General features: G+C 70.8%; 49 protein-coding genes, 3 pseudogenes and 2 riboswitches (2 of these 54 cut by a window edge). Of the genes and pseudogenes, 25 read left to right on the forward strand and 27 right to left on the reverse strand.

Translation table 11 applies throughout. The annotated features are described in order from the left end of the window. From DY218_RS02730 to DY218_RS02780, 11 genes and pseudogenes are all read right to left on the reverse strand, one after another. On the reverse strand, positions 1-969 hold the 5' portion of the coding sequence (locus DY218_RS02730) for an ABC transporter permease (RefSeq protein ID WP_128554255.1). Its footprint begins 42 nt before the window's first position; 969 of the gene's 1011 nt are visible here — the first part of the coding sequence; its start codon is at positions 967-969; the stop codon falls past the left edge of the window. Between the two features lie 95 nt (positions 970-1064). Next, positions 1065-2819 carry an ABC transporter substrate-binding protein gene (locus DY218_RS02735; RefSeq protein ID WP_128554256.1) on the reverse strand — a complete coding sequence of 585 codons (1755 nt, stop codon included), beginning with the start codon at positions 2817-2819 and terminating at the stop codon, positions 1065-1067. Positions 2820-2880: 61 nt separating this feature from the next. Further along, a complete protein-coding gene (locus DY218_RS02740; protein WP_128554257.1) occupies positions 2881-3879 on the reverse strand; it encodes an ABC transporter permease in 999 nt (332 codons plus the stop codon). Positions 3880-4240: 361 nt separating this feature from the next. Next, positions 4241-5224, reverse strand: a pseudogene (locus DY218_RS02745) (ABC transporter ATP-binding protein); the annotation flags it as partial. After that, entirely contained in the window at positions 5221-6255 is a 1035-nt protein-coding gene (locus DY218_RS02750) for an ABC transporter ATP-binding protein (protein ID WP_128554259.1), read from the reverse strand. The gene DY218_RS02750 and the pseudogene DY218_RS02745, both read right to left, overlap by 4 nt. Positions 6256-6261: 6 nt before the next feature. Next, positions 6262-7227: an ABC transporter permease gene (locus DY218_RS02755; protein ID WP_233521323.1), complete on the reverse strand. Its 966-nt coding sequence runs from the start codon at positions 7225-7227 to the stop codon at positions 6262-6264. 1 nt (position 7228) lies between these two features. Then, positions 7229-8233, reverse strand: coding sequence for an ABC transporter permease (locus DY218_RS02760; protein ID WP_128554260.1), 1005 nt, complete (start codon positions 8231-8233; stop codon positions 7229-7231). 91 nt (positions 8234-8324) lie between these two features. Next, positions 8325-9995, reverse strand: a complete 1671-nt coding sequence (locus DY218_RS02765) for an ABC transporter substrate-binding protein (RefSeq protein ID WP_128554261.1) — start codon at positions 9993-9995, stop codon at positions 8325-8327. 269 nt (positions 9996-10264) lie between these two features. After that, complete coding sequence (locus DY218_RS02770; RefSeq protein WP_128554262.1) at positions 10265-11041, reverse strand: enhanced serine sensitivity protein SseB C-terminal domain-containing protein; 777 nt, start codon at positions 11039-11041, stop codon at positions 10265-10267. A gap of 345 nt (positions 11042-11386) precedes the next feature. Continuing rightward, the gene (locus tag DY218_RS02775; RefSeq protein ID WP_128554263.1) at positions 11387-12235 is read right to left on the reverse strand and encodes an enhanced serine sensitivity protein SseB; all 849 of its coding nucleotides are present in this window, start codon (positions 12233-12235) and stop codon (positions 11387-11389) included. Positions 12236-12330: 95 nt separating this feature from the next. Further along, positions 12331-13005 carry an AAA family ATPase gene (locus DY218_RS02780; RefSeq protein ID WP_233521324.1) on the reverse strand — a complete coding sequence of 225 codons (675 nt, stop codon included), beginning with the start codon at positions 13003-13005 and terminating at the stop codon, positions 12331-12333. A gap of 130 nt (positions 13006-13135) precedes the next feature. Next, a riboswitch (glycine riboswitch) is annotated at positions 13136-13232 on the forward strand. After that, a riboswitch (glycine riboswitch) is annotated at positions 13233-13344 on the forward strand. It begins immediately after the preceding riboswitch. 35 nt (positions 13345-13379) lie between these two features. Here DY218_RS02780 and gcvT point away from each other — a divergent pair. The 7 genes and pseudogenes from gcvT (at position 13380) to DY218_RS02810 (ending at position 19367) form a co-directional block, all read left to right on the forward strand. Then, positions 13380-14513 (forward strand): glycine cleavage system aminomethyltransferase GcvT, encoded by a 1134-nt coding sequence (gcvT, locus tag DY218_RS02785; protein ID WP_128554265.1) that lies wholly within the window; start codon positions 13380-13382, stop codon positions 14511-14513. 147 nt (positions 14514-14660) lie between these two features. Continuing rightward, entirely contained in the window at positions 14661-15038 is a 378-nt protein-coding gene (gene gcvH / locus DY218_RS02790; protein WP_128554266.1) for a glycine cleavage system protein GcvH, read from the forward strand. Between the two features lie 32 nt (positions 15039-15070). Further along, entirely contained in the window at positions 15071-16330 is a 1260-nt protein-coding gene (glyA, locus tag DY218_RS02795; RefSeq protein WP_128554267.1) for a serine hydroxymethyltransferase, read from the forward strand. A gap of 145 nt (positions 16331-16475) precedes the next feature. Then, entirely contained in the window at positions 16476-17870 is a 1395-nt protein-coding gene (locus DY218_RS02800) for an L-serine ammonia-lyase (RefSeq protein ID WP_128554268.1), read from the forward strand. 107 nt (positions 17871-17977) lie between these two features. Next, positions 17978-18592, forward strand: coding sequence for a type IV toxin-antitoxin system AbiEi family antitoxin domain-containing protein (locus tag DY218_RS02805; protein ID WP_128554269.1), 615 nt, complete (start codon positions 17978-17980; stop codon positions 18590-18592). Positions 18593-18684: 92 nt separating this feature from the next. Beyond that, a pseudogene (locus DY218_RS35565) lies at positions 18685-18771 on the forward strand (hypothetical protein); the annotation flags it as partial. Positions 18772-18851: 80 nt separating this feature from the next. Next, positions 18852-19367 carry a nucleotidyl transferase AbiEii/AbiGii toxin family protein gene (locus DY218_RS02810; RefSeq protein WP_267899358.1) on the forward strand — a complete coding sequence of 172 codons (516 nt, stop codon included), beginning with the start codon at positions 18852-18854 and terminating at the stop codon, positions 19365-19367. A 598-nt stretch (positions 19368-19965) separates the two neighbouring features. On the opposite strand, the gene DY218_RS02820 is transcribed toward DY218_RS02810, so the two are convergent. The 3 genes from DY218_RS02820 to DY218_RS02830 form a co-directional block, all read right to left on the reverse strand. Further along, a complete protein-coding gene (locus tag DY218_RS02820) occupies positions 19966-20520 on the reverse strand; it encodes a DinB family protein (RefSeq protein ID WP_128554270.1) in 555 nt (184 codons plus the stop codon). 126 nt (positions 20521-20646) lie between these two features. Continuing rightward, positions 20647-21030 carry an N-acetyltransferase gene (locus tag DY218_RS02825; protein WP_128554271.1) on the reverse strand — a complete coding sequence of 128 codons (384 nt, stop codon included), beginning with the start codon at positions 21028-21030 and terminating at the stop codon, positions 20647-20649. 2 nt (positions 21031-21032) lie between these two features. After that, a complete protein-coding gene (locus DY218_RS02830; protein WP_233521325.1) occupies positions 21033-22280 on the reverse strand; it encodes an acyltransferase family protein in 1248 nt (415 codons plus the stop codon). 293 nt (positions 22281-22573) lie between these two features. Between DY218_RS02830 and DY218_RS02835 the strand changes: the two genes are divergently transcribed. Next, positions 22574-22801 carry a twin-arginine translocase TatA/TatE family subunit gene (locus DY218_RS02835; RefSeq protein ID WP_128554272.1) on the forward strand — a complete coding sequence of 76 codons (228 nt, stop codon included), beginning with the start codon at positions 22574-22576 and terminating at the stop codon, positions 22799-22801. 56 nt (positions 22802-22857) lie between these two features. Here DY218_RS02835 and DY218_RS02840 read toward each other — a convergent pair whose 3' ends face one another. Together DY218_RS02840 and DY218_RS02845 are read right to left on the reverse strand one after the other, a co-directional pair. Continuing rightward, positions 22858-23880, reverse strand: a complete 1023-nt coding sequence (locus DY218_RS02840; RefSeq protein ID WP_128554273.1) for a hemolysin family protein — start codon at positions 23878-23880, stop codon at positions 22858-22860. Continuing rightward, positions 23877-25256 carry a hemolysin family protein gene (locus DY218_RS02845; RefSeq protein WP_128554274.1) on the reverse strand — a complete coding sequence of 460 codons (1380 nt, stop codon included), beginning with the start codon at positions 25254-25256 and terminating at the stop codon, positions 23877-23879. The genes DY218_RS02840 and DY218_RS02845 overlap by 4 nt, the downstream gene beginning before the upstream one ends. A gap of 440 nt (positions 25257-25696) precedes the next feature. On the opposite strand from DY218_RS02845, the gene DY218_RS02850 reads away from it, so the two are divergent. Then, a complete protein-coding gene (locus DY218_RS02850) occupies positions 25697-26251 on the forward strand; it encodes a GH25 family lysozyme (protein WP_128554275.1) in 555 nt (184 codons plus the stop codon). Positions 26252-26313: 62 nt separating this feature from the next. Here DY218_RS02850 and DY218_RS02855 read toward each other — a convergent pair whose 3' ends face one another. Beyond that, complete coding sequence (locus DY218_RS02855) at positions 26314-26532, reverse strand: EF-hand domain-containing protein (RefSeq protein ID WP_128554276.1); 219 nt, start codon at positions 26530-26532, stop codon at positions 26314-26316. A gap of 107 nt (positions 26533-26639) precedes the next feature. On the opposite strand from DY218_RS02855, the gene DY218_RS02860 reads away from it, so the two are divergent. Then, entirely contained in the window at positions 26640-27278 is a 639-nt protein-coding gene (locus tag DY218_RS02860) for a GNAT family N-acetyltransferase (RefSeq protein ID WP_128554277.1), read from the forward strand. A gap of 332 nt (positions 27279-27610) precedes the next feature. Here the strand turns inward: DY218_RS02860 and DY218_RS02865 are convergent, their stop codons facing one another. The 4 genes from DY218_RS02865 to DY218_RS02880 form a co-directional block, all read right to left on the reverse strand. Further along, positions 27611-28225 (reverse strand): ATP-binding protein, encoded by a 615-nt coding sequence (locus DY218_RS02865; protein ID WP_325051958.1) that lies wholly within the window; start codon positions 28223-28225, stop codon positions 27611-27613. Positions 28226-28349: 124 nt separating this feature from the next. Further along, complete coding sequence (locus DY218_RS02870; protein WP_128554279.1) at positions 28350-29117, reverse strand: enoyl-CoA hydratase/isomerase family protein; 768 nt, start codon at positions 29115-29117, stop codon at positions 28350-28352. A gap of 73 nt (positions 29118-29190) precedes the next feature. Continuing rightward, entirely contained in the window at positions 29191-30441 is a 1251-nt protein-coding gene (locus tag DY218_RS02875; RefSeq protein ID WP_128554280.1) for a L,D-transpeptidase, read from the reverse strand. A 150-nt stretch (positions 30442-30591) separates the two neighbouring features. After that, a complete protein-coding gene (locus DY218_RS02880; protein ID WP_233521326.1) occupies positions 30592-31773 on the reverse strand; it encodes a L,D-transpeptidase in 1182 nt (393 codons plus the stop codon). A gap of 195 nt (positions 31774-31968) precedes the next feature. Here DY218_RS02880 and glgX point away from each other — a divergent pair, with 195 nt between their 5' ends. The 4 genes from glgX to DY218_RS02900 all read left to right on the forward strand — a co-directional run bounded on the left by glgX (position 31969) and on the right by DY218_RS02900 (position 37345). After that, positions 31969-34260, forward strand: a complete 2292-nt coding sequence (gene glgX, locus DY218_RS02885) for a glycogen debranching protein GlgX (RefSeq protein WP_128554281.1) — start codon at positions 31969-31971, stop codon at positions 34258-34260. 43 nt (positions 34261-34303) lie between these two features. Then, positions 34304-34717 (forward strand): SRPBCC family protein, encoded by a 414-nt coding sequence (locus tag DY218_RS02890; RefSeq protein WP_128554282.1) that lies wholly within the window; start codon positions 34304-34306, stop codon positions 34715-34717. A gap of 94 nt (positions 34718-34811) precedes the next feature. Further along, entirely contained in the window at positions 34812-35765 is a 954-nt protein-coding gene (locus DY218_RS02895) for a LysR family transcriptional regulator (protein ID WP_128554283.1), read from the forward strand. Positions 35766-35980: 215 nt separating this feature from the next. After that, the gene (locus DY218_RS02900) at positions 35981-37345 is read left to right on the forward strand and encodes a carbohydrate-binding protein (RefSeq protein ID WP_128554284.1); all 1365 of its coding nucleotides are present in this window, start codon (positions 35981-35983) and stop codon (positions 37343-37345) included. 205 nt (positions 37346-37550) lie between these two features. Here DY218_RS02900 and DY218_RS02905 read toward each other — a convergent pair whose 3' ends face one another. From DY218_RS02905 to DY218_RS02925, 4 genes are all read right to left on the reverse strand, one after another. Further along, a complete protein-coding gene (locus DY218_RS02905) occupies positions 37551-38222 on the reverse strand; it encodes a response regulator (RefSeq protein WP_128554285.1) in 672 nt (223 codons plus the stop codon). Beyond that, positions 38215-39648 (reverse strand): sensor histidine kinase, encoded by a 1434-nt coding sequence (locus DY218_RS02910; RefSeq protein ID WP_233521327.1) that lies wholly within the window; start codon positions 39646-39648, stop codon positions 38215-38217. Before DY218_RS02910 ends, DY218_RS02905 begins: the two co-directional genes overlap by 8 nt. Positions 39649-39677: 29 nt before the next feature. Further along, positions 39678-40484 carry an ABC transporter permease gene (locus tag DY218_RS02915; RefSeq protein ID WP_128554286.1) on the reverse strand — a complete coding sequence of 269 codons (807 nt, stop codon included), beginning with the start codon at positions 40482-40484 and terminating at the stop codon, positions 39678-39680. A gap of 128 nt (positions 40485-40612) precedes the next feature. Beyond that, positions 40613-41581, reverse strand: coding sequence for an ABC transporter ATP-binding protein (locus DY218_RS02925; protein WP_128554287.1), 969 nt, complete (start codon positions 41579-41581; stop codon positions 40613-40615). Between the two features lie 145 nt (positions 41582-41726). On the opposite strand from DY218_RS02925, the gene DY218_RS02930 reads away from it, so the two are divergent. The 4 genes from DY218_RS02930 (at position 41727) to DY218_RS02945 (ending at position 48464) form a co-directional block, all read left to right on the forward strand. Next, positions 41727-44027: an ABC transporter transmembrane domain-containing protein gene (locus DY218_RS02930; protein ID WP_128554288.1), complete on the forward strand. Its 2301-nt coding sequence runs from the start codon at positions 41727-41729 to the stop codon at positions 44025-44027. Further along, on the forward strand, positions 44024-45982 hold the full coding sequence (locus DY218_RS02935; protein WP_128554289.1) for an ABC transporter ATP-binding protein: 1959 nt from the start codon (positions 44024-44026) through the stop codon (positions 45980-45982). The genes DY218_RS02930 and DY218_RS02935 overlap by 4 nt, the downstream gene beginning before the upstream one ends. A 63-nt stretch (positions 45983-46045) precedes the next feature. Beyond that, positions 46046-46717 (forward strand): MBL fold metallo-hydrolase, encoded by a 672-nt coding sequence (locus DY218_RS02940; RefSeq protein ID WP_128554290.1) that lies wholly within the window; start codon positions 46046-46048, stop codon positions 46715-46717. 274 nt (positions 46718-46991) lie between these two features. After that, on the forward strand, positions 46992-48464 hold the full coding sequence (locus tag DY218_RS02945; protein ID WP_128554291.1) for an amino acid permease: 1473 nt from the start codon (positions 46992-46994) through the stop codon (positions 48462-48464). Positions 48465-48534: 70 nt separating this feature from the next. Here DY218_RS02945 and DY218_RS34110 read toward each other — a convergent pair whose 3' ends face one another. Together DY218_RS34110 and DY218_RS02950 are read right to left on the reverse strand one after the other, a co-directional pair. Continuing rightward, positions 48535-48672: a hypothetical protein gene (locus DY218_RS34110; protein WP_158573960.1), complete on the reverse strand. Its 138-nt coding sequence runs from the start codon at positions 48670-48672 to the stop codon at positions 48535-48537. Positions 48673-48674: 2 nt separating this feature from the next. Next, complete coding sequence (locus DY218_RS02950; RefSeq protein WP_128554292.1) at positions 48675-48956, reverse strand: hypothetical protein; 282 nt, start codon at positions 48954-48956, stop codon at positions 48675-48677. On the opposite strand from DY218_RS02950, the gene DY218_RS02955 reads away from it, so the two are divergent. From DY218_RS02955 to treS, 7 genes and pseudogenes are all read left to right on the forward strand, one after another. After that, positions 48955-49650, forward strand: a complete 696-nt coding sequence (locus tag DY218_RS02955; protein WP_128554293.1) for a TetR/AcrR family transcriptional regulator — start codon at positions 48955-48957, stop codon at positions 49648-49650. The two genes, DY218_RS02950 and DY218_RS02955, sit on opposite strands and share 2 nt — an antisense overlap. Then, on the forward strand, positions 49647-51179 hold the full coding sequence (locus DY218_RS02960) for an MFS transporter (protein ID WP_128554294.1): 1533 nt from the start codon (positions 49647-49649) through the stop codon (positions 51177-51179). The genes DY218_RS02955 and DY218_RS02960 overlap by 4 nt, the downstream gene beginning before the upstream one ends. Positions 51180-51188: 9 nt before the next feature. Beyond that, positions 51189-51728, forward strand: a complete 540-nt coding sequence (locus tag DY218_RS02965; RefSeq protein WP_128554295.1) for a hypothetical protein — start codon at positions 51189-51191, stop codon at positions 51726-51728. Positions 51729-52061: 333 nt separating this feature from the next. Beyond that, complete coding sequence (locus DY218_RS02970) at positions 52062-53627, forward strand: M4 family metallopeptidase (RefSeq protein ID WP_128554296.1); 1566 nt, start codon at positions 52062-52064, stop codon at positions 53625-53627. 321 nt (positions 53628-53948) lie between these two features. Continuing rightward, a partial coding sequence (locus DY218_RS34770; protein ID WP_233521328.1) for a maltotransferase domain-containing protein occupies positions 53949-54557 on the forward strand: 609 nt, incomplete at its 3' end. A gap of 1 nt (position 54558) precedes the next feature. After that, positions 54559-56069 (forward strand): annotated as a pseudogene (locus DY218_RS02975) (alpha-1,4-glucan--maltose-1-phosphate maltosyltransferase); the annotation flags it as partial. Beyond that, positions 56066-57671, forward strand: the 5' portion of a protein-coding gene (gene treS / locus DY218_RS02980; protein WP_128554298.1) for a maltose alpha-D-glucosyltransferase. 113 nt of this gene lie beyond the right edge of the window; the window shows 1606 of its 1719 coding nt (coding positions 1-1606); it begins with the start codon at positions 56066-56068; its stop codon lies beyond the right edge, outside the window. The pseudogene DY218_RS02975 and the gene treS, both read left to right, overlap by 4 nt.

Consider the following 57671-nt stretch of genomic DNA (forward strand, 5'->3'; position numbering starts at 1 on the left):
GTCCACGATCAGATTGCAGAAGACGATGAAGAAGGCGGCGGTCAGGGTCACGCCCATCACGATGGGCAGATCGCTCTCCCGCACGGCCTGCACGGCGTAGGCGCCCATGCCCTGGAAGGAGAACACCGACTCGGTCAGGACCGCGCCGCCCAGCATCAGACCGAAGTCCATGCCGAAGATGGTCACGATCGGGGTGAGCGCGGCGCGCAGCCCGTGCTTGGTGACCACCTTGGACTCTCTGAGCCCCTTGGCGCGGGCGGTGCGGATGTAGTCCTCGCTCATCGTCTCCAGCATGCCCGCACGGGTGAGCCGTGCGTAGAGCGCCGAATAGAGGAAGGCGAGGCTGGCCCAGGGCAGCAGCAGGTTCCACGCCCATTCCCCCGGACTCTCCGAGAACGGTACGAACTCGATGGTGTCCCAGATGGGCCATTGCGAGGTGAAGAGCGCGAGCCCCAGCAGACCGGTGAAGAAGATCGGCAGCGAGACGCCGAGCAGGGCGACGGTCATGGAGAGTCGGTCGACGATGCTGCCCCGCTTGAGGGCGGAGATGACGCCGATGGTGACACCGGAGACGAGCCACAGGACGGCCGCACCGACCGCGAGGGACAGGGTCACCGGGATGCGCTGGGTGATCTCGGGCCACACCTCGACGTGCGTCTTGAAGGAGTAGCCGAAGCACGGGGCGTTGCAGGTGACCGGGTCGGGGCCGAACTGGTAGTTCGCGCCCACCACGATCGCCTTGACGAAGTCGTAGTACTGGACCAGGAGGGGCTGGTCGAGGCCCAGGTTCTTCTTGACCGCGGCCACGGATTCGGGGTTGGCGTCCTTGCCGACGTACTGGACGGCCAGTTGGTCGACGGTCTGCCCGCCGATCCGTGGAACCAGGAAGAAGATCGCGAAGGTGACTGCGCTGACCACCAGCAACAGCATTATCGCGGCGATCACGCGTCGGATGATGTACGCAGTCACAGCCGATCGGCGCCGGGGCCGCCGGACCGGGGGTCGCCCGGTCCGGCGGACACCGGAGCCTTCACCTGCCTTTCAGAATTGCTTGGCGGACGGGGCTACTTGGAGGTTCCGACCAGCACGTAGTCGTACATTCCGAGGTAGGCCTGGGTGACCGTGACATTGGTCGCCTGGTCCGGCCGGTAGAGCAGGTTCTTGCGGTAGATCAGCGGCACGGTGGTGGCGGTGTCCATGACCAGCTTGTCGACCTCGCCCCACTTCTTGGTGCGCTCGTCGTCGTCCGTCATGGCGATGCCGTCCGCGAGGGCCTGGTTGACCTTCGGGTCGTCCAGCTCCATCAGGTTGTTGCCACCGGAGGGCTTGATCGCCGAACCGTTGACGATCTGGTCCAGGAAGCCGAAGCCGGTCGGCCAGTCGGCGCCCCAGGCCATCATCATCAGGCCGAGGTTGTGCTCGTGCACGTAGCTCGGGTTACCGGCGAAGTTTCCGAAGTACTTGCCCGACGGGAACTGCTTGATCTCGGCCTTGATGCCGACCTTCTCCAGGGACGCCTTCAGCGCGGTCGCCATGGCGATCTCGTCGGGGCGGTCGGAGCGGGCGGTCAGGTTGGTCGAGAAGCCGTTCGGCTTGCCGCACTTCTTCAGGGACGCCTTGGCCTTGGCCACGTCGCCCTTGTTGCCCGGGGTCTTGTACGTGTCGAACTTGGTGTAGCCGTTCACCGTGGGCGGCAGCATGGTGCTGGCCACGTCACCCTTGGTGTCGCCACCGAGCGCCTGCTGGATCGAGACCTTGTCCGTCGCGTACTGGACGGCCTTGCGGCACTCGATGTTGTCGAACGGCTTCACCTTGGTCGACATCGCGAGGTACGACAGGGCGCCCGCGTAGGGGTTGTCCGTCTTGTCGCGCTCGGCCTTCTTGGTGAGGACCTTCGGCTGGGTCTTGGTCTGCAGACCGGTGCCGGCCGCGTCCATGGTGATCTGGTTGTTCATCAGGTGCTGGTCGACCGTGGTCGGGTTGACCTTGAACTTGATGGTGATCTTGTCCGGCAGGGCCGGGCGCAGCTTGTCGGCCTTCGCGTCCCACTCGGGGTTGCGCACCAGGGTGGCGCTGCGGCCCTCGTTGTAGGACTCGAACTTGTACGGGCCCGAGGACACGATGTTCTTCACGTACTCGGCGCCCTTGTCCTTCGCCGCCGGCACGGGGGCCGTCTGCGAGAAGGTCGCCAGGTAGTCGAAGTCCGCGAAGGGCTTGGCGAGGTGGAAGACGATCGTGTGGTCGTCCGGGGTCTCGATGGACTTGAGGTCCTTGCCCTTGTCCTTGTACGGACCCTTGTACTTGTCGCCACCCTCCAGGTAGGCCTTGAAGTACGTCGGGCCGTTCGAGAGGGCCTCGGGCGCGAAGTTGGACCGCAGGATCGCGTGCTTGACGTCCTTGGCGGTCACCTCCGTGCCGTCCTCATACTTGACGCCCTTCTTGAGCTTGTACGTCCAGGTCTTGGCGTCCTTGCTCGGCTTGCCGAGGTCCTCGGCGAGGTCGGGCACGACCTCGAGGCCCTCGGAGCCCGCGGCCGGCTTGAACGCGGTGAGCGAACGGCCGTACAGGCGCGAGAAGTTCTGCACCCACCCGTAGTAGGTGTTGCCCGGGTCGAGCGAGTCCGGGACGTCCGAGTGCTCGAAGGTGGCGGTGCCGCCCTTCTTGTCGGACTTGTTGACGATGGACTTCAGTGCGGCATCGGCGACGCCGCCGCCACCGTCGCTGCCGTCCTTGCTGCTTCCGCCGCCGCCGCACGCCGACGCTCCGAGCGCCAGCACGATGGCTGACGCCAGGGCGGCTGTCGCTTTCTTGGTCTTCATCCTGAGGAAAGCCCCCTTGGTAGATGGGTACGGCACGGTGCTCAAGGTCGGCCGTCCGTTGTTACTTGCTGCGGGGATCGAGTGCGTCACGCAGCCCGTCACCCAGCAGATTGAATGCCAGCACGGTAATGAAGATCGCCAGGCCTGGCACGAACATGAACTGCAGGTCGACCTCGTACTGGTCGGCCGCTTCGGTGAGCATGCCTCCCCAGGAAGCCTGGGGCGGGGCGATGCCGACACCGAGGAAGCTCAGGGCGGCCTCGAAGAGAATGTTGGTCGGGATCAGCAGTGTGGAGTACACGAGGATCGGCGCCACCAGGTTGGGCAGCAGCTCGCGGAAGATGATGAACGGTCCGCGGGCGCCCAGACTCCGGGAGGCCTCCACGAACTCGCGCTCCCTGAGGCTCAGCGTCTGGGCCCGCACGATCCGGCCCATGTAGGGCCAGTTGAAGAACCCGATGACGAAGATCAGCACGCCGATCCGCAGCGGAAGCCCGGTGATCCCCCAGAAGCCGTCCTGCACGGAGGCGGACAGGGAGATCGCGAACAGCAGCAGCGGGAAGGCCAGGAAGGTGTCCATCATCCGGCTGACCAGCGAGTCGACCCAGCCGCCGTAGTACCCGGCGACGACGCCCATGATCACGCCGATGGTCACGGAGAGCAGCGTGGCTCCCACCGCGACCACGAGCGAGACCCAGGAGCCCTCGATGATGCGCGCGAGCAGGTCGCGGCCGAAGCCCGGGTCGACACCGAGCGGGTGGTCCCAGCTCATGCCTCCCCAGCCGCCGTAGGGCGCCCGCAGGGTGGGGTCGACCAGATTCTGGTTCAGCTTGTTGGGGTCCAGGTCGAACAGCCACTGGATGGGCCGGGACAGGATGGCCATCAGGATCAGGAGCGCGACAACGATGCCTCCGGCCATGGCCGCCTTGTCGCGCTTGAAGCGCATCCAGGCGATCTGGCCGAGGGAACGCCCCTCGATCTGGCTCTTCTTGACCCCGACCAGCACAGCCTCCGGCTGCGCCTCGGCTTCCGCGCCGGTGGTCTCGATCGGTGCGGTCACGGTGCGATTGACCCCTCTCGGCCGACTGTGGTCGGCCCACGCCCGCCGCTGTAACGGCTCGGTTCTCGTACACAGGACCGAAGCCCGTGTCTGCCGGGAGTCTTCAACGGCCCCGCGATCACCCGCCAGTCCCCCCGGGGAAAGGATGCGCAACCGTGATGCTGTCTGGGGGGTTCCGTTATCCGGACTCGGGTGAACGAGGGTCGGACACGGGGCAGTTGGTACCCGACCCTGTCAGTCCGGGACCATAGGTACCACATCGGTCCCAGAGGTACCGGAATGGACAGGCGACACGTCACGCCCGCGGACTCTTCGCGAGGTTCTCACGGTTCCCGTCCGTGATCTCCCCCGGTGACTCCTGCGCGATCTCCTCCGCGAAGTGGCACGCCACCCGGTGGCCGTCGGCCAACTCCCGCATCTCGGGCCGCTCGGTGGCACATCTGGTCTCCCGTTTCCACGGGCAGCGGGTGTGGAACCGGCACCCGGCCGGCGGGTTCGCCGGGGAGGGCAGATCGCCGGTGAGCAGGATCCGCTCACGGCTGTCCTCGACGTCCGGATCGGGGATCGGCACGGCGGACATCAGGGCCCGGGTGTACGGGTGCCTGGGGGCGGCGTAGAGCACGTCGCTGGGCGCCTCCTCGACGAGGGAGCCGAGGTACATCACGCCGACCACGTCCGAGATGTGCCGGACCACCGCCAGATCGTGCGCGATGACGACGTACGTCAGGCCCATCGAGTCCTGCAGTTCCTCCAGCAGGTTGACCACCTGGGCCTGGATCGACACATCGAGCGCGGAGACCGGTTCGTCGCAGATCAGCACGTCCGGTTCGAGGACCAGGGCGCGGGCGATGCCGATGCGCTGGCGCTGGCCGCCGGAGAATTCGTGCGGATAGCGGGACAGCGCGTTGGCCGGCAGGCCCACCTTGTCGAGGATGGCCAGAATGCGTCGGTGCCGGTCCTCGTTCGAGGTGCCGATGCCGTGCGCGGTCATGCCCTCGGCGAGGATCGACTCGATGTTCTGGCGTGGGTTGAGACTGCCGAGCGGGTCTTGGAAGACCATCTGCAGACGGCGCCGGAAGCGGCGCATCTCCTCGGCCGGCAGGGTGGCCAGATCCGTACCGTCCAGGACGACCTCGCCCGCGGTCACATCGACCAGGCGCAGGACCGCACGGCCGAGTGTGGTCTTGCCGCAGCCGGACTCGCCGACCAGGCCGTAGGTGCGGCCGGCCTCGACGGACAGGGACACTCCGTCGACGGCGTAGACATGGCCGACGGTGCGGTTCGTGACGATCCCGGCGCGGACCGGGAAGTGGACCTTCACATCGCGCAGTTCGAGCAGGCTCACGCCGTGACCTCCTCGGCCGTGGTGTCCAGGACCGGGTGCACACAGCGCACCCGGTGGTCCGGCCGCCGTGGTTCGGTCAGCGCGGGCGGGCCCTCGAGGCACTCCTCGTCGTAGAAGTCGCAGCGGGGTGCGAAGGCGCAGCCGTCCTGCCAGGCGATGCGGTCGTTGATCGAGCCGCGGATCGGATGCAGCGGATCGCCCCGCGGCGCGTCCAGGCGCGGGATCGAGCCGAGCAGTCCGTGCGCGTACGGGTGGGTGGGGTGCGCGAACAGCTCGCGGCGGCCCGCGGATTCGACGACCCGGCCCGCGTAGAGGACGTTGACCTGTTCGCACAGTCCGGCGACCACACCCAGGTCGTGGGTGATCATCAGCAGCGCGGTGCCCTCCTGGTCGACGAGCTCCTTGAGGAGTTCCAGGATCTGCGCCTGGATCGTCACGTCGAGCGCCGTGGTCGGCTCGTCGGCGATCAGCAGCCGCGGCGCACAGGCCACCGCCATGGCGATCAGGGCGCGCTGGCGCATGCCGCCGGAGAGCTGATGCGGGTACTCCTTGAGGCGCCGGGTGGGGTCGGGGATGCCCACCCGGTCCAGGAGGTCGGCGGCCTCCTTGCGGGCCGGGGCGCCGCGCAGACCGCGGTGGCGCTCCAGGATCTCGGTGACCTGGACGCCGATCGGCACGACCGGGTTCAGGGACGACAGCGGGTCCTGGAAGATCATCGCGATCCGGCTGCCGCGCAGATCGCGCAGCGCACCGGGCCCGAGCCCGAGCAGATCGACGGGTCCCGAGGCGACGAACTCGCTGCCCGCGCCCACATCGAGCACGGCGCTGCCGCCCCGGTCCACGCCCTTGCCGGGCAGCAGCCCCATGAGGGCGAGCGCGGTCACGGACTTCCCGCAGCCGGACTCGCCGACCAGGCCCGTGACGCGTCCGGCGTCGACCTGGAAGGAGACCCCGTCGACCGCTCGGGTCGGCGGGCGTCCGTGTCCGCCGCGGAAGGTGACCGTGAGGTCGTCGACACTGAGCAGTGGCATGGCGGTTCAGCCTCGCAGCCGGGGGTCGAGGGCTTCGCGCATGGCCTCACCGAGCAGGGTGAAGCCGAGGGCGGTGATGACGATGCCGAGCGCCGGATACACCGACATCATCGGCGCGTTGTCGAAGAAGCGCTGCGCCTGGGAGAGCATCACGCCCCATTCGGGCACGGCCGGGTCGGGGTTGCCGAGCCCCAGATAGGACAGCGCGGCCGCCTCGATGATCGCGGTGGCCAGGCTGAGGGTGGCCTGCACGATCACCGGGCTCACCGAGTTCGGCAGGATCTGGGTGAGGACGATGCGGCGTCTGCGTACGCCCAGGGACTTGGCGGCCAGTACGTAGTCGCGGCCGCCCTGGCCCAGCATGGAGCCGCGCAGCAGACGGGCGAAGATCGGGATCTGCACCACGCCCACGGCGATCATCACGGTGGTCAGGGACTGGCCCATGACGGCCGCGATGGACACGGCGAGCAGCAGCGAGGGCAGCGCCAGCATCATGTCGGTGATCCGCATGACGACGGTGTCGACGCGCTTGCCCGCGGCGCCGCCGAGGGTCGCCGCGGCGCCCGAGACGGCGCCCACCAGGGCACCGACCACCAGGCCGATCAGCATCGAGACGACACCGACCAGGAGCGTCTGGCGGGCGCCGATCAGCATCCGGGAGAGCTCGTCGCGGCCGAGGTGGTCGAGGCCGAGCCAGTTCCCCGAGCGCGGGCCGACGAACCGGCCCTGGTTGGGGAAGACTTCGCCGCGCCAGATCTGCGCGGTCGGCCCGTGCGGCGCGACCCAGGGGCCGACGATCGCCAGCAGCAGGAACACGGCGATGATCGCGGCACCGATGAGGGCCATCTTGCTGCGCCTGAGCCGCCGCAGTGCCTCGGTCCACAGCCCTGCCCCGCCCTCGTCCCCGCCGCGCCTGGCCATCAGTTCGGCGAGCCGGTCGGCCTTGGCCGCCTTCGTCATCGGGGGCTTCATGTCAATGCACCCGCACTCTCGGATCGATGAGGCTGTACGCCAGGTCGACGACCAGGTTGATGAGCACGTAGAGCATCGCGATGAACATGATGAAACCGACGAGCACCGGATAGTCCCGGCCGTCGATCGCCTGTCTGATGAAGGAGCCGATGCCGCCGAAGGCGAAGACGGACTCGGTGAGGACGGCCCCGGAGAGCAGGCTGCCGGTCAGCAGACCGACCGCGGTGATCACCGGCAGGAGCGCGTTGCGCAGGACGTGTCGTCCGCGCACCACGCTGCTCCTGAGCCCCTTGGCCTCGGCGGTACGGACATAGTCCTCGCCGAGCACCTCGAGGACGCTCGCCCTGGTCATCCGTACGATCACGGCGAGCGGGATGGAGGCGAGGGTGATCGCGGGCAGCACGAGATGCATCAACGCGTCCCAGGAGGCGTCGAATTCACCGGTCAGTACGCCGTCGAGCACGGCGAATCCGGTCACGTCGGTGGCGTCGATGCCGGTGGACTGGCGGCCGTAGCTCGGGAAGAGACCGAGGTTCACGGCGAAGATGCCCTTGAGCACGAGCGCCAGGAAGAACACCGGGATGCAGATCCCGAGCAGTGAGCCGGACACGCTGGTCACGTCCAGCCAGCCGCCGCGCCGCCGGGCGGCGAAGTAGCCGAGCGGCACGCCCACCACGACGGCGATGAGGATGGCCGCGACGGCGAGTTCGACGGTCGCAGGGAAGCGCAGGGTGAACTCGTCCCAGACCGGCTGTCCGGTCCGCACCGAGGTGCCGAGGTCGAGTTGGGCGATGCGCTTCAGGAAGCGCCAGTACTGGATCCACACCGGCTCGTCGAGGCCGAGCAGGCGGTTGATCCGGGCGACTTCGGCTTCGGTCGCCCGCTCTCCGAGGATCGCGGAAGCCGGTCCGCCGGGAAGCCGGTTCAGCCAGAGGAACAGCAGGACCGACAGGCCGAGCAGGGTGGGTATCAGCTGCAGCAGCCGTCGTACGACAAGTCGCAACACCCCCGTGTGCCCCTTTCAAGGTGGTCGGGCGGGCGGGACGGGCGGCTCCGGTGGGAGCCGCCCGCCCGGCGCGATGGCGCTCGGCTGCCTGCTACTTGAAGGTGACCTCGCCGAAGTTCTCCTGGGTGAGCGGGGAGACCTCGGGCGGGTTCACGTCCTTGGCGAAGGCGATGGCCGGCGGGGACGAGGTCAGCGGGAGACCCGGCAGATAGTCCATGATCACCTCGTTGGCCTTCTCGTACGCCTTGGTGCGCGCGGCGGGGTCGGCCTCCTTGGACCCGGCGTTCACCGCGTCGAAGACCTTCTCGTTCTTGAAGCCCCACTGCTTGTCGTATCCGGCGAACCAGGTGCCGATGAAGTTGAACCCGTCGTTGAAGTCGCCGGTCCAGCCGAGCATGTGCAGGGCGCAGGAGCCGGCCTCGACCGCGTCGGTGTAGTCGGGGGCCCACTTCAGGGGCTTCGGGGTCACCTTGATGCCGGCCTTGTCCAGGTCGGACTTCACGGACTCGAAGATGTCCTGCGGGGCCGGCATGTACGGACGGGTGACCTCGGTCGGGTAGCAGAACTCGATCTTCAGGCCGGTCTCTCCCGCGCCGGAGAGGAGCTTCTTGGCCTTGGCGGTGTCGAACTCGTACTTCTTGACCTTGTCCGAGTAGCCCTCGACCGTCTCCGGCATGAACTGGGTGGCGACCTTGCCGCCCTCGGGCAGCTGGGTCTTGACCAGGTTCTCGCGGTCCACGGCGTGCGCGATGGCCTGCCTGACCTCGGGCTTCTTCAGGGCCTTGTGCTTGCCCTGGGCCATCCCGAGGTAGAGGACGTTGAACACGTCACGCGTCGGCACCTGGAAGCCCTCCTTCTCGAGGGTGTCCACATCGGCGGGTGCGACCAGGTCGTAGCCGTCGATGTCGCCCGCCTGCAGGGCCTGCCGGCGGCCGTCCTCGGTGTCGATGGTCCGGAAGACCAGCTTCTCGACGCCGCCCTTCTTGCCCCAGTAGCCGTCGAAGCGCTTGAGGCTGACCTCCTTGTTGCCCTTGTTCCAGCCGGTGATCTCGTACGGTCCGGTGCCGGCAAGGGTGCCGGCCTCCTGGCTGTACTTGGGGTACGTGATCGCGTCGCCCTTGGCCTTGGCGTCCTGCTTCTCGTACTCCTTGATCGCCTTGGGCGAGTGGATGGCGAGGGCCTGCAGCGAGAAGCCGCCGGGCAGGTTCGCGGAGGGCTCGTTGACCTCGATGACGGCGGTGTTCTCGTCCTTGGCCGTGCAGGACTTGTAATTCGCCTTCGGCGCTTCCTTGTCCTCGTTCTTCTTGAAGCCGCCGAGGGTGGACTGCCAGTAGTACGAGACGGCGCTCGACTGATAGCTGCCGGTCCAGTTGAACCAGTGGTCGTAATTGGCGCACACGGCCTCGGCGTTGAAGGGCTCGCCGTCGTGGAACTTGACGTTCTTGCGCAGGTCGAAGGTCCAGACCGTGCCCTTGTCGTTGCTGTCCCACTTCTCGGCGAGCGCGCCGGTCAGGTCCGATCCGCCCGACTCGTGTTTGAGGAGTGCCTCGAAGGACTGCCGGGTGACGCGGAAGGTCTCGCCGTCGCTGGCGAGTGCCGGGTCGAGGGCGGCCGGGTCACCGGGCGCGGCGAAGACGAAGGTGTCCTTCGACTTGTTTCCCTCGTCGTCCTTGCCGCGCTCACTGGAACAGCCTGCCGCGACCACGACTGCCACAAGCGTCGCGGTGGCCGCGCGCACGGCGCGGTTTTTCAGTATTCGCATGTCCAACCCCAGAGTTCGGCCGTGCACGAGGATGCGCTTCCGGGGGCGGTGCCTCGGCGCCGCCCCAGGGTGATCTGGAACTGGCCGAACGATACGTGTGACCGCTGACCCGGGTGAACGGTCCGGATAGCGGCGATACATAAACGAGACCTGGAGCTCACACACCCCGATGCGGGGGCGGCGAATCCCGCCCGCCATAAGGGACTTGACGGGATCTCGGACTTTTGGCGCCAGAGCTCTGCGGCCGGAGCGGGACCAGGGCGTGTGCCCTACGCCCGCGGGTAGCCGTACCCGTGGCCGCCGCCGGCCGGGGCCGGTGCGTGCGCCTCGCGGTCGTAGAACGGGCGGGAGTTGGCCCGCAGCCACATCGCGACCGGGTCGTAGGCGTCGCCCATCGCGACGGTGGAGACCGGCAGTCCGTCCGGCACCGCCGCGATCGACTGCTGCATCATCGCCCGTACGGCGTCGACGGAGGCCGCCGAGGTGTCGTATACATCGAGGCCGAGCGCCAGGTACGGGGCGCCGAGTGCGGGCTGCACCCAGGCGCGGCGGAGCGAGCGGACGGCCGGGGTACGGTGCGCGTTCTGCGTCAACTGCGCGTAGAACTGGGGGATTTCGATGGCCGGCTCGGAGAGCCGGAGCGGTCCTGCGGGCAGCTTGTCCAGGCCGGTGGCGATCCGGCGCAGATCGAGCCAGGGGATGCCGACGCCGCCGCCCGGGGCGTGCGGATTCAGCCAGAGGCCGTAGTGGTCGGGGAACAGGGTGCGGGCGACCTCGATGCCGCCGGCGACCTCGTGCGCGCGGTTCCACCCGGAGGCGGCGAGCTCCTGGGCCGAGGTGACACAGGGGGCGTAGCCGAGGCCCTCCACGTCCATGTTCCCGTACTGGGCGTCCGGGGAGCCGGCCTGGCCGTGCCAGAGCAGCATCCAGACCTGGCCGCCTGCGAGTGCCTCGAGGAGCGCCTCGTAGGCGTCGTACCGCCCGGGCGTCACCTGGCGCAGCATGTGCTCGACCTGGCCGGCCGCTGCCGTGCCCGACGCACTCACTGTCGACCGGCCCCCCTCGAATGGTGTCGCGTACACAATCGTCTTGACTCCCCGTCCCGGGAGTGACCCGGGTTGCGCCCCCGGGAGTGACCCGGGTTATGAAACCAGCTTAGGCGCTGTTCTGCGTGTCCTGTGCGGTGTCCGCGGTGTCCGGTGCGTGCTCTCGGTGTGCCGGGCGAAGGTTCTCGTAGCGGAGCTACTTGGGCCTTCGCCCGGTGCGCCGAGAGTGCGTGCCGGGCGCCGCGGACGCCGTGCGGGACACGCAGAGCGGCGCCTGGGCCGCCCCGCCGACAGCGGATCGGGCGTCCGGCGATTCGGGCGTCCGGCGATTCGGTCGCCGGTCGTTCAGGCGTCCTGCCGGTGGAACGGGCGGACCCGCTCCCGCATCCAGTCGCCGACCGGGTCCTGGGCCACGTCGAGCAGGACCAGGTTCACCGGCCAGCGGGCCGGGGCCCTGCCGAGTGCACGGCCCAGGGCGTCCATGGGGAGGTTACGGGCGGTGGGCTCCCACTGCGAGAGCTCCACGCCGACGAACATCACCGGGTCGCCGCCCTCGACCGACGCCAGGCAGCGGCGCGCGGTCGCGACCACACCGGTCGCGGCGAACTCCTCGGCGGCCGCCGAGAGGAAGTCGACCGGATCGTCCTGCCAGTCCGGCTCGTACAGCCGCACCCGCCCGCCACTGGCCGGCCCGTCGAGCGGCGTACGGCCCGACCGACAGAGCTCGGCGACGGCCTCGGGCGGCAGGGGGACGCCGACCGTGCCGTCCGGGTTGACCGCGATGCCGAGCTGCGGCGGCAGGCCACGGGCGAACTCGACGGCCGGCGCGACCACGAACGGCATGTGGCCGCCCACGGCCGAGAGGAACTGCGCCTGCGAGCTGAAGACCGGTACGTAGGCCTGTCCGCCGAGCTCCATGGCCGGCAGGTCGAGATCGCGGCTCTGCCTGCCGCCGCCGTTCGGCAACGGGATCCAGATCAGGCTGCGGCCGAGCACCTCGACGATCCGGCCGGCCGCGGACGGGACACCGACGGAGGCCGCGAGGACCTCCTCCAGCTCGTTGCCGGGCCAGCCGATGTGCGGGGGGTGGCCGCCGCCGGGCCGGTCCGGTCCGGGCAGCTGCCCGTCCGGGAGTCCGCCGTGGCCGCCCTGGTCCAGGGGCCCGCCGGGACCGTCGTGTGCCGGAACATCCATCTGCCACCACCCACTCGCACCACTACGTCTGCGCCAAGAACCCTAAAGGGTGGCCCGATCACGCCGGGCGCCGACCGGACATCCAGACCTGCGGCCTACCCCGCGAAGCCCACCGTCCGCAGGGAGTCGGCCGCCGGGCGGTCGAGCAGGACCACCCCCGCGCAGCCGACCGGGGCGCGGCCGTGCTCGGCGTCCCTGAGCAGTCGTGTCACGGCCCGGCGATGGCGGGCGAAGGCGTACCGGGAGACGCCGCGGCCGCGCTCGCGCTGTCCGGCGAGCGCGGTGCCCGGGTCGACGTCGAGCAGCAGCAGGTGCAGGGCCCGGCCGCGCCGCGCCGCCTCGCGGGCCAGCCAGCGGCGCACCCAGGCCTGGCTGCCGCAGTCGTGCACCACGACGCTCTCGCCCGCGCGCAGCGCACGCCGCAGTCCGGCGTAGTGGGCGAGGCGGACGAGGGGGCGGTAGAGCACGTACGGCAATAAGCGCGGCATCCGGGCGGCGAACCGCTCACGAGTGTCGTGCGAGTCGATACGGGGTCCGGGGACGGAGCGCCGCATCAGCGTGCTCTTGCCGCTGCCGGGCAGTCCGGAGACGACCACCAGGTCGCCGGTGCCGAAGAGCAGCCGCCGCGGGCCTTCGCCACCGGGCGGACGGCCTCCGGCACGCAGATCTCTGATCAACGGTCCACGGCACAGCAACTCCGGCGCAGGCACTGCGCGTTGCCCCGGTACCGGAACCCCGCCCGTCGTCGCGTACGCCCCTGAACTGTGCACCGTCTCCGGCCTCCCCCTGCGGTCCCGTGACTCGTCTCCGTCGAGTGTAAAGAGCCGGTAATGCGGCACAACCGCGTTACCCGGACGGGGGACGTGCAATGATGGCCGCGCCAACTGCATACCGGCCGCTTGAATCCGCGCGGGAGAGCTCCCAGTGACCGCACTGGGGCGCCGAAGGAGCAAGTACCTCCCTTGAATCTCTCAGGCCCCGATACCGCGCGGGCGAGGCAGATCTGAAAAGCGGGCCGCGTCAGCGTGGCTCCACCCAAGGTGCAAGTCGTGCTTCCGGTTCCGGACGGGCATGATGAACCTCTCAGGTTCGATGACAGATGGGGAGGATCGACCTCACCAGTCATGCCCTGGGAGCCAGACCTATGACCAACGCCCCCCGCCTCACCGCCCTCGACTCCGTACACCGGAGCCTCGGCGCCACCATGACCGACTTCGCCGGCTGGGACATGCCGCTGCGGTACGCCAGTGAGCGCGACGAGCACAACGCCGTACGCACCAAGGCCGGCCTCTTCGACCTCTCCCACATGGGCGAGATCACCGTCACCGGACCGGCCGCCGCGGACCTGCTCGACCACGCCCTGGTGGGCAACATCGGCAAGGTGGCCGCCGGCCGCGCCCGGTACACGATGATCTGCCGCGAGGACGGCGGCATCCTGGACGATCTGATCGTCTACCGGCTCGGCGAGGCCGAGTCCCCCGAGTTCATGGTGGTCGCCAACGCCTCCAACGCCCAGACCGTCCTGGACGCCCTGACCGCCCGCGCCGAGGGCTTCGACGCCGAGGTCCGCGACGACCGCGACGCGTACGCGCTGCTCGCCGTGCAGGGCCCGGAGGCGGCCGCGATCGTGCAGTCCCTGACGGACGCGGATCTCGCGGGTCTGAAGTACTACGCGGGGCTGCCCGCCACCGTGGCCGGAGTGCCCGCGCTGCTCGCCCGTACCGGATACACCGGCGAGGACGGCTTCGAGCTGTTCCTCGCGCCGGAGCACGCCGAGACGGTGTGGAGCGCGCTGACCGAGGCGGGCTCGGGCCGCGGCCTGGTGCCGTGCGGCCTGTCCTGCCGGGACACGCTGCGTCTGGAGGCCGGGATGCCGCTGTACGGGCATGAGCTGTCCACCGACCTGACGCCGTTCGACGCCGGGCTCGGCCGGGTGGTCAAGTTCGAGAAGACGTCCAACGGCGGGGCCTTCGTGGGCCGGGCGGCGCTCGAGAAGGCCGCGGAGCGGGCCGAGTCGGCGCCGCCGCGCAAGCTGGTCGGCCTGATCGCCGAGGGCCGCCGGGTGCCGCGCGCCGGGTACCAGGTGGTGGCCGACGGCAAGGTGATCGGCGAGGTCACCTCCGGCGCGCCGTCCCCGACCCTCGGCAAGCCGATCGCCATGGCGTACGTCGACGCCGCGCACGCCGAGCCCGGCACCGCGGGTGTCGGCGTGGACATCCGGGGCAGCCACGAGCCGTACGAGGTCGTGGCGCTGCCGTTCTACAAGCGCGAGAAGTGACCACGGGGTCACGGGGATCCTCCTGGCGGGGACCCGTGACCTGCGGTCCGCCGGCGCCGTAAGTGACATCGGGGCGAGTGTCCCAGTGACGCCGCCCACCCACCTCCGGTTCATCACCAGTCCCCCGCGTACAGGAGAATTCAGGCCATGAGCAATCCCCAGGAACTGCGGTACAGCAAGGAGCACGAGTGGCTGTCGGCCGCCACGGACGGCGTCTCGACGGTCGGCATCACGGAGCACGCGGCGAACGCGCTCGGTGACGTGGTCTACGTCCAGCTGCCCGAGGTCGGTGACACGGTGACCGCGGGCGAGACCTGCGGCGAGCTGGAGTCCACCAAGTCGGTCAGCGACCTCTACTCGCCGGTGACCGGTGAGGTCGTCGCGGCGAACCAGGACGTGGTGGACGACCCGGCGCTGGTCAACTCCGCCCCGTTCGAGGGCGGTTGGCTGTTCAAGGTGCGCACCGCCGAGGAGCCGGCGGACCTGCTGTCGGCGGCCGAGTACACCGAATTCTCCGGCTCCTGAGCCGACCTCATCGCGCCACTAAGGACATGACCATGTCGCTTCTGAACACCCCGCTGCACGAGCTGGACCCCGATGTCGCCGCGGCCGTCGACGCCGAGCTCGTCCGCCAGCAGTCCACCCTCGAGATGATCGCCTCGGAGAACTTCGCCCCGGTCGCGGTCATGGAGGCCCAGGGCTCGGTCCTCACCAACAAGTACGCCGAGGGCTACCCGGGCCGCCGCTACTACGGCGGCTGCGAGCACGTCGACGTCGTCGAGCAGATCGCCATCGACCGCATCAAGGAACTCTTCGGCGCCGAGCACGCGAACGTCCAGCCGCACTCCGGTGCGCAGGCGAACGCGGCCGCGATGTTCGCGCTGCTCAAGCCGGGCGACACGATCATGGGTCTGAACCTCGCGCACGGCGGGCACCTGACCCACGGCATGAAGATCAACTTCTCCGGCAAGCTGTACGACGTCGTCGCGTACCACGTCGACGACGAGACCGGCCAGGTCGACATGGCCGAGGTCGAGCGCCTCGCCAAGGAGTCCCGGCCGAAGCTGATCGTGGCCGGCTGGTCCGCGTACCCGCGGCAGCTGGACTTCGCCGCCTTCCGGCGGATCGCGGACGAGGTCGGCGCGTACCTGATGGTCGACATGGCCCACTTCGCGGGTCTGGTCGCCGCGGGCCTGCACCCCTCCCCCGTACCGCACGCGCACGTGGTCACCACGACCACGCACAAGACCCTCGGCGGTCCGCGCGGTGGCGTGATCCTGTCCACTTCCGACCTAGCCAAGAAGATCAACTCGGCGGTCTTCCCCGGCCAGCAGGGCGGTCCGCTCGAGCACGTCATCGCGGCGAAGGCGGTGTCCTTCAAGGTCGCGGCGAGCGAGGACTTCAAGGAGCGGCAGGAGCGCACGCTCGAGGGCGCGCGGATCCTGGCCGAACGCCTGGTCGCGGCGGACGTGGCCGAGCACGGCGTCTCGGTGCTCTCCGGCGGTACGGACGTACACCTGGTCCTGGTCGACCTGCGCCACTCCGAGCTCGACGGGCAGCAGGCCGAGGACCGCCTCCACGAGGTCGGCATCACGGTCAACCGGAACGCGGTCCCGAACGACCCGCGCCCGCCGATGGTCACCTCGGGCCTGCGCATCGGCACGCCGGCGCTCGCCACGCGCGGCTTCACCGCCGAGGACTTCCGAGAGGTGGCCGACATCATCGCCGAGGCGTTGAAGCCGTCGTACGACGCGGCCGCGCTGCGCGCCCGCGTCACAGCGCTCACCGAGCGGCACCCGCTGTATCCGTCCCTCTGAGCGCACGGGGCGCCGCCCCGGACCCCGCTCCTCAAGCGCCGGAGGGGCTATTTATAGCCCTTCCGGCGCTTGAGGAGGCGGGGAGAAATCCCACGTTACGCTCGAAACCGGGACAATCATCGGCCCACAGACAAGGAACGCCCCCGTGGCCATCTCCGTATTCGACCTCTTCTCCATCGGCATAGGCCCCTCCTCCTCGCACACCGTGGGCCCCATGCGCGCCGCCCGCATGTTCGCCGGCCGCCTGAAGAAGGACGGACTCCTCGCCCAGACCGCCTCCGTACGAGCGGAGCTCTTCGGCTCCCTCGGCGCGACGGGCCACGGCCACGGCACTCCGAAGGCCGTACTCCTCGGCCTGGAGGGCCACTCCCCCCGCACCGTCGACGTGGACAGCGCGGACGACGAGGTGGCCCGCATCCGCCGGACCGGGCGCCTGCGCCTGATGGGCGCCGAGATAGGCGCGGCCCACGAGATCGACTTCCACGAGCCTGAGCAGCTGATCCTGCACCGCCGCCGCTCACTCCCGTACCACGCGAACGGCATGACCCTCTTCGCGTACGACAGCGCCGGCCTGCCGCTCCTGGAGAAGACGTACTACTCGGTGGGCGGCGGCTTCGTCGTCGACGAGGACGCGGTCGGCGAGGACCGCATCAAGCTGGACGACACCGTCCTGAAGTACCCGTTCCGCACCGGCGACGAGATGCTGCGCCTCGCCCGCGAGACCGGCCTTTCCATCTCGTCCCTGATGCTGGAGAACGAGAAGGCCTGGCGCACCGAGGACGAGATCCGGGCCGGGCTCCTGGAGATCTGGGGGGTCATGCGGGACTGCGTACAGCGCGGCATGTCCCAGGAGGGCCTGCTCCCCGGCGGACTGAAGGTACGCCGCCGGGCAGCCTCCTCGGCCCGCCAACTGCGCGCCGAGGGCGACCCGTTGCTGCATCGCAGCGAGTGGACGACGATCTACGCGATGGCGGTCAACGAGGAGAACGCGGCGGGCGGCCGCGTCGTCACCGCCCCCACCAACGGCGCGGCCGGCGTGCTGCCCGCGGTGCTGCACTACTACCTGAACTTCGTGCCCGGCGGCTCCGCCGATGAACAGGAGAACGGCATCGTCCGCTTCCTCCTCGCGGCCGGCGCGATCGGCATGCTCTTCAAGGAGAACGCCTCGATCTCCGGTGCCGAGGTCGGCTGCCAGGGCGAGGTCGGCTCCGCCTGCTCGATGGCCGCGGGCGCGCTGGCCGAGGTGCTCGGCGGCAGCCCCGAACAGGTCGAGAACGCGGCCGAGATCGGCATGGAACACAACCTCGGCCTCACCTGCGACCCGGTCGGCGGCCTCGTCCAGATCCCCTGCATCGAGCGCAACGGCATGGCCGCGGTCAAGGCCGTCACGGCCGCCCGGATGGCGATGCGTGGCGACGGCACCCACAAGGTCTCCCTCGACAAGGTCATCAAGACCATGCGGGAAACGGGCGCCGACATGAAGATCAAGTACAAGGAGACGGCCCGCGGCGGCCTCGCGGTGAACGTCATCGAGTGCTAGAGAAGTGTCGCCCTGACCAGCATGTTCGCATCTTTCAGCGCTGTCAGGGCCTCCCTTGATGTATCAAATCGATCCCCTGGAGTCGCATGAGGGGTACCATTTGATACATGGATGCTGCGGAAAACTCCCGCCTGGAACAGCGACTGGCCGGCCTGTCCCCCACATTCACGACGGCGCAGGCACGTCAGGCCCTGCTCTCCCCTCGCGACCTGGCGCACTTGGTCACGGAAGCGGAGATAGAGGAACTGTCCCGTGGGGTGTACCGGCGTGCAGACGCCCCGGAGACCGCGCACGCGGATCTGCTGGCCGTGTGCGCACGATCTCCTCGCGCCGTTGTGTGCGGTGAATCCGCCCTGGCCCTGCATGAACTGATCGACGACATCCCTGCGGCAGTACACATCGCCGTGCCGCGCGGTACACGCCGCCCGACGATTTCCTACCCGCCGACCGTGGTGGCGCAGTACGCCGCGAAGACCTTCGATCTCGGTATCGACCGGTTCGAAGCAGCCGCGGGAGAAACCGTCCCCGTGTACAGCGCAGCTCGCAGCGTCGTGGACGCGATGCGCCACCGCAGCCGCCTCGGCGAGACCCTCGCCCTGTCCGCGCTCGGCCGCTACCTGCGTCGGAGCGGGCGAGGCGGAGTGGGAGAACTTCAGCACTTCGCACGCGAGTTGGACGCACTCTCCGTCGTCCGCCCCGCCGTAGAGGCGGTGCTCGCCTGATGGCCAACCCCACCCGCGACACCACCGCCGGCCGCGTCTACAACGACCTGCGCAACCTGGCGCGCCGCAGCAGCCGGTCCACGGACGAGGTCATGGTCGAGTACATCCTCGAACGGTTCCTCTACCGCCTGGCCTCATCACCCCTGGGCCGGGAGCACTTCGTCCTCAAGGGTGGCCTGCTGCTCGCCCAGTTCGGCGCACGTCGAATGACCCGGGACATCGACATCCTCGGTCGATCTTTCCCCGGCACAGCCTGTCGATGGCCGCCTCCATCGCCCGAGCACGACTCAAGCTCCAACTGGACATCAGCTTCGGCGACCCCGTCACCCCCGGCCCCCGGCTCATCGACTATCCGCAGCAACTCACGACGGACAGCTTCCAGATCCTCGCCTACCCACTCGCCACCGTCATCGCCGAAAAACTCTCCACCGCCATTTCACTCGGCGACCTCAACACCCGCGACCGCGACTACGGCGACCTCTACCGCCTGCTCACCCTCAACAACCTGGACTGCCAAGAACTCACCACAGCACTGACCGCCACCGCCACACATCGCGGCATCACCCTGAAACCCCTCAGCACCACCATCACTGACCTCGGCGAGCGCCGCCAGACCTCCTACACCGCCTGGCGCCGCCGGCAAGGCCCCGCCGCAACCAGTTACCCCGAACGCTTCACGGACGTCGTCCGGCAAGTCACCGCCTTCGCAGACACACTCCTCAACGACGAGGCTGTCAACCTCACTTGGAGTGCGGCGACCCTCACGTGGTCATGAACCAGCCCTGGCCGACCTTCTCAGCCGCTACCGTCCCGACATGGGAAACGCGTGCGCGCCGTGCTGGGGAGCGAGACACCCAGTCGGCCTGCAGAGGGACCTGAGATGAGGGCACGCAGTAGGCCATCAGGCAAAGAAAGGTCGACGGTCACCGTTCACCACGGGAGTCGGCGTCGCTTGGCAAATAGCGGCGGCCGTTCAGGCCACCACTGCCATGTCCCAACAGCTCGGTGGGCGAACGCTTTTGGAACGTACGCCGTGGAAGTGGGCGGGCAAGCTGGTCGCTGCGAACTTGCGGCCGCCGTTCCTCGCGTCCCCCTCGCCGGGTCGTTCGGTGGAAGCGTGGAGATCGCAGCTGCTCGGACGCATCGGAAGCACTGCGGGGGCCGCCCTGCCGGTGCCGGACGGAGCATTGCATCTGTCCGCAGCGAGCGCGGGAAGTCACCGTGCGACCAGGCCAGTTGTACCTCGTGGAAGCGGGCGAACCGCACGCCGTGAATCCGGGCAGCCACGGCACCCTCGTCGTCGTGGAACACCTGCCCGCCTCGGCTTGGAGCGGGCGCGAGTCGCCTTCTGAAACGCTTCCTGCCACGCCTCCTCAGCCCACCGACACCGCTCGCTGCAGGCGGAGTTGGCCGATTTCTGCGGCGTTCTTCATCAGTTCGGCGTTCACCCAGGCGATCATGTGCGCCGTGGTGTGGGCGGGGTCGTTCGCCCAGGGGAATGGGGCGACGGTCGTCAGGTCGGTGGCGGTGAGGGTGTCGAGAGCCTCGAGCCAGTCCGTGCGCAGGGCGCGGAGCCAGGCAACGGCGGGAGCGCCCGCACCCGGCCAGTCGATGTCCGCGCGGTCGCGCGGCGAGCGGCCGTGCGCGTGGTCGGCGGCCATGCCCCACCACCAACCGATGTGCCAGCTCAGCCAGGCGATCGTCGGTACGGGGACGGGGTCGGGCTCCGTCTCGGCGAAGTCCGGGACCCAGCCGCCGTCCGGGGTCGGGTGCAGCGTCCAGCTGGGGCGGGCCGCCTCCCAGAGGAAGTCGTCGGGCTCCAGCCGCTCCAGGTGGTACTCGAAGAGCGCCCAGGTCAGGTCGAACTGCCAGCGCAGCAGCGCCAGTTCATCGTGACTCTGCGCCGGTCCGCCGTCCGCCGTCGCCATCGTCCGCCACCTCTCCCTGCCCCCGGTCCGTACGACTCGTGAGCCCGGTACGTCACGCGCGCTGATCTCCCCGCGAGCGTACGGCAGTCGACCGACAACACCCCCGCGGGACCGGTGGAGGCGGAGTCAGCGTAGATGGGTGCAGCGCACTGCTCGGCCCTCGAAGACCACGCCGGTCTCCTCGGCCATCGCGGCGAAGAAGCGGCGGCCCGGGAGTGAGCGGCGCGAGGTGGACCAGCGGTAGGCGACGGCGTGCCCGAGCATCAGGGTCACCGCCTCGCGGCCGAGACCGTAGCCCTGCCAGGGGCCGGTGATGGCGATGGCGTCGACGTATCCCGCACGGCATCCGTGGCACAGGCGGTAGTCGAGCCGGCCCACGACCCGTCCGTCCAGGTCGAGTGCGGTGATCAGAAAGCGGTCGGCCGTGCCCGGCGACGCGGCGCGCAGGAAGCGCACTGCGCCGACCGGACACGGCCCGCGTCTGAGGGACAGCCCGTCGGGGCTGGTCATTTCTAGTGCCGCCGGGAAGGCGCCGCGTCGGTGCGGTCGGCGGCCGGCTCCCGCTTGGCGCGGGCGTCCGCCTTGGCGAGCGCGGCGGCGTCCCGCTTGAAGGCCCACTCCATCCTGGGCTCCATGGCGAAGCGGAACATGCGCTGTACGGGCGGGGTGCAGAGCACCGTGATGATGCCGGCCGCGATGACGGTGAGGGCGATCGCCCCGAGCGGACCCTGTGTCCAGTCCGCGTCGTACCAGTCCCAGAAGCGGGACCCCTTGGCCAGGAAGCCGTGCAGCAGATAGCCGTACAGCGTGCCCGCGCCCAGCACCGTGAACCACATGTGCCGGCGCGGCACCCAGGCGAAGAAGCAGGCGGCGAGCACCATCGAGCAGCCGAACATGGCGAGTGTCATGACACCGCCGGTCCAGGCCGGCGCACCCAGTTCCTGTGCGCTGTCCCGGCGGTAGAACCAGGCGGCGTTCATCCGCGGGGCCGCCCAGTACGCGAACACCAGGGCCGCGGCGAAGACCGGCGCGGCGATGAGGCGGGCCTCCCTGCGCCGTACCAGCTGGAAGTGCTCGGGCTTGAGGCACAGACCGATCACGAAGAACGGCAGGAACTGCAGCACCCGTTGGAGGTCGAGGTCGTCACCGATGTCCGGCGAGACCGAGGCGAGCACGGCGATCGCGAGCGCCAGCGGGACCGGCCAGCGCACGATCTTCCACAGCGGGGTGGTGATCCGCCAGACGAAGAGCGCACCCAGGAACCACGTCAGATACCAGGGATCGAGCAGGCTGATCGGATGCGTCGGATCGTCGTCCGCCCAGCGCTTGAACAGCGAGTAGGCGACCTCGAAGATCACGTACGGCACGGCCACACCGGTGACGAGCCGCATGAGCCGGTCCCGGCGCATGTCGAAACTGCGCGAGAAATAGCCGGAGATGATGATGAACGCCGGCATGTGGAAGGTGTACACGGCGATGTACAGGGCCGATGCGGCCCGGCTGCCGTCGCGCAGCGGCTCCCAGGCATGCCCCATGGCGACCAGGACGATCGCCAGGTACTTGGCGTTGTCGAAGAACGGGTCGCGCTGCTTCGCGGACTTGGATCCGTCCTTGGCGGCGTTCTTGGCGTCCGAGGCCCCCGGCGCGGACGCGGCGGACCGCCGTGTGTCGCCGTCGGCGCCCCGGGAATCGGGCGGTACGGGCCGAGCTTCGGGGAGTTCGGCCCCCCGGATGCCCGCCCGGGAAGAGACGTCCGTCACATCGCCTCCTGCGGGGAACGCTGATTGAGGCTTCTGCGTCTTAGGTGAAACGCGCTCAGGCGTGCGACGGCAAACATTGTCGGCACCCTAACTCGGCCCGTCCCAGAGGCAAAAGGGGGCCGTCGGCCGTGCGACTGTGGCGCTTCCCACGCCTTCGGCGGGCACTCGCCGCCCACCACCGCGTGCGCCCTGTCCCGGTCTCCCTGCGGTCCGGTAGTTTCACGTACGGCCGTGCGCGTCGTACGGCCGTGCGCGTCGTACGGGCATCCGCGTCAGCGAGAGGAAGCCGGATCATGTTCGGGCTCAGCGAGATCGCTCTTCTGCTCCTCGTGGTCGTCGTGGTACTCGGGGTGAAGAAGCTTCCGGGCCTCACCCGCTCCGCGGGCAAGGCGACCCGCATCTTCAAGAGCGAGAAGCGCGCGATGAGGGACGCCGACGAGGGCAGGCGGCCGCCCGGCGCCGGACGGGTCATCGAGGGCCAGGTGGTCCAGCCGCCCGCCGACCGTCCGGCGAGCGACTGAAGCTCGGCCACGTGCCCCGGCCACGCGCCCGGGCGCCTCAGACCCCTGTGCCGGTCTCAGACTCCGGCCCGGGCCGGCCCGACCAGCTCCGACAGCACGTCCTCCATCGTCACGAAGCCGAGCACGACCCCCTCGCCACCGGTCACGGCCGCCAGATGGCTGCCGTCGGCCCGCAGCGCGGTGAGTGTGTCGTCCAGCGGAGTGTCGATCCGCACCCGCGTCACCGGATGCAGCGCCGTGGCCGGAAACGCCTGGTCCCGGTCAGCGACACCGAGCGTGTCCTTGATGTGCAGATAGCCGAGCAGCGCACCGTTGCGCCCCGTCACCGGGAAACGGGAGAAGCCCGCATCGGCCGCGAGCCGCTCCAGCCTGGCCGGCGTCGCGTCCTCGGTCACCGTCACGAACGTCCCGGCCGGCACCAGGATCTCGCCGACCGGCCGGGTGCCCAGCTCGAGGGCGTCCCGCAGCCGCTCGCTGTCCGCGGCGGACAGCAGACCCGCCTCGCTGGAATCGGCCACCATACGGGCGAGTTGGTCGTCGGTGAACACCGACTCCACCTCGTCCTTCGGCTCGACCCGCAGCAGCCGCAGCAGCGCATTGGCGAAGGCGTTGATACCGAACACCACCGGACGCAGCGCCCTGGTCAGACCGACCAGCGGCGGACCGAGCAGGAGCGCCGTCTTCGCCGGCTCGGACAGCGCGATGTTCTTCGGCACCATCTCGCCGATGAGCATGTGCAGATACGTCGCGATGGCCAGCGCGATCACGAACGAGATCGGGTGCACCAGACCGTGCGGCACATGCGCAGCCTCGAAGCCCGGCTCGAGCAGATGCGCGATGGCCGGCTCGGCGACGGCGCCGAGCACCAGGGACGACACCGTGATGCCGAGCTGCGCCGTGGCCATCACGGCCGACAGATGCTCGAGACCCCACAGCGTGATGCGCGCGGACCGGTGCCCCTGCCGCGCCCCCGGCTCGATCTGACTGCGGCGCACCGAGATCAGGGCGAACTCGGCGCCCACGAAGAAGGCGTTGGTCAGCAGGGTGAGCGCGCCGATGAAGAGCTGCAGCGTGGTCATCGCGCGGCCTCCTGCTTCTCCTGGCTCGGCACCACGATCGGCGTCGCGCCACTGGTGGTGACCGCGGCTGCCGCGGCCCCCGACTCCGTGAGATGCACCCGGTCGGCCCGGTGGTGCTCGACCTCCTGGACCTCCAGGCGCCAGCCGTCGAGGTCAAGGACATCCCCCTTGGCGGGGATGCGGGCCAGGCGCGTGGCGATCAGTCCGGCCACCGTCTCGTACGGTCCGTCCGGGGCGTGCAGCCCGATCGCGGCGAGCTGGTCCATCCGGACGCCGCCGTCGGCCGCCCACACGGTCCGGCCGTCCTCGGCCGTGCCGGCGGGCACCAGGTCGGGCAGCTCCACCGGGTCGTGCTCGTCGCGCACCTCGCCGACGACCTCCTCGACGATGTCCTCGACGGTGGCGACACCGGCGGTGCCCCCGTACTCGTCGATGATCACCGCCATCGAGCGGGTCTCCCGCAGGCGCTCGAGCAGCCGGTCGGCGGGCAGGGTGTCCGGCACCAGGAGCGGGGCGGTGGTCAGCTCGGTGACCGGGGTGCGCCGCCGCTCGGCGGGCTCGAGGGCCAGTACGTCCCGGATGTGCACGGTGCCGATGACCTCGTCGAGGGAGTCCCGGTAGACCGGGAAGCGGGACAGGCCGGTGGCGTGTGTGAGGGTCGCCGCGTCCGCCGCGGTGGCCCGCGCGTCCAGGGCGCAGACGTCGACGCGGGGCGTCATCACGTTCTGCGCGCTCAGCTCGTGCAGATGCAGGGTGCGTACGAACAGCTCGGCCGAATCGGCCTCGATGGCGCCCTCGGCGGCGGAGTGCCGGGCGAGCGCGATCAGCTCCTCGGGCGTACGGACGGAGGCCAGCTCCTCGGCGGGCTCCAGGCCGAAGCGGCGCAGGAATCGGTTCGCCGTGTTGTTGAGGTGCCGGATGAACGGGCCGAAGGTCCTGGTGAAGCCGCGCTGCGGACCGGCCACCACCTTGGCCACCGCGATCGGCCGGGAGATCGCCCAGTTCTTCGGGACCAGCTCACCGATCACCATCAGGACGACGGTGGAGATCGCGACACCGAGCAGGGTCGCCGTGGTGGACGCGGCCGCCCCGAGCCCCAGGGCTTCGAGCGGACCGCGGATCAGCGTGGCAAGGGACGGCTCGGCGAGCATGCCGATCACCAGGGAGGTGACGGTGATGCCCAGCTGGGCGCCGGAGAGCTGCAGGGTCAGGGCGCGGGCGGCCTTCAGGGCACCCTCGGCACCCCGCTCGCCGGCCGCGGCGGCCTTCTCCAGGTCACCGCGCTCCACCGTGGTCAGGGAGAACTCGGCCGCGACGAACACCGCGCAGGCGAGCGTGAGGAGCAGGGCCAGGAGAAGTAGAACCACTTCGGTCACCGTGCCACCCCCGCCGGCGTGCTGTCGGCCGCTGCGGCCGGTGGGCGGGAATGGTCACGGCTGGTACTGGGAGGCTCACCCATTGCGGGTCCGTGGCTCCTTCTGGGGTCGCGGTCGGGTGGACCGGGTCGTGGCGGAGATCCAGGACGGTCCTGGCTCCGTGCGGTGATTGTAAAAGACCGGAAAACATCGCTGCCAGAGTCGTCCGGCCCGATTTCCGGGGCCGGCGGCTCCCGCACCGCTCCGCCGGTACAGCTTGGTGTGAGTGACCAACGGGCCGGGGCGAGCGATTGTTCCCGGCCACCGGAGGCGCGCGTTTCGCCGTTCACTCACTGCCACGGGTTTGCCACTGTCGGTGCCGGGCATCGGCCCCGAGTGAAGTGCCCGCCCGATCACGGCAGTTCGGCGGGAGCGAGGCTGCAGTGAGCAAGGAGGCGCCAATGCTGCACGGCATCGATGTGAGTGCGTACCAGTCGTCGTTCGACACGGACGGTCTGGACTTCGTGATCGTCAAGGCGACGGAGGGCCGTTCGTACATCAACCCGCGCATGGCCGCACAGGCCGCCAAGGCCCGCGATGCGGACTGCGTGGTCGGCTTCTACCACTTCCTGTGGCCGGGGAACATCAAGGCACAGGCGGCGTACTTCGTCGACAAGGCCGGCGAGCAGAAGGGCGATCTGCTCGCCTGCGACTGGGAGCGCACGGGCGAGGGCAGCCACGCGAGCAACGCGCAGAAGGACGAGTTCATCAAGGAGGTGAAGCGCCTGCGCCCCTCCCACCGGGTGATCCTTTACTGCAACAGGGACTTCTGGTTGAACGTGGACACCACGTCGTACGCCGGCGACGGCCTCTGGATCGCGGACTACGTCACGGCCGGCAAGCCCCGCATCGAGGCGGACTGGCGCTTCCACCAGTACACGGACACGCCTCTGGACACGAATGTCGCGGACTTCGCCTCGAAGGACGCCCTGCGCAAGTGGTCCGTCATCGGCTGACGGACTCGCACCCGGACACGGCAGCGGGGCCCGCCCTCGACGGACGGGCCCCGCAGGCGCGTTCAGGCCGATTTGCTGACGTGCGCCCAGAACTCGTCGAAGGAGAGCAGGCCGTCCTTGTTGGTGTCCATCGACCCGATCACCGCCCGCGCCACGGAGCCGGAGACCTGGTAGTCGCCGAGCTCCACCATGGCGTTCGAGAATTCGTCCGCGGTGATGAAACCGTCTCCGTTGGCGTCGAACCGCTCGAACGTCTTCCGTGCCTCGTCGATGTCCGCCACAGGGTCCTCCCCGATCGTCGGCCGATGTTGCCGGTGTGCAGCGGCCAGATTATCGGCCGGTCGTACGGCAGAATGCCCGGGCCGACCATCGACCTACGGAGCGCCCCGTGTCCCAACTGTCCACGATTCTCGAGGCGGTGGCGCAGGGCCGCTTCCCCGCGCCGGACGGTTCGGTCGCCGTCGTACCGCAGCCGGACGGCAGGGACGCCGGGGTGGTCGCCTTCACCGCGCATTCCGTGGTCTTCACCGACGAGGACCCGCGGTGGGTGCACGACACCCTCGCGGCCCTGGACTGCGACGCCTTGGCGGCCACCATGAACCCGCGCTTCCTGGCGGCGTTCATGGACCGCACCGGCCGCTCCATGGACACCATCGACCTGCTCACCGTCGCCGGCGCGCTCCCCGGCCCGCCTCCGATCGCCCTCGTCGAGACCGACGGCGCCGCCCATCCCCGCGTGGCCCGCGCCCACAAGCACCGTTCCGGTGTACGGATCTGGGCCTGCGACGACGGGTTGCTCACTCTCGGCCGTGGCGTGGCGGGACGCTGGGAGGCGTCGATCGAGGTGGCCGAGGACGCCCGGCATCGCGGCACCGGGCGGGCGCTCGCGGTGGCGGCGCGGCATCTGGTGCCGGACGGCGCGGCGGTGTGGGCCCAGCAGTCGCCGGGGAATGCGCGCAGTGTGCGGGTGTTCCAGGCGGCCGGGTTCCGTCCGGTGGGCTCGGAGGCGGTGCTGTTCGCCCGCTGAGCGGTCGACGGCCGACGACCGACGGCGAGGAGGGCTCTCGATGTTCCCCCGCAAAAGGGCCCCGGTTAACCGCTGTTTACAAGGTGAGTGCCTCACATCACCAAGGATTCACCTTCGACTTGTTCAGTTTTGCCGGATTCAGCACGTAAGTCGGTTTGGGTGGGATGGCCCCGTCTGCCATAGTCGTCTCAGCGACCCCCTTGACCCGGGCCAGGTCGACGACCGCCGCGGATCCCCACCCCTGTAGATCCCGGCGCATCACACAGCAGCCCCCGCGGCGCCGGACCACGGCGCGAGGGGGCTTCTGTGCGTACGGAACCACGGCCGGGCACTCAGCGGTCGCGGTCGGCGACCCGCATCTCGAACCAGGTGGTCTTGCCGCGCGCGAGGAGGTCGACGCCCCAGCGGTCGGAGAGCTTGTCGACCAGAAACAGCCCCCGGCCGCTGATGTCCATCTCGTGCACCGGCATCAGACACGGCAGGCCCCGCGAGGGGTCGCGCACCTCGACACGCAGCCAGCCGCGGCGGCGGAGCATCCGGAGCCCGAAGACCCGTGCGCCGGTGTGCCGTACGGCATTCCCGACGAGCTCCGAGACGAGCAGGACGGCGACCTCGGCGGTGCCGGGCGAGAGCGCCCACTGCCGCAGTACGACGACCTGGGTGAGCCGGCGGGCGGCGCCGGCGGACTCGGGCCGGGAGGGCAGCGACACCTCGGCCTCGGTCGGGTTTCCGAACAACTCCAGTGCCTTGACTGCTCGTTCGTCCTCGACCGCGGGGGTCCAACGCGGGGCGGTCGCACTGCCGTGCCGCCGCGTCTGCTCGCCACCCTCCAGCCCCGCCATGGTCCCATCATGGCCGCCCAGCGGCCCTTCCGGGGCCGTTCCCATGGAATACGCCCCCCGGAAGCATCCGTTCCGGTGGTCCCGATCGGCATATGCCCATGGCACTTAGGACCCCTCCACAACCCATCCGACCTGCGATGACGGTGAGTTGGGAGATGATCACGTACCGTTCGGATCCCGTAAGGCTTAAGGCTGTCTTAAGGTTGACATAACGTCAACAAGGCGGTTCTCAGAGGAACTTGGCCTTGCCGGGACCCTCCTCGACGAAGCTGCGCATCCCCCGCTCACGGTCCTCAGTGGCGAACAGGCCGGCGAACCAGTTCCGTTCGATCGCGAGCCCCGTCTCGATGTCCGTCTCCAGACCTGCGTCCACGGACTCCTTGGCGGCGCGCAGCGCGAGCGCGGGGCCCTGCGCCAGCTTCGCGGCCCAGGAGTGCGCGGCCTCGTAGACCTCGGCGGCGGGGACCACCCGGTCCACCAGGCCGATCGAGAGCGCCTCCTCGGCCCGGACCTGCCGGCCCGTGAAGATCAGGTCCTTGGCGCGGGACGGCCCGACGAGCCGGGACAGGCGCTGGGTGCCGCCGGCCCCGGGAATCAGGCCGAGCAGGATCTCGGGCTGGCCGAGCTTGGCGTTGTCCGCGGCGATGCGGTGGTCCGCGCAGAGCGCCAACTCGCAGCCGCCGCCCAGGGCATAGCCGGTGACGGCGGCGACCACGGGCTTGGGGATACGGGCCACCGCGGTGAACGACTCCTGCAGGGCGCGGGACCGCACGACCATCGCCGCGTGGTCCATGGACTGCATCTCCTTGATGTCCGCGCCGGCCGCGAACACCTTCTCACCGCCGTAGATGATCACGGCGCGTACGTCGTCGCGGCGGGAGGCGTCCTCGGCCAGCTCCTTGATGCGGTCCTGGATCGCGATGTCGAGGGCGTTCATCGGCGGCCGGTCCAGACGCAGGGTGCCGACGCCTTCGGAAACTTCCAGAGTCACGGTCATGGGGGCAGGTTAATGCTCGTTCACGCGGCGGGCGGCGGTGCCGTCCGTCACACCGCCGCGGTGAACGCGGGTGTCACTTCTCCCACTTGTCCCAGTCGAGGTTCCAGGCGTTGAGGCCGTTGAACCACTGGACCTGCTTGTCCTTGGAGTTCTTCACCACGACCACATCGCCGATCATGGACTTCTCGTAGAACCAGGCGGACGGGGTCTTCTTGTCGCCGCCGCCGCGCACATCGCGCAGGCCGACGCAGCCGTGGCTGACGTTCTGCGCGCCGAACGTGGAGGGCGCCGCCCAGTAGTTGCCGTGTATGAAGGTGCCCGAGGTGGACAGGCGCATCGCGTGCGGGACGTCCTTGATGTCGTACTCGCCGCCGAAGCCGACCGTCTCGCCGTTCATCCGGGTCACCTTGAGCTTCTCGGTGATGACCATCTTGCCGTTGTACGTGGTGGTGCCAGGGGCGCCCGCGGTGATCGGGATGGTCTTGATGACCTTGCCGTCCCGCTCGACCTTCATCTTCTTGGACTTGGCGTCGACGGTGGAGACCTGGCTGCGGCCGATGGTGAACGACACCGACTTGGACTGCTTGCCGTAGACGCCGGGACGTCCCTCGACGCCGTCCAGATTGAGCCGGGCCGTGACCTTGGTGCCGGGCTTCCAGTACTCCTCGGGGCGGAAGTCGATGCGGTCGTTCCCGTACCACTTGTGCCGGATCTCGACCTCGGGCTTCGAGGTGATCTCGATGGCCTTCTCGACGTCCTCGGGCTTGGTGATGCCCCTGGTGAAGTTGACCGAGAACGGCATGCCGACGCCGACCTTGCTGCCGTCCTCGGGCGTGAAGTGGCCGACGAAGGTGTTCTGCGGGGTCAGGGTGGTGAAGCTGGTGTCCTTGGCGGACTCGCGGCCCTCGGAGTCCTTCGCCGTGGCGTGCACCTTGTACTTGGTGGAGGCGGCGAGGTGGTGGGCCGGCTTCCAGGCGGAGCCGTCCTTGACGATCTTGCCGTCTATCGTGTTGCCGTCGGCGTCGCTCACCTTCACATCGGTGAGCCTGCCCTTGTCCGCCGTGATCTTCAGGGCGCCGCTGGTGGCAACGGACTTGGCGCCGTCCTTCGGTGCGATGGCGACGACCGCGGCCGACGGCTCGTTGTTCTTCTGCCGTCCGGCGCCGGAGCCCGGCTTGTCGTCGTCGGAGTCCGAACCTCCGCCGCCCCCGCAGGCGGTCACGGCGAACAGTGCCGTGGTGAGGAGGAGAGCGAGCGGGCCGCCGCGCCGCCCGCGCCCGCGCCGTGCATCAACCGATGCCCCCGAGATCGGTCGCCCGTTCACGTATTTCTCCCCTCGCACGGCCTGGTCAGGCCCGCCCCAGCGCGATCGCGCACACTGCGCTAGATAACCACAGGTCCTGGTTCAAGGAATCCCCCGCTGTGTCACCGTTCAGTCCCAACTCGGCGCAGCGGGGAGGCCGCCCGTCCCGGCTCAGCGCAGCGCCGAGCCGGCCCGCCACTTCTTCCAGTCGAGGTTCCAGCCGCCGAGGCCGTTGTCCGGGGCGACGGTCTTGTCCTTCGAGCCGGTCACCTCCACCACGTCGCCGATCAGGGTGCGGTCGAAGAACCAGCCGCCGGGCGCCTTCGAGCTGCCGCCCTTCACATCGCGCAGCCCCACGCAGCCGTGGCTGACGTTGCTGTTCCCGAAGGTGCTCGCGGGCGCCCAGTAGTTGCCGTGCAGGAAGGTGCCGGACGTGGTGAGGCGGATGGCGTGCGGTACGTCCGGGATGTCGTACTCGCCCTTGCCGTCGCTGTCGGTGAAGCCGACCGTGGCGCCGTTCATCCGGGTCACGTCGAGCATCTCGGTGACCACCATCTTGCCGTTGTACGTGGTGCTCTTGGGGGCGCCCGCGGTGATCGGGACGGTGGAGAGCAGCTCGCCGTCGCGGCGTACCTCCATGGTGTGCTCGGCGGCGTCGACCTTGGAGATCTGGCTGCGTCCGACGGTGAAGCCGAAGCGTTTGTCCTGCAGTCCGTAGACGCCGGGGGCCGCCTGCACGTCGCGCAGCGCGAGGTCCACGGTGACCTTGGTGCCGGGCTGCCAGTACTTCTCCGGGCGGAAGTCGACACGGGTCTTGCCGAACCAGTGGCCGACCAGCTCGACTTCGGGGTCCGCCCGCACCGTGATGGCGCGCTCGACCGCCTTGCGGTCGGTGATGTCGCGGTTGAACTCGAGCGAGACGATCATGCCGGTGCCGACGGTGGCGCGGTTCTCGGGCGACACATAGGCGACGAACCGCTCCTCGGGTACGAAGGTGGTGAACGTCGTGTGCCGGGCGAGCCGCCGGCCGTGCCCGTCGAGTGCGACCACGTCCACGGTGTACTTCGCGGCGAGTTTGAGGCCTTCGGCGGGCTGCCAGCTCAGCCCGTCGGGGGCGATGTGGCCGCGCACGGGCCGGTCACGGGCGTCCTGGTGGCGGACCGCCTTGACCGATTCGAGGCGGCCGTCGGGGACCTTCACCTCGAGTTTCTGGTCGGCGCGCACCCCGCGTTCGCCGTCGTCCGGCGTCACCTGGATCGCGTCCTCGGGCGATCGCGGTTTGCCGAGCATCTCGTCGATGCCGCCGCCGGTGCATCCGGCGACCAGCGCTGCCCATGTCAGTACGGCGGCCAAGGCGGCCCCTGCGCGCCGTGCGCGCCTCGAAACCTGGTTCACGTGCTCCCCAACGACCACCACCCGCCGGGGGAAACGTGAGCTTGCACCCTGACCGGGGCAGAAATCCGGGGAGGACCGGCGAGGAGCGCCCCCCGGCCGGGACGCCAGGGAGCTCCACGGCGCCGGTTCCGTCGAGCCGCGGGAGGCCCACCGGTGACGAGTGCACCCGAGCAGGAGGAGGCCGGCCGGGACGCGTCCGGGCGCAGCACGAACGGGCGGCCCGCCGCGCCGGCCGTGGTCCGGCCGCGCACCGCGGGCGACGACGGACCGGCGTCCGGGCGCGGGTTCTTGGTACGCCCGGGGTCCCCGATGCCGCTCGGCGCGCACTGCTCGGTGGGCGCGGACGGGGTCGCCGGAACCGGTTTCGCGCTCTGGGCGGGCGATGCGGAGGCGGTCGAGCTGTGCCTCTTCGATGCCGACGGGCACGAGACGCGCCTCGCGCTGACCGAGTCGGCCGACGGGGTCCGGCACGGCTTCGTGCCCGGTGTCGGCCCCGGGCAGCGTTACGGCTACCGGGTGCACGGCCGCTGGGACCCGTGGACCGGCGAGCGGCGCAATCCGGCGAAGCTGCTCCTCGATCCCTACGCACGCGCGGTGGACGGCGAGTTCACCCTGCCGCCCGAGGTGTACGGCCACGTCCGCGACTGGCCCGAGCAGCATGTCGCGGACACCGTGCGGGACGACCGCGACTCCGCCCCGTACGTCCCCAAGGGCGTGGTGGTGGCGGACGCGGGCCCCGACGCATGGCGGGGCGACCGCAGGCCGGGCACCCCGTGGGCCGACTCGGTGATCTACGAGCTGCACGTCAAGGGGTTCACCCGGCTGCACCCGGGCGTGCCGGAGCGGCTGCGCGGTACGTACGCAGGTCTCGGTCATCCGGCGGCCGTCGGGCATCTGACCCGGCTCGGGGTGACGGCCGTGGAGCTGCTTCCGGTACACCAGTTCGCGCACGAGGACCATCTGCTGCGCCGCGGCCTGCGCAACTACTGGGGCTACAACTCGATCGGCTGGTTCGCTCCGCACGCCGGGTACGCGGCCACCGGCACGGCGGGCCAACAGGTCGCCGAATTCCGGGAGATGGTCCGTGCGCTGCACGCGGCGGGGATCGAGGTGATCCTCGACGTCGTCTACAATCACACCGCGGAGGCCGGCGAGCTCGGCCCCTGTCTGTCGCTGCGCGGCATCGACAACCGCGGCTACTACCGGCTGTCCCGCGACGCGCGCCGGTACGCGGACTTCACCGGCTGCGGCAACACCGTGCACGTCCTGCAGCCCCAGACCCTGCGCCTGGTCACGGACTCGCTGCGGTACTGGGTGACCGAGATGGGCGTGGACGGCTTCCGCTTCGATCTGGCCAGTGCGCTCGCGCGCACCCACCACGAGGTGGACATGCTCGCGCCGTTCCTTTCGGTGCTCGCCCAGGACCCCGTACTGCGCGGTGTGAAGCTGATCGCGGAGCCCTGGGACGTGGGCGCGGGCGGCTACCGGACCGGCGGTTTCCCGCCGCCGTGGGCCGAGTGGAACGACCACTTCCGGGACGCGGTACGGGACTTCTGGCGCGGCGCACTGCCCGACGTACGGGCGCTCGGCTACCGCCTCTCCGGTTCCAGTGACCTCTACGACTGGGGCGGCCGCCGCCCGTACGCCTCGGTCAATTTCGTGACCGCACACGACGGTTTCACGCTGCACGACCTGGTGAGCCACGAGCGCAAGCACAACGCGGCCAACGGAGAGGGCAACCGGGACGGCACCGACGACAACCGGTCCGCGCACCACGGCACCGAGGGACCCACCGACGACCCGGCGATCCTCGCCCTGCGCCGACGCCAACTGCGCAATCTGCTCAGCACACTGCTGCTCTCCACCGGGGTGCCGATGCTGGTCGCGGGCGACGAGTTCGGTCGCAGCCAGGGCGGCAACAACAACGCCTACTGCCAGGACGGTCCGGTCGGCTGGGTGGACTGGTCGCTGCTCGACGACCCGTCCTGGCGCGAGCTGTGCGCCCTCACCGGCCGGCTCATCGCGCTGCGCCGGGCCCATCCGGTGCTGCGGCGGCGGTCGTTCTTCGCCGGCCGCCCCCGGTCCGCGGACGGGCTGCGCGATCTGGCCTGGTTCTCGGCGCGGGGTACGGAGATGACCGAACGGGACTGGTACGCACCGGGGTCGACGCTCGGCATGTACCTCTCCGGCCGGGACATCCCGGACCGGGACGAGCTGGGCCGGCGGGTGACCGATGCGAGTCTCCTCGCGGTACTGCACGCCGGCGAGCAGCCGGTGGAGGTCACGCTGCCCGGTCCGCCGTGGGCGACCGCGTACGAACTCGCCCTCGACACCTCCCTGGAGCGGCAGTCGGCGGAGCCGGGGACGCTGCACGGGGCCGGATCGGTGGTGCGGGTGCCGGGGAGGTCGGTGCTGCTGTTCCGGGTTGTCGGGGAAGGCGGTTGACAGGTCCGTCGCCGCGCACCGGCCGTGGCCTACGCTCCCGACCGTGGCCTACTTCCGCATCGCGCGCCGTACCCCGCTGACGCCCGAGGAGGCGTGGCGGCGGGTGACCGACTGGCCGCGGCACAGCGCTCCGTTCACCCGGGTCGACGGCGGCGAGCGGTCCGTGCTCGCCCGTACCCGGATCGGCCCGCTGGCCTTCGACGATCCGATGGACGTCGTCGAGTGGTCGCCCCCGCACCGCTGCCGCCTGGAGAAACGGGGACGGACCGTGCGCGGCTGGGCGGAGATCGAGGTCGCACCGCACCCGGACGGAGGCGCCGTCGTGATGTGGCGGGAGAGCCTGCGGCTGCGCGGGGTGCCTCGGGCCGCCGATCCGGTGGTGGCGTGGGCGGGCCGGCGGGTGTTCGGCCGGCAGCTGGACGTACTGCTCCCCGGTGCGGAGGAGCGGCGCGCGTGACCGGTGGCCCCGGCCGGCACGGGTGATGTGAGCGGTCGGCACAGGTCTGGACCTGACTCTTGCCGTACGGCATCCCGCGCCCCAAGCTCACCGTATGGACCTCGAGTTGCGGCATCTTCGGACCATCAGGGCCATCGACGAAGCGGGCAGTCTGACCAAGGCGGCCACCGCGCTCGGCCTGGCGCAGCCGGCCCTCAGTGCGCAGCTGAAGAGGATCGAGCGGGCCCTCGGCGGGCGGCTCTTCGACCGGGGCCCGGCCGGTGTGCGGCCCACCCCGCTCGGCGAGTTCGTGCTCTCCCGTGCCCGGGTGGTGCTGCCGGCGATGAGTGCGCTGCGGCAGGAGGCGGAGGAATTCACCCGGTCCTGGCACGAGGTGCGGGGGTTCCGGCTCGGCGGCACGCACGGGCCGCTGCTGGGTGGCCTGGTGGACCGGCTCGCCGACAGCCACCCGGGCGCTCCGGTGACGACGCACATCTCCTGGTCGGAGCGTGAGCTGGCCGCCCTGGTGGCCGACGCCCGGCTCGACTTCGCGCTGATCGGCACCTGCGGTGCGAGTACGCCGCCACTCGACGACCAGTTGGAGTGGCGGGAGATCGCTGCCGACCCGGTGTTCGTGATGCTCGCCGCGGACCACCCGCTCGCGGCCCGGCCCGAGGTGGAGCTGGCCCGGCTCGCGGACCAGGCATGGACGGACGTACCGGGTGACGGCTGTTTCGGGGACTGCTTCACCGCGGCCTGTGCGCGGGCCGGCTTCACGCCGTCGTGTGTGTACGAGACGGATGTGGCGTCCTGTGTGCATCTGGTGCAGGTGGGGCGGGCGGTGGGGCTGTGCCGGGCCACGTTCCCGCCCACCGAGGGCCTGGTGACGCGGCCGCTCGCCGGCGATCCGCTGTCGTGGCGGCATCTGGTCGGCTGGCATCCGCAGGGGCCCGCGCGGTCCGCGGCCGACACGGTCGTGACGCAGGCCGCGGCCGCACATCAGGCGGCGGCCGACCGTGCCCCGAGCTATGTGCGCTGGCGGTCCGAACGGGCGGACGCACGGGCCTGACCGCGCGCGAACGCGCGAACGCGCGGGCGCCACAGGCGCGTTCGCGTAGACACCACACGCGCGCACGCAGTCGCCACAGGCGCGAACGCGCAGGCATAACGCCGGGCAAGGGGGTCGGCCGAGAGCTGCCGCAGGGGGTGCGGCGGCTTCTACGGTCTGGGCGAACACCGAACCACTCCGCTCCCCCACACCACCCCCATCCCGAGGAGAACCCCATGCTCCGCAGGAGACATGTGACGGGCCTGTGCACCGGGCTCGTCGCGGCCGGCGCGCTCGTCCTCACCTCGCTCCCCTCGCAGGCCGCCGCGGCACCGTCCCCCTCCCCCGCAGCGCCCACCGCCGCCGAGACCGCGGGCGCCGACCAGGCGTCGCCGCAACTGCTCCGCGCCATGCAGCGCGATCTCGACCTCACCCGTGAGCAGGCCGAACGGCGCCTGGTCAACGAGGCGGAGGCCGGCGCCACCGCGGGCGCGCTGCGCCTCGCGCTCGGCCAGGACTTCGCCGGCGCCTGGGTGTCCGGCGCCGAGTCCGGCGCGCTCACGGTCGCCACGACCGACGCCGCCGATGCCGCAACGATCGAGGCGGACGGCGCCCGCGCCGTGGTCGTGTCCCACTCGCTGGCCGAACTGGAGGCGGCGCGTGCGGAGTTGGACCGCGCCGCCACCCGCACGTCGACGCTCGACGCCCCGGTCCGGTACGTGGACGTGGCGGCCAACACGGTCGTGGTGCGCGCCGTGCGGACCGCCGCGGGCGAGCGTCTCGTCGAGGCGTCGGGCGTCGACTCCGCGCTGGTGAAGGTCGAGCGTGCGGCCGAGCGGGAGCGCCCGCGTCCGCTGTACGACCTGGTGGGCGGCGAGGCTTACTACATGGGCAGCGGCGGGCGCTGCTCGGTCGGCTTCCCGGTCACCAAGGGCAGTACGCAGGGCTTCGCGACGGCGGGCCACTGCGGGACGGTCGGCACCACGACCACGGGCGCCAACCAGGTCGCGCAGGGCACCTTCCAGGGTTCCACCTTCCCGGGCCGCGACATGGCCTGGGTGGCGGCCAACTCCAGCTGGACGGCGACCCCTTACGTCAAGCAGGGCGCCTCGCTCGTGGAGGTGACGGGCTCCACCCAGGCGCCGGTCGGGTCCTCGGTGTGCCGTTCCGGGTCCACCACGGGCTGGCACTGCGGTGTGGTGCAGGTGCTCAACACCAGCGTGACGTACCCGGAGGGCACCATCACCGGGGTCACCCAGACCTCGGTGTGCGCGGAGCCGGGCGACTCGGGCGGCTCGTACATCTCCGGCAGCCAGGCGCAGGGCGTCACCTCCGGCGGCTCGGGCAACTGCTCCAGCGGCGGTACGACGTTCTTCCAGCCGATCAACCCGCTGCTGCAGACGTACGGCCTGACCCTGCGCACCACGGGGAACAACGGCGGCGACCCGGGTGAGCCCGGCGGCAGTTGGGCGGCCGGCACCGTGTACCAGGCCGGCGACGAGGTGACGTACGGCGACGCCACCTACCGCTGCCTGCAGCCGCACCAGGCCCAGTCCGCCTGGAACCCGGCCGACTCGCCTGCTCTCTGGCAGCGCGTCTGACGGACCGGGCCGTGCCGTCGGCCGCCTCCCGCCCCTGCCCGGGCAGTTGAGGCACTCGCAGCCCCGCGTGGCGCGACGGCACGGTCCCGCCCGCGTGCGCCGCACGTGGGGGTACGCCACCGCCCTGTGCGGGAGCGTGCGGCGCACAGGGCAGGGCCCGGAGCCTTCGGCTCCGGGCCCTCTCCGCGTGCAGGCGGTCGGCCGGTCAGCCCGCTCCGAGGATGCCCCGGTCGTAGCCGACGGCGACGGCCGACGCCCGGTCGCTGGCGCCCAACTTGCCGTAGATATGCGTGAGATGGGTCTTCACCGTCGCCTCGCTGATGAACAGCAGTCGGGCGATCTCGCGGTTCGATGTGCCCTTGGCGACCAGCGCGAGCACCTCGCGTTCACGGCTGGAGAGCGCCTGCTCGACCGGGGTCTGCGGGCTACGGACGGCGGTGACCAGGCGGGACGCGACGGCGGGCGACAGGACGGTGCGGCCGGCGGCGGCCGAGCGGACCGCGGCGAACAGCTCCTCGCGCGGCGCGTCCTTGAGCAGATAGCCGGTGGCGCCCGCCTCGATCGCGGGCAGGGTGTCGGAGTCGGTGTCGTACGTGGTGAGCACCAGGACCTTGGCGCGGGCGCCGCCGCGGGTGAGTGCGCGGATCGCGTCCACTCCGCTGCCGCCCGGCATCCGCAGGTCCATCAGGACGACGTCGGGGTCGAGGCTGCCGGTGAGGGTCACGCCCTCGGGGCCGTCGCTCGCCTCGCCGAGCACGGTGAACCCGGGCTCCGACTCGAACATGCCGCGCAGTCCGTCGCGCACCACGGGGTGGTCGTCGACGATGAGCAGGGTGATCACGGCGCCGGTCGGCGATTCGCTGGGGGCGTCAGTCATGGGGCACCCACGGTACGCGAGCGGAGATCGCCGTACCGGCGCCGGGCTCGGACTCGATCTCCACGCTGCCGGCGACGCGTTCGGCCCGTGCGCGGATGCCGTCGAGGCCGAATCCGCCCGTGCCGGTGCGGGCGACCGGGGCGGCCGGGTCGAAGCCTCGTCCGTCGTCCCTGATGTCCAGGGCGACCTCGTCGTCCATGTAGGAGAGGGTGACGCCGGCCCGTGCGGCTCCGGCGTGCCGGCCGATGTTGGAGAGCGCCTCCTGGGCGATGCGCAGCAGCGTCGCCTCCACCTCCTCGTGCAGCGGCGCGGCGCGTCCGGTCGCGGTGAACTGGGCCTGTACGCCGGTGCGTTCGCCCCACCGAGCGACGGTCTTCTGCAGCGCGTCCGGCAGCGAGCCGGTGGCCAGCGCGACGGGCGAGAGGTTCTGCACCGAGCGGCGGGCCTCGCCGAGGCTGTGCCGGGCGAGGTCGGCCGCTCGGTCGACGTGTTCGCGGGCCAGGCGCCGGTCCTCGGTGGCGGCCACCACCTGGAGCTGGGCGATGATGCCGGTGAGCCCCTGGGCGAGGGTGTCGTGGATCTCGGCGGCGAGCCTGCGGCGTTCGTCGGCGACGCCGGCCTCCCGTGCCTGGACGAGGAGTTGGGCGTGCAGCCCGGCGTTCTCGGCGAGCGCGGCCTCCAGGCGGGCGTTGGTGCGCTCGAGTTCGGTGATGGTGGCGGCGCGTTCCTCGGCCTCCTCGATCTCCTTGGCACCGATGTGGCCGAAGAAGAGGGCGAGTCCGCAGTGCAGGGTGAGCAGTCCGCCGAAGGCGACCCAGCCCGTGACGTCCTCGGCCGGTTTCCCGCCCATATTGGACCAGGCCATGATCACGGCGGTGCCGAGCAGTCCGGCCCTGGTGCGCACCGAGCCGGGCAGCAGCCGCCCGGCGTCGAAGTATCCGATCACGGCGAAGACGCCGTAGAAGCCGTTCATGCTGGTGAGCGCCAGCGCCAGGGCGGCGCGCAGCCAGAAGTAGACCTGCCCGGCCACGGCACCGGGCTGTGCGAGCAGCGGCTGTGGCGCGCGGGTGCGGCGGTTCCACCAGAGCTGCAGGACGAGGGTGGCGCAGATCGTCGGTGTGAGCAGCAGCCAGCGCGACAGGGGGTGCAGGTCTCCGGTGGTGGCGACGGCCAGGAAGGTGCCGACGGCCAGGAGGCACAGCGGGCCCCAGCGGAAGAACCACGCCCAGCGTTCGGCGAGGGCGTGGGTGAGGTCGGAGTTCCGGAGCCCTTCGCCCCGTCCGGTGCTGTCTCCGGTGTTGTCGGGGACCCCGCCGTCCCGTGCTGTGTGCGTGCTGCCTTCGCCTGGTGCTGCGGACATGCGCTCCAGGATGCCCTGCGTGCGGAGGCCCGCCGTCTTCGCGGCGCAGCCGCTGGTTCCGTCCATGACCGGTCCTCGCTCGTCCTGCGCAGTCGTCACTCCCACCGGAACCAGCGGGCCGCCGCCGAGAGCAGCACGACCACCCACACGGCGGTGACGCCGAGGTGCAGCAGGCCGGGGAAGTCGCCGCCGGCCGCGTCGTTCAGGGCCTGTGACGCAGCGCCGAGCGGGGTGCACTCGACGATGCGGCGCAAGGTCTCCGGCAGGGTCTCGACCGGCGCCCACACCCCGGCGGTGAACATCATCGGGAAGAAGACCACGGTGCCGACGGCCTGCGCCATCTTGATGGTGCGGCAGAGCGCGGCGATCGTCGCGCCCACGGCGAGTGCGGCCAGGCAGGCGAGGAGTACGGCCAGGACGTACCCGACCGGCTGTGCAGGCAGGGAGACGCGGAAGGCGATCCGGCCGACGGCGAGCACGAGCAGCGCGGACAGCGCGATGGCGGCGGCGTGCAGTACGACCTGTGCGGCGATCAGCATGGATGGGCGAGCAGGGGTCGTCGAGAGCCGTCGCAGGATGCCGCGCTCGCGATAGGTGGTGAGCACGCCGGGCATCACCTGCACCCCGGCGGTGATCATGCCGAGGAGTACGGCGACGGGGACGTACAGGTCGATGACCCGGCGGCCGCCGAGGCCCTCGTCGGGCTCCCGGAAGGCGGGGATCAGGCCGAGGATCACCATGAGGACGGTCGGGAAGGCCAGGATCCAGAAGAGCGCGGCCGGCTCCCGGCGGAACAGCACGGCCTCCGAGCGCAGTACGGCCAGGAAGGCGGTGCGGCGGCGGCGCCGGTCACCCGGATCTGCGGCCGCGGCGGCGGGCGTGGTCGTCGTCGGGGCGGACATGGAGGTCTCCTGGGTGAGGTGGGATGGGGTCCGGGTCCGGGTGCGTGGTGGCTTACGACTCCGGCGGCTCGAGCTCGGGCGGTGGCGGTGGCGGTGGCGGTGGCTCGAGCTCGGGCGGTGGCTCTGGCTCAGGCGGTCGCCGCGGAGGCCGTTTCCCGGCCGTCCTCGTCCGCCGGCGTCCGCTCCTCGGTCAGGTCCAGGAACGCGTCGTCCAACGTGGCGTCCACGACGTGCAGTTGGCCCGCGGTGATACCGCGGCGGACGAGCAGGGTGATGACCGCGTTGACCGTCTCGTCGGTGCCGGTGATCTCGATGCGGCCGCGCTTGTCGCCCACCGAGCCGACGCCGGGCAACGCGGCAAGCTCCGCCGGGTCGAGCGGCGCGGACGGCACGAAGGACATCACGCTGGGGTTCGCGGCGCGGCCGATCAGCCCTTCGGGGGAGTCGAGGGCGGCGATCCGGCCCTTGTCGATCACCGCGATCCGGTCGCAGAGCCGCTGCGCCTCCTCCATGAAGTGCGTGACGAGCAGCACGGTGACGCCGCCGGCCCGCACCTCCTCGATCAGCTCCCAGGTGTCGCGCCGGGCGCGCGGGTCGAGACCGGTGGTGAGCTCGTCGAGCACCACGACCCGTGGGTTGCCGACGAGCGCGAGGGCGATGAAGAGCCGCTGCTTCTGGCCGCCGCTGAGCTTCGCGAAGCGGGCGCCGAGGCGGTCGGTGAGGCCGAGGCGTTCGGCGAGCGGGCGCCAGTCGGCGGGGGTGCGGTAGAAGGAGCTGTACAGCTCCAGGGCCTCCCGTACGGTGATCTTGGCCTGGAGTTCGCTCTCCTGCAGCTGGGAGCCGAGGAGTTCGGTGACCCGGTCGTGGTCGGCGACGGGGTCGAGCCCGGCGACGCGCACCCGGCCCGAGTCCGGGACGCGCAGGCCCTCGACGCACTCCACGGTGGTCGTCTTGCCGGCCCCGTTCGGACCGAGGATCCCGAAGATCTCCCCCTCGCCCACCTCGAACGACACCCCGTCCACGACGGTCCGTTCGCCGTAGGCCTTGGTCAGGCCGCTGACTTCGATGATGGGCGCGCTGGACGCTTGGCTCGGCATGCTCCGAATAGTGGCCGCCCGCCCGGCCCTCCGGCATCGCCCATCGCGCTCGACCGCGCATCAGCCGATCGGTTGATGCGAGGGTCGGCCCCCGGCCGGAAATCCAGTGGGGCGCTGTCAGTGGTGAATCGTAGGCTCGCTCCTGATGTCCACTGACACTGCGCACGCCGCCGATCCCGCGTCCGAGTCCGAAAGCCGTCCGCCCGGCGAAGCCGTGGGCCGGGGCTCGGCCGTGCGTACGCTGCTGCGGCTCTGGCCGTTCGTGCGGCCCGTGCGGGTGCGGCTGTTCACGGCGGCGTTCGTGGCGATCCTGGCCTCCAGTACGGGACTTGTCATCCCGCTGGTCCTGAAGTGGCTGGTGGACGGGCCGGTCGCCGACCGGGACCCGGGCGGGGTCTGGCTCGGGGCGTTTCTGCTGCTCCTGATCGGAGTGGCGGAGGCGCTGCTCTTCGGGTTCCGGCGGTGGCTGGTGGCGCGGCCGCTGGCCGGCGTCGAGGCCTCGATGCGCAGCCATCTGTACGGACATCTGCAGCGCCTGCCGGTGGCGTTCCACGACCGCTGGGCCTCGGGGCAGTTGCTGTCGCGGGCCACCACGGATCTGATGCTGCTGCGTCTCTTCCTCGCCTTCCCGCTGACGTTCCTCCTGGTCAATGGCGTGACGATCCTGATCGGCGTGATCATTCTGCTCGCCCAGGAGTGGACGCTGGGCCTGGTGATCCTGGCGCCGGCCGTGCCGATGATCGCGATCTGCTCGCTCTTCGAGCGGAAGTACTCGAGCGTGGCGCGGCGGGCGCAGGACCAGGTCGGCGATCTGACGACGGTCGTCGAGGAGAGCGTGCTCGGCATCCGGATCATCAAGGGCTTCGGCCGGCACCGCGCGCAGGCCCGCGACTTCCGCCGGCACGCGCACACGCTGCGCGGCACCGAACTGCACAAGGCCCGGCTGCTCGCGTCCATCTGGGCCGCCATCGTCGTCCTGCCCGAACTGGCCATCGGCGCGGCGCTCGTGCTCGGCACGGTGCAGGTGGCGGACGGCGACCTGTCCGCCGGGACGCTGGTGGCGTTCCTGTCCACCGCGCTGGCGCTGCGCTGGCCGGTGGAGTCGATCGGCTTTCTGCTCGCGATCAGCCAGGACGCGGCGAAGGCGACGGAGCGGTACTTCGAAGTCCTGGACGCAGAACCGGAGTCCGGCCGGCCGGACAACAGGGAGCCGGGGCCCGCCCCCGCCCCGGAGACGGCCGCGGCGCCCGAGGTCACCGCCCCACCGCGGGGCACCGGCAGATCGCCGGACGCCGGCCCGCGGGACGACGATCCGCAGCACGACCGCCCGTCACCGCACGGCACCACATCGCGGGACACCGCCCCGCGGGAAGGCAGGTCGTCGCAGGACGGCGAGCGGTCGCAGGGCGGCGAGCGGTCGCAGGGCGGCGACCCGAAGGACGGCCGATCATCGCAGGGCGGCGGCATGGCGCCCGCAGCCGGCTCGGGGCGTGACCGCGACCCGCGGGGCGGCAGCGCACTGCAAGGCGCCCGCACGACACCGGACAGCGGCCCGTCGCAGGGCGGCGACCCCGCACAGGACAGCAGCGCGTCACGCGACACCGACCCGCAGGGCAGCGACCGGCGCGGCGGTGGTCCGTTGTGCGGTGACGGGTTCGTCGGGGGGCTGCGGTTCGAGCGGGTCGTGTTTCGGTATCCGGACGCCCCCGCCGACAGCCCACCCGCCCTCGACGGCGTCGATCTGCACGTCGAGTCCGGCGAGACCATGGCGCTGGTCGGTGCCACCGGGTCGGGGAAGACCACGCTGACCGCGCTGGTGCCGCGGCTGCACGAGGTGACCCGTGGCCGGATCACGCTGGACGGCGAGGACATCACCGCGATGGACCGCGCGCGGCTGCGCGCACTGGTCGCGGTGGCGTTCGAGGAGCCGACCCTGTTCTCCGCCACGGTCGGGGAGAACGTCCTGATGGGCGCGGGCCCGGACGCGGACGCGGAGGATCTGGACCGCGCACTCTCCGTCGCCCAGGCCGACTTCGTGCACGACCTGCCGCAGGGCGCGGACACCCAGGTCGGCGAGCAGGGCCTGAGCCTGTCCGGCGGTCAGCGCCAGCGCCTCGCCCTGGCCCGCGCGGTGGTCGGACGGCCGCCGTTCCTGGTGCTCGACGATCCGCTGTCCGCGCTCGACGTGCACACCGAAGCCCTGGTGGAGGCGGCGCTGCGGCGCGTCCTCTCCGACACCACGGCCCTGGTCGTGGCGCACCGGCCGTCCACCGTGCTGCTCGCCGACCGTGTGGCGCTGCTCTCCGGCGGCCGTATCACCGCGGTCGGCACCCACCAGGAACTGCTGCGCACCAGCGCGGAGTACGCCTGGCTGATGTCCGGCGAGGGCGGCGACGCACCCGAGCAGGGCCCGACGACCACCGGCCAGGAGGCACGCACCCGATGACCACCCAGCTCTCCGGCTCCAGCGCCGCCTCCCCCGGCTCAGGTCCCGACGACCGGACCGAGCAGCGGCCGCCCACCGAGGAACATGTCGCCGCCCAACTCCCGCACGAGGACGCCGCATACGAGGACGCCCCGCACGACGACGCCCGCAGACGCGAATCCGACGACCCCTTCGACCAGGACGCACTTCCCACACCCCCGGGCGCGACCGGCGCCCTGCTGCGCTCGCTGCTCGCCCCGATGCGCGGCCGCGTCGCGTTCGCCGCCCTGCTGCTCCTGCTGCAGCAGGCCGCGGTCCAGGCGGGCCCGCTGCTCGTCGCGTACGCCATCGACCGCGCGGTGCCCGCACTCCGCGCCGGCGACCACGGCCCGCTGATCGCCGTCGGCGTCGCCTTCGCCGCGCTGTCGCTCGCGGCCGGCGTCCTGCAGTACGGCTTCATCCGCGCCGCCGCCCGCGTCAACCAGGACGTCCTGCTCGACCTGCGCGGCCGCATCTTCCGCCAGGCGCAGGCGCTCTCCGTGGACTTCCACGAGCGCTACACCTCGGGCCGGCTGATCTCCCGCGCCACCACGGACGTCGAGTCACTGCGGGAGCTGCTCTCCGAGGGGCTGCAGGAGCTGATCACGGTCCTCCTGTCGTTCGTGTACATCTCGGCGATGCTGCTCTGGCTCGACCTCGGGCTCGGCGCGGTCGCGGTGGCCTCGTTCGTACCGCTGTATCTGCTCGTACGCCTCTACCAGCGGCGCGCGGGGCGCGTCTTCCGGCGCAGGTCGACGGCGATCGCGGCGGTGATCGTGAAGTTCGCCGAGACGATGAACGGCATCCGTCCGGTCCAGGCCTTCCGCCGCGAGCGGGCAAACGCCGCGGAGTTCGAGGTCCTGAACCACCGCCACGAGCGCACCAACGGCGACGCCCTCCTCGAGATGGCCCGCTATGTGGTCGGCTCCCGCCTGGTGGCGAACACGGCGGTGGCCGGCATCGTCCTGTGGGGCGCGTACCGGGTGGCGGGCGGCACGCTCGCGCTCGGCGTGCTCGCGGCGGCCGTGCTGTATCTGCGGCGGCTGTACGACCCGATCGACCGGCTCGGCATGTTCCTGAACTCGTACCAGTCCGCGGCCGCATCGCTGGAGAAGATCGCCGGTCTGCTCGCCCAGACGCCGACCGTGCCGGAGCCCGAGGTCGCGCTGTCGCTGCCCGCGCTCGCGTCCGAACACCCGGGCCGTACGGTCGAGTTCGAGGACGTCTCGTTCGCGTACCGCACGGGCGGCGAGATCCTGCCGCGCTTCGGCCTGACGATCCCGGCCGGGCAGACGGTCGCCGTGGTGGGCTCCACCGGCGCCGGCAAGTCGACCCTCGCCAAGCTGCTCGCCCGCTTCTACGACCCCACGGGCGGCCGCGTCCTGCTCGACGGCACCGACCTGCGCGACCTGCCGGTGCCCGAACTGCGCCGCGGCGTGGTGATGGTGACCCAGGAGGCCTTCCTGTTCTCCGGCACGGTCGCCGACAACATCGCGATCGGTCGCCCGGAGGCGGACCGCGAGGAGATCGAGCGTGCGGCGAAGGCGATCGGCGCGCACGATTTCATCAGCGCCCTGCCGGACGGCTACGACACGGACGTCCGCAAGCGCGGCGGCCGGATCTCGGCCGGCCAACGGCAGTTGGTGGCCTTCGCGCGGGCGCTGCTCGCGGATCCCGCGGTACTGATCCTCGACGAGGCGACCAGTTCGCTCGACATCCCGGGCGAGCGGGCGGTGCAGCAGGCGATGCACACGGTGCTGCGCGGACGTACGGCGGTGGTGATCGCACACCGCCTGTCCACCGTCGAGATCGCCGACCGGGTCCTGGTGATGGCCGACGGCCGCGTCGTGGAGGACGGCTCCCCTGCCGAACTCATCGCCGCCACGGGCCACTTCGCCGACCTCCACCGGGCCTGGCGGGACAGCCTGGCGGGGTGAGCGGGGGTTGAGCCGTCGGCGAACCGCCGCGCGGCCGCCTGCCCGGCCGGACAGAGTGCTGGGATGGATGTGATCGAGACCCTGCCCTCGCTGCGCATGCTCCGGTTCCCAGTGGGGACGGCCTACCTGTGGCGGGACGGCGAAGACCTGACCCTGATCGACGCCGGTACGGCCGACGCCGCCGCGGAGATCGAGAGCGTGCTCGACGGCCGGCTGCAGCGGATCGTTCTGACGCACTGGCACGAGGACCACACCGGCTCGGCCGCCGAACTGGCCGCCCGGCACGGCGCGGAGGTGGTGGCGCACCGCCTCGAGGCTCCGGTGATCCGGGGCGAGGCGGCGGGAGCACCGCCGGTCCTCGAGGAGTTCGAGGTGCCGATCAAGGAGTCGCTGCCGCCCCTGCCGCCGGCTCCGCCGTGCCCGGTCGACCGGGAGGTGGAGGACGGCGATGTGCTGGCGTTCGGCGGCGGCGCGGTGGTGGTCGCGGTGCCCGGGCACACGGACGGGTCGATCGCGGTCCAACTGCCCGGACTCGGCGTCCTGTTCACCGGTGACGCGGTCGCCAACGTCGGCCGGACCATGCTCGGCGTCTTCAACACCGACCGCGCCCGGGCCGTCGCGTCGCTGCACCGCCTTGCGGGCCTGAAGGTCGACACCGCGGCCTTCGGCCACGGCGATCCGATCGTCGGCGATGCGTCGGCCGCCCTGCGCCGGGCGGCCGACGCGACGCGCTGACGGGTGCGCCGACTCGCACGGTCGCCGGCAGGTGTGCACCGGGGTGCCCCGGCCGCACGCGCAGCGCGCGACACCCGCGTCCCGGATCGCCGCAAGCCCCCGACCAGCATGTGAGATACAGCGCGATGTGATCTCCACCACGACATGATCGGGGAGTCGCGGGTGAAGGTGTCCCGTCGGTCCGTCCCGAGTGGTCTCGCGTCGCGTGGTCCCGCATCGATGTCAGGTGGAGGTACGGGCCACGGCACATCCCCTCGAGAGAGCAGATCCACCCGTGAGCAAGGACGCCGTCACGACGGCCGAGGCCGCATCCCGCACAACTGCCGCCCAGGCCCCCGCGGACGCCGGCGACTCCGGTTACAGCAAGGACCTCAAGGCGCGCCACATCAACATGATCGCCATCGGTGGTGCGATCGGTACGGGCCTCTTCCTGGGCGCCGGAGGGCGCCTCAACTCGGCGGGACCGGGCCTCGCGCTCGCCTATCTCGTCTGCGGCGTCTTCGCCTTCTTCGTCGTCCGCGCCCTCGGCGAACTGGTCGTCTACCGGCCCTCGTCCGGTTCCTTCGTGTCGTACGCGCGCGAGTTCCTCGGCGAGAAGGGCGCCTTCGTCGCCGGCTGGGCGTACTTCCTCAACTGGTCGACCACGGGCATCGCGGACATCACGGCGATCGCGCTCTACACGCACTACTGGAGCCTCTTCACCGACATCCCGCAGTGGGTGCTCGCGCTGATCGCGCTGGCGGTCGTGCTGGTCGTGAATCTGATCTCGGTGAAGATCTTCGGTGAGCTGGAGTTCTGGTTCTCGATCATCAAGGTCGCGGCGCTGGTCGCGTTCATGCTCATCGGCATCTTCCTGCTCGTCACGCAGCAGCCCGTCGGCGGCGAGACCCCCGGCCTGCATGTGATCACCGACAACGGCGGCTGGTTCCCCGCGGGTGTGCTCCCGGTGGTCATCGTGATGCAGGGTGTCGTCTTCGCGTACGCCTCGCTCGAGCTGGTCGGCGTCGCGGCCGGCGAGACCGCCGAACCGCAGAAGGTCGTCCCGCGCGCGGTGAACTCGATCATGTGGCGGGTCGGCCTCTTCTACGTGGGCTCGGTCGTGCTGCTCGCGCTGCTGCTGCCCGGCTCGATGTACTCGGGCGACGAGAGCCCGTTCGTCACCGTGCTCTCCAGGATCGGCGTACCGGCCGCGGGCGACGTGATGAACCTCGTGGTCCTCACCGCCGCGATGTCGTCCCTGAACTCCGGCCTGTACTCCACCGGTCGCATCCTGCGCTCGATGGCCATGGCCGGTTCGGCGCCGAAGTTCACGGCCAGGATGAACCGGTCCAAGGTGCCCTACGGCGGCATCGTGCTCACCTCCGCGGTGTGCGTCGCGGGCGTCGGCCTGAACTTCCTGATGCCGGAGAAGGCCTTCGAGATCGTCCTCAATGTGGCCTCGCTCGGCATCATCTCGACCTGGGTCACGATCATGGTGTGCCACCTGGCGTTCGCCCGCCGCAGCCGGCAAGGCCTGATCGAACGCCCGAAGTTCCGTCTCCCCGGCAGCCCGGTCACCGAGATCGTCACGATCGCCTTCCTGCTGACCGTGCTCGTCCTGATGTGGCAGGACCCGGAGATCGGCCGCCGCACCCTGTACCTGATCCCGGTGATCGCCGCGGCGATGGTCGTCGGCTGGTTCGCGGTACGCAAGAAGGTCGCACAGAACCAACTCGACAAGTCGTACGAGGAGTTGGGCATCGAGTGACGCCCGCCGCCCCGGCGGCCCCGCGGTGGCCCCACCCCGAGCACTCCTCGGGGCGGGGCCACCGCCACGTTCAGACCCGCGTATAGGTCGCCACGACCGTGCCGCCGCTCCCGACGACCTGGGTGTCGGTGCGGGTGAGGTGGGTCGGGGTGACCGGCCCGGCGAAGAGGTCGATGCCGGGCCCGCGCACGAACGGGTAGATCTTCACAACTAGGCGGTCGATCTCCGGCAGCTGTGCGGCGGCGAGTCGCCCGCGAGCCAGATGCCGCCGCCCTGCTCGGCCTTGAGCGCCCGCACCTCCTTCAGGCCCGGTTCGTAGGTGCCGCGGCCCATCACGACGGTGTCGAAGGGGCCCTCGGGGGTGCCGGTGACGCCGACCGCGGCGTGCACATGGGTGGGCAGGGACTCCAGCGCGACGTAGACAGTGTCTACGGCGAAGTGGTAGACACTGTCTATGGATGACGTGGAGGGTGTGGAGTACGGGGACCCCATGGGGCGCGAAGAGCGTGCAGTCTCCCTGCGGGAGAGGCTGGTCGAGGCCGGGGTGCAGCTGGTGATGACGGAGGGCACCGCCTCGCTCGGGCTGCGGGAGATCGCACGGCGCGCAGGGGTGTCGCACGGCGCTCCGCGCCGGTACTTCCCCACCCACCAGGCGCTGCTCTCCGCGATCGCCCGCCGCGGCTTCGCCGACCTCGCCTCCCGCCTCGCCCCCGCACTGTCCGCACCGGCCTCGGCACGCGCTCGACTCCGGGCGCTGGCAAGGGTGTACGTGGGCTACGCGCTGACGCACCGCCGGATGTTCGAGCTGATGTTCCGGCACGACCTGCTGAACAGCGAGCGGGCCCCGGAGGCACCCGAAGCGCCGCAGTCACCCGCCGCGCCGCAGCTGCGTGAGGTGACTCTGCCGCTGTTCGCGCAGCTCGTGGATCTGGTGGACAAGGACCATGCCGAGCGGCCGGCATCGGGCGCGGAGCAGCTGCCCGATGCCGCGGCGACGGCCGCCGCGCTCTGGGCCAATCTGCACGGCATCGCCCAGCTCTGGACCTGGGGCAGCCTGCAACTCGCGCTCGGGGAGGAGCAGTTGGACCAGCCGGCCGCGGATGCCTCCGCCCCCGATCTCCCCGCCGCGCTCGACCGCATGATCACGGCCGCCCTCGACGCCCACCTCGGCCGGGTCGCCCCGTGACCGCCGGCCTCCGGAGCACCACCGCACCCACCGCACCCGGCACCCGCCCCCGTGCGGCCCTGGCGGCCGGCGCCGCGGGCGCCGGCATCGTCGCGCTCGACGGCACCGTGCTGCTCGTCGCCCAGCCGAGCCTGGGGCATGAACTCGGTGCGACCGTCGGCCAGGTGCAGTGGACGAGCACCGGCTATCTGCTCGCCGTGGCGGCGCTCCTGGTCATCGCCGGACGCCTCGGCGACCGGTACGGGCATCCACGCCTGCTGGTGGTCGGCTCCCTCGGCTTCGCCGCCGCGTCCGCCGGCATCGCGCTCGCTCCCGGGATCGGCTGGGTGGTCGGACTGCGCGTGCTGCAGGGCGTGTTCGGCGCACTGCTGCAACCCGCGACCCTGGCGCTGCTGCAGCTCGCGTATCCCGCGGAGCGCCTGGCGGGAGCGATCGCCGTCCGTACCGGGGTGATCGGAGTCGCCGCCGGGGCGGGCCCGCTGCTCGGCGGCGTGCTGGTCGACCAGTTCGGCTGGCGCGCCGTCTTCGTGGTCAACATCCCGGTGGCGCTGGCGATCGCGGGCCTCACCCTGGCGGTCCGGGTGCCCGTACGGCCGCACGAGGCGCGCGCGGAGCGGCTCGACGTGGTCGGCGCGGCCCTGCTCACGACGGCGCTGGCCGCCGGCGTGCACGCCCTGGCGGGAGTGCCGGAGCACGCCTGGACGAGTGCGCGCACGGTGTGCGGCCTTGTCGCCGCCGGCGCTCTCGCCGCGCTCTTCGGTCGCCACGAGCGCCGCGCCGCGCAGCCGATCGTGCCCGCGGAGGTGGCGCGTTCGGTACCGGTGACCGCCTCGACGGCGATGCTGCTCGTGACCTCGGGCGGGATGTTCGGGGCACTGTTCGCGGCCACTTTCCACTTCCAGGGGGTGCTCGGGCTCGGCCCGTCGGAGACCGCGCTGCATGTGCTGCCGATGACCGTGCTCATGGTGCTCGGAGCGCCGGCGGCGGGCGCGGCGCTCGGGCGGTTCGGGGCGCGCCGGACGGCCCTGGCCGGTCAACTCCTCGTCGTCGTCGCGGTCCTGTCGCTGGCCCGGCTCGGTCCCGGCACCCCGTGGCCGGTCACCGGCGCCATGTTCGCTGCGCTCGGCGCGGGCTTCGCCACCGTGATGGTCACCGCCACCGGCACCGTGGTCGGCGACGCGCCGCCCGGATACGCCGGGGTGGTCGGCGGGCTCAAGCAGACCGCCATGAACATCGGCCCGGCGCTCGGCATCGCCATCGCGTCCGGCCTGATGCCGTCGGCCTCGGCGGGCGTCCACGCGCCGGACATGGCATCGGCCGCGGCGCCGGACGCCTCGACGGCGGGCCCCGCCTACCTGGTCCTCGCCGGTGTGACCGCCCTCGGCCTCGTCCCGGCCGCCCTGCTGCCCGTACGACCGGGAAGGGCGGACGGAGCGAACCGATCCGGCCGACCGGCACCACCGGCACGACCGGCACCACCGCACAACGATCCCGGGGCCGCCGCCCACCCGCACGATGCAGGCACATAACCTCCTGGCATGACCTCATCGCCCCGAGGCCGGTCGGGCCGTGGCCCGAATTCCGGTGCGCCGAACCCGTACCGTTTCAGCCCCGATTTCATCAAGCGCTGGGAGAGCCGGCTCACGAAGATCATCGTGATCGGGGTCGCGGCGGCCGCGGTCCTCGCGGGCATCGGCCTCGCGGTCGGCGGCACGCTCGACGGCGAGGTCCCCGAGGACGACGGGCGCTGGATGCTGGCCTGGATCCCGCTGATCGCGGCCGGTGTGGCGGGCGGACTCGCCGTGCTCGGGCCGCTGTTGGCCGGCTGTGTGCTGGGCGGTCTCGCGATCCACCGGCACGGCTGGATCCCGGGCGTCGTGCTCTTCGCCGGTATCCTGCTGACCTCGTACGGACTGGCGATGGACGACGCGTACACCAGGTGGGGAGTGACGGCCCTGGTCGTGGGCGTCCTGGGATTCTTCCTCGTGGGGACGCTGTCGAAGGTGCCGATGTGGATCGGCGGGAGGCGCCTCGACCCGGCGGCGGTCCGCCGCAAGGCAAAAGGACCGAAGACCTGAACCAGACTGCCGTCGGAGCCAGTTGGCGACCCGCGCCCGGACAGCAGATCTCCGCATAACGGACCCGCGACGTCGGTCAACGGACCATTTCCGGCCAACCTGCGTTCGCCCTCCTGACATGTACGCAGCCTTAGTGGCACTCTTCCCCCGCACGGAACACCCGTACGCCCCACCGCACAACCGTGCGCCCCGAAGCGCCACAACAACACCGGCGCACACCGCACCGAAGCACCACCACGGCACCACCACGCACCCGCACACCGCACCGACGCTTCCAGGCCCGGCCGCCGCACCGCGTGGCCGGACCCCCCACAACAGCCCAGGGAGTCTTGCGTGTCGCCCCACTTCTCGCGCCCCGTCGCGACCCTGTCCACCGCCGTCGCCGCCGCGGCCCTGCTCGCCGCCGGACTGAGCACCGGAGCCACCGCCCAGCCGTCCGCGGAGCCCACCCCCGGCTCGGCGCCGTCCGCCCTCTCCGCATCCCAGCGCGCCGAACTGCTGCGCGACGCCGACTCCGTGCGGGCGGAGACCGCCGAGGCGCTCGGCCTCGGCGCCAAGGAGAAGCTCGTCGTGCGCGACGTGGTCAAGGACCGCGACGGCACCACCCACACCCGCTACGAGCGCACCTACGACTCGCTGCCCGTCCTCGGTGGCGACCTGGTCGTGCACACCGCCAAGTCCGGTGCGTACAAGGGCGCGACGCGCGCCACGAGCAAGAAGATCGCAGTGAACACCACCGGCGCCGCCAAGGCCGCCCCGAAGGGCGCCCGCAAGGTCGTCTGGGCCGCCGACGGCACCCCGAAGCTCGCGTACGAGCAGGTCAGGAAGAGCACCGAGAAGGACGGCACGCCGAGCGAGCTGCACACCGTCACCGACGCCCGCACCGGCGACAAGCTCTACGAGTGGGACGCCGTGCACAGCGGTCAGGGCCACACCACGTACTCCGGCGACGTGGAGCTGAGCACCGCCGAGGAGGGCGGCTCCTTCACGCTCACCGACAACGACCGCGGCGGCCACCAGACGTTCAACCTGGAGAACGGCACGTCCGGCACGGGCACCCTGTTCTCCGCCGACGACGACGAGTGGGGCGACGGCACCGCGCAGGACCCCGAGACGGCCGGCGCGGACGCCCACTACGGCGCAGCCGTGACCTGGGACTACTACAAGAACGTGCACGGCCGCGAGGGCATCAAGGGCGACGGCGAGGCGGCGTACTCGCGCGTCCACTACGGCGACAACTACGTCAACGCCTTCTGGGACGACAGCTGCTTCTGCATGACGTACGGAGACGGCGCGGGCAACGCCAACCCGCTCACCTCGATCGACGTGGCCGCCCACGAGATGACCCACGGCGTCACCTCGCACACCGCGGGCCTGATCTACAGCGGCGAGTCCGGCGGTCTCAACGAGGCCACTTCGGACATCTTCGGCACCGCGGTCGAGTTCAACGCGGACAACCCGGAGGACGTCGGTGACTACTTCATCGGCGAGGAGATCGACATCAACGGCGACGGCACGCCGCTGCGGTACATGGACCAGCCGAGCAAGGACGGTGCGTCCAAGGACGACTGGTACGAGGGCATCGGCGGCATCGATGTGCACTACTCGTCCGGTGTCGCGAACCACTTCTTCTACCTGCTCTCCGAGGGCAGCGGGAAGAAGGAGATCAACGGGGTCGAGTACGACTCGCCGACCGCGGACGGTGAGCCCGTCACGGGGATCGGGCGGGACAAGGCCGAGCAGATCTGGTTCAAGGCGCTGACGACGTACATGACGTCGACGACGGACTACGCGGATGCGCGGCAGGCGACGCTGGATGCGGCGACGGATCTCTACGGGGCGGACTCCGAGGAGTTCCAGGCCACGGACCGGGCCTGGGCCGGGGTCAACGTGAAGTAAGTCCCTCTTCCCTTCGGGGCGGGCGCGGCCGATTCTTCGGTCTCGCCCGCCCCGTTTTTTGCCCCAGCCCCGCCCTTTCACCGTTTCTTCTCCTCAATCGCCGGAGGGGCTCCATTTGGAGCCCCTCCGGCGATTGAGGAGTTCCTGGGGAGGGGGTGGTTCGGGGACAACTCACCCGTTCGGCCCCGGTGGGCTCGCGCGGCGTCTTGTCTGCATCCTTACGCGCTAGTAGGTAACAAAGCGCCGGATTGCCCAGCGAAGGCACGGGGGAGCCTCCTCCGGTACACCACACCCGGCGGACTCCCCACCGAAGGTGACGTCGTGAACCCAACTGTCGGCCGCATCCCCGTCCTGGACGTCTCCCCCCTCGTCGACTGCGGGCGCCGCCCCGCGAAGTGCGTGACCGGCGAGACCGTCCCGATCCGCGCCACCGTCTTCCGCGAGGGCCACGACTCCGTGGCCGCCGGCGTCGTGCTGCACGGCCCGGACGGCCTGCCCCGGCCGCTCGTCCCGATGCGCGAACTGGCCCCCGGCACCGACCGCTGGGGCGCCGAGGTCACCCCCGACGCGGAGGGCGACTGGACGTACACCGTCGAGGCATGGAGCGACCCGCTGGCCACCTGGCAGCAGCACGCGGACATCAAGATCCCGGCCGGCATCGACACCGACCTGGTGCTGCAGGAGGGCGCCGAGCTGCACCACCGCGCCGCCACCGGTCTGCCGCCGGGCCCCGACCGCCGCGCCCTGCTCGCCTCCGCGGCCAGGCTGCGGGACAGCTCCATGGCGCCCGCCGCCCGCCTCGCGGCGGCCCGCACCCCGGCCACCGGGCAGGCGCTGGAGAACAGTCCGCTGCGTGAACTGCTCACCGCATCCCACCCGTTGCCCCTGCTGGTGGAGCGCCCACGGGCCCTGATCGGCTCCTGGTACGAGNCCACCGGGCAGGCGCTGGAGAACAGTCCGCTGCGTGAACTGCTCACCGCATCCCACCCGTTGCCCCTGCTGGTGGAGCGCCCACGGGCCCTGATCGGCTCCTGGTACGAGTTCTTCCCGCGCTCCGAGGGCGCCGTGGTCCGCGAGGGCGAGCCGCCGGTCTCCGGCACCTTCGCGACGGCCGCCGAGCGACTGCCCGCGATCGCCGGGATGGGCTTCGACGTGGTGTATCTGCCGCCGGTCCACCCCATCGGCACCACCTTCCGCAAGGGCCGCAACAACTCGCTCAGGCCCGGCGAGTACGACGTGGGCGTGCCCTGGGCGATCGGCTCACCGGAGGGCGGGCACGACGCCGTCCACCCGGATCTCGGCACGCTCGACGACTTCGACGCGTTCGTCCGTACCGCCACGGGGCTCGGCCTCGAGATCGCCCTGGACTTCGCGCTGCAGTGCTCCCCCGACCACCCGTGGGTGGACAAGCACCCCGAGTGGTTCCACCACCGGGCGGACGGCACCATCGCGTACGCGGAGAACCCGCCGAAGAAGTACCAGGACATCTACCCGATCGCCTTCGACCGCGACATGGACGGCCTGGTCGCCGAGGCGGCGCGGCTGCTGCGGTTCTGGATGGCGCACGGTGTGCGGATCTTCCGGGTGGACAATCCGCACACCAAGCCGGTGGTCTTCTGGGAGCGGGTGCTCGGCGACATCCGCCGCACCGACCCCGATGTGATCTTCCTGGCCGAGGCGTTCACCCGGCCGGCCATGATGCGGCTGCTCGCCGAGATCGGCTTCCAGCAGTCGTACACGTACTTCACCTGGCGCAACTCCAAGCAGGAACTGACCGATTACGCCACCGAGCTCGCCCACGAGTCCGCGCATGTGATGCGCCCGAACCTCTTTGTGAACACCCCGGACATCCTGCACGCCTACCTCCAGGAGGGCGGCCGCCCCGCCTTCGCCGCCCGGGCGCTCCTGGCCGCCACCCTCTCCCCCACCTGGGGTGTCTACAGCGGCTACGAGCTGTGCGAGAACACCCCGCTCAAGCCCGGCAGCGAGGAGTACCTGGACTCCGAGAAGTACGAACTGCGGCCCCGCGACTGGGCGGCGGCCGAGCACGAGGGCCGCTCGCTCGCGCCGCTGATCACCACCCTCAACCGGGTCAGACGGATCAGCCCCGCACTGCGCCGGCTGCGCAATCTGCACTTCCACCACGCGGACGACGACGCGGTGCTCGCGTACTCGAAGCGGCAGGGGGACAGTGTCGTCCTGGTGGTGGTGAACCTTGATCCACACCACACCCGGGAGACGACCGTCTCGTTGGACACCGCGGAACTCGGCATGGCACCCGACGAGCGGCTGACGGTGCACGACGAGCTCTCCGGCGAGACCTACCACTGGGGCAGGACCAACTACGTGCGGCTCGACCCGAGTCGTACCCCCGGCCACCTTCTGACCGTCCTGCGACCGTCCTCACCTACCGCGAGCCACGAGGGGTCACCCACATCATGATCGTCAACGAACCTGTGCCGGACACCTTCGAGGACACCCCGGCCAAGGACCGCGACCCCGACTGGTTCAAACGGGCCGTCTTCTACGAGGTCCTCGTCCGCTCCTTCCAGGACAGCAACGGCGACGGGGTCGGTGACCTCAGGGGCATCACCGCGAAGCTGGACTATCTGCAGTGGCTCGGCGTGGACTGCCTCTGGCTGCCGCCGTTCTTCGCATCACCGCTGCGCGACGGCGGGTACGACGTCTCGAACTACACGGCCGTGCTGCCGGAGTTCGGCGATCTGGCGGACTTCGTGGAGTTCGTGGACGCGGCGCACCAGCGCGGCATGCGGGTGATCATCGACTTCGTGGTGAACCACACCAGCGATCAGCACGACTGGTTCCAGGAGTCCCGGCGCGATCCGCACGGCCCGTACGGCGACTACTACGTCTGGGCGGACGACGACAAGCAGTACCAGGACGCCCGGATCATCTTCGTCGACACCGAGACCTCCAACTGGACCTTCGACCCGGTCCGCGGCCAGTACTACTGGCACCGCTTCTTCTCCCACCAGCCGGACCTCAACTACGAGAACCCGGCCGTGCAGGACGAGATCATCTCCGCGCTGCGGTTCTGGCTCGACCTCGGCATCGACGGCTTCCGCCTGGACGCGGTGCCGTACCTGTACGCCGAGGAGGGCACCAACTGCGAGAATCTGCCGCGCTCGCACGCCTTCCTCAAGCGCCTGCGCGCCGAGATCGACGCGCACTATCCGGACACGGTGCTGCTCGCGGAGGCGAATCAGTGGCCGGAGGACGTCGTCGACTACTTCGGCGACTACGCGGTGGGCGGCGACGAGTGCCATATGGCGTTCCACTTCCCGGTGATGCCGCGGATCTTCATGGCGGTACGGCGCGAATCCCGGCACCCGGTCTCGGAGATCCTGGCGAAGACCCCGCCCATCCCGTCCGGCTGCCAGTGGGGCATCTTCCTGCGCAACCACGACGAGCTGACCCTGGAGATGGTCACCGACGAGGAACGCGACTACATGTACGCGGAGTACGCCAAGGACCCGCGGATGCGGGCCAATATCGGCATCCGCCGAAGGCTCGCCCCGCTCCTGGACAACGACCGCAACCAGATCGAGCTGTTCACGGCCCTGCTCCTGTCGCTGCCCGGCTCACCGATCCTGTACTACGGCGACGAGATCGGCATGGGCGACAACATCTGGCTCGGCGACCGGGACGCGGTGCGCACCCCGATGCAGTGGACCCCGGACCGCAATGCGGGCTTCTCGTCCTGCGACCCGGGCCGGCTCACGCTGCCGACGATCATGGATCCGGTCTACGGCTACCAGGTGACCAATGTGGAGGCGGCGATGTCGACGCCGTCCTCGCTGCTCCACTGGACCCGCCGGATGATCGAGATCCGCAAGCAGAACGAGGCGTTCGGGCTCGGCAGTTACACCGAACTGCCCTCATCCAACCCGGCGGTGCTCGCCTTCCTGCGGGAGGCGCCGAAGCGCCGGCACGGCGAGGACGACGTGGTCCTGTGCGTGCACAACTTCTCGCGGTTCCCGCAGCCCACGGAGCTCGATCTGCGGGCGTACGACGGGCGGCATC

Source organism: Streptomyces triticagri (assembly GCF_003429565.1).
Classification (GTDB): Bacteria; Actinomycetota; Actinomycetes; order Streptomycetales; family Streptomycetaceae; genus Streptomyces; species Streptomyces triticagri.

Bases quoted from the DNA above. Each gene is read 5' to 3' on its own strand.
- DY218_RS02835 (WP_128554272.1), top strand. From the start codon at position 22,574: ATGTTCGGGCTCAGCGAGATCGCTCTTCTGCTCCTCGTGGTCGTCGTG.
- DY218_RS02870 (WP_128554279.1), bottom strand. From the start codon at position 29,117: ATGACCGTGACTCTGGAAGTTTCCGAAGGCGTCGGCACCCTGCGTCTG.
- DY218_RS02765 (WP_128554261.1), bottom strand. From the start codon at position 9,995: ATGCGAATACTGAAAAACCGCGCCGTGCGCGCGGCCACCGCGACGCTT.
- DY218_RS02825 (WP_128554271.1), bottom strand. From the start codon at position 21,030: ATGACCAGCCCCGACGGGCTGTCCCTCAGACGCGGGCCGTGTCCGGTC.
- DY218_RS02840 (WP_128554273.1), bottom strand. From the start codon at position 23,880: ATGACCACGCTGCAGCTCTTCATCGGCGCGCTCACCCTGCTGACCAAC.
- DY218_RS02935 (WP_128554289.1), top strand. From the start codon at position 44,024: ATGACCACCCAGCTCTCCGGCTCCAGCGCCGCCTCCCCCGGCTCAGGT.
- DY218_RS02735 (WP_128554256.1), bottom strand. From the start codon at position 2,819: ATGAAGACCAAGAAAGCGACAGCCGCCCTGGCGTCAGCCATCGTGCTG.
- DY218_RS02810 (WP_267899358.1), top strand. From the start codon at position 18,852: ATGGCCGCCTCCATCGCCCGAGCACGACTCAAGCTCCAACTGGACATC.
- DY218_RS02965 (WP_128554295.1), top strand. From the start codon at position 51,189: ATGACCTCATCGCCCCGAGGCCGGTCGGGCCGTGGCCCGAATTCCGGT.
- DY218_RS02925 (WP_128554287.1), bottom strand. From the start codon at position 41,581: ATGCCGAGCCAAGCGTCCAGCGCGCCCATCATCGAAGTCAGCGGCCTG.
- glyA (WP_128554267.1), top strand. From the start codon at position 15,071: ATGTCGCTTCTGAACACCCCGCTGCACGAGCTGGACCCCGATGTCGCC.
- DY218_RS02940 (WP_128554290.1), top strand. From the start codon at position 46,046: ATGGATGTGATCGAGACCCTGCCCTCGCTGCGCATGCTCCGGTTCCCA.
- DY218_RS02910 (WP_233521327.1), bottom strand. From the start codon at position 39,648: ATGGACGGAACCAGCGGCTGCGCCGCGAAGACGGCGGGCCTCCGCACG.
- DY218_RS02820 (WP_128554270.1), bottom strand. From the start codon at position 20,520: ATGGCGACGGCGGACGGCGGACCGGCGCAGAGTCACGATGAACTGGCG.
- gcvT (WP_128554265.1), top strand. From the start codon at position 13,380: ATGACCAACGCCCCCCGCCTCACCGCCCTCGACTCCGTACACCGGAGC.
- DY218_RS02905 (WP_128554285.1), bottom strand. From the start codon at position 38,222: ATGACTGACGCCCCCAGCGAATCGCCGACCGGCGCCGTGATCACCCTG.
- DY218_RS02755 (WP_233521323.1), bottom strand. From the start codon at position 7,227: ATGAAGCCCCCGATGACGAAGGCGGCCAAGGCCGACCGGCTCGCCGAA.
- DY218_RS02915 (WP_128554286.1), bottom strand. From the start codon at position 40,484: ATGTCCGCCCCGACGACGACCACGCCCGCCGCCGCGGCCGCAGATCCG.
- DY218_RS02950 (WP_128554292.1), bottom strand. From the start codon at position 48,956: ATGGGGTCCCCGTACTCCACACCCTCCACGTCATCCATAGACAGTGTC.
- DY218_RS02850 (WP_128554275.1), top strand. From the start codon at position 25,697: ATGCTGCACGGCATCGATGTGAGTGCGTACCAGTCGTCGTTCGACACG.
- DY218_RS02895 (WP_128554283.1), top strand. From the start codon at position 34,812: ATGGACCTCGAGTTGCGGCATCTTCGGACCATCAGGGCCATCGACGAA.
- DY218_RS02930 (WP_128554288.1), top strand. From the start codon at position 41,727: ATGTCCACTGACACTGCGCACGCCGCCGATCCCGCGTCCGAGTCCGAA.
- DY218_RS02805 (WP_128554269.1), top strand. From the start codon at position 17,978: ATGGATGCTGCGGAAAACTCCCGCCTGGAACAGCGACTGGCCGGCCTG.
- DY218_RS02750 (WP_128554259.1), bottom strand. From the start codon at position 6,255: ATGCCACTGCTCAGTGTCGACGACCTCACGGTCACCTTCCGCGGCGGA.
- DY218_RS02900 (WP_128554284.1), top strand. From the start codon at position 35,981: ATGCTCCGCAGGAGACATGTGACGGGCCTGTGCACCGGGCTCGTCGCG.
- DY218_RS02775 (WP_128554263.1), bottom strand. From the start codon at position 12,235: ATGGATGTTCCGGCACACGACGGTCCCGGCGGGCCCCTGGACCAGGGC.
- DY218_RS02955 (WP_128554293.1), top strand. From the start codon at position 48,955: ATGGGGCGCGAAGAGCGTGCAGTCTCCCTGCGGGAGAGGCTGGTCGAG.
- gcvH (WP_128554266.1), top strand. From the start codon at position 14,661: ATGAGCAATCCCCAGGAACTGCGGTACAGCAAGGAGCACGAGTGGCTG.